This is a genomic window from Pseudomonas sp. SZ57 (genome assembly GCF_009495975.1).
In the GTDB taxonomy this organism is placed as follows: domain Bacteria; phylum Pseudomonadota; class Gammaproteobacteria; order Pseudomonadales; family Pseudomonadaceae; genus Aquipseudomonas; species Aquipseudomonas syringae.
The window spans coordinates 171466-229136 of the sequence record NZ_WIBD01000010.1 but is presented as its reverse complement, the minus strand read 5'-3'; the positions used below and the strand labels follow the sequence as shown (position 1 = coordinate 229136).

General features: G+C 60.1%; 50 protein-coding genes (2 of these 50 only partly in view). 22 read left to right on the top strand and 28 right to left on the bottom strand.

Features of this window, described 5'->3' with window-relative positions; all coding sequences use genetic code 11:
• The 8 genes in view from GE543_RS13380 to GE543_RS13345 are tightly spaced (at most 35 nt apart) and all read left to right on the top strand, a layout consistent with a single transcriptional unit that may run on beyond the window.
• On the top strand, positions 1 to 1052 hold the 3' portion of the coding sequence (locus GE543_RS13380) for a PepSY domain-containing protein (protein ID WP_003409769.1). The gene continues 172 nt to the left of window position 1, outside the view; the window shows 1052 of its 1224 coding nt (coding positions 173-1224); its start codon lies beyond the left edge, outside the window; its stop codon occupies positions 1050 to 1052.
• Positions 1049 to 1594, top strand: a complete 546-nt coding sequence (locus GE543_RS13375; protein WP_003409767.1) for a hypothetical protein — start codon at positions 1049 to 1051, stop codon at positions 1592 to 1594. The genes GE543_RS13380 and GE543_RS13375 overlap by 4 nt, the downstream gene beginning before the upstream one ends.
• A complete protein-coding gene (locus GE543_RS13370) occupies positions 1591 to 1923 on the top strand; it encodes a hypothetical protein (protein WP_003406932.1) in 333 nt (110 codons plus the stop codon). The genes GE543_RS13375 and GE543_RS13370 overlap by 4 nt, the downstream gene beginning before the upstream one ends.
• Complete coding sequence (locus GE543_RS13365) at positions 1920 to 2486, top strand: DUF6162 family protein (RefSeq protein WP_153221626.1); 567 nt, start codon at positions 1920 to 1922, stop codon at positions 2484 to 2486. Before GE543_RS13370 ends, GE543_RS13365 begins: the two co-directional genes overlap by 4 nt.
• A gap of 35 nt (positions 2487 to 2521) precedes the next feature.
• Positions 2522 to 3454 (top strand): metal ABC transporter substrate-binding protein, encoded by a 933-nt coding sequence (locus GE543_RS13360; protein WP_046237093.1) that lies wholly within the window; start codon positions 2522 to 2524, stop codon positions 3452 to 3454.
• Positions 3451 to 4215 (top strand): metal ABC transporter ATP-binding protein, encoded by a 765-nt coding sequence (locus tag GE543_RS13355; RefSeq protein ID WP_153221625.1) that lies wholly within the window; start codon positions 3451 to 3453, stop codon positions 4213 to 4215. The genes GE543_RS13360 and GE543_RS13355 overlap by 4 nt, the downstream gene beginning before the upstream one ends.
• Positions 4215 to 5114 carry a metal ABC transporter permease gene (locus GE543_RS13350; protein WP_153221624.1) on the top strand — a complete coding sequence of 300 codons (900 nt, stop codon included), beginning with the start codon at positions 4215 to 4217 and terminating at the stop codon, positions 5112 to 5114. Before GE543_RS13355 ends, GE543_RS13350 begins: the two co-directional genes overlap by 1 nt.
• Positions 5115 to 6032 (top strand): metal ABC transporter solute-binding protein, Zn/Mn family, encoded by a 918-nt coding sequence (locus tag GE543_RS13345; protein ID WP_153221623.1) that lies wholly within the window; start codon positions 5115 to 5117, stop codon positions 6030 to 6032.
• A 292-nt stretch (positions 6033 to 6324) separates the two neighbouring features.
• On the opposite strand, the gene GE543_RS13335 is transcribed toward GE543_RS13345, so the two are convergent.
• From GE543_RS13335 to GE543_RS13320, 4 genes are all read right to left on the bottom strand, one after another.
• Positions 6325 to 6543 carry an MbtH family protein gene (locus tag GE543_RS13335; protein WP_003304661.1) on the bottom strand — a complete coding sequence of 73 codons (219 nt, stop codon included), beginning with the start codon at positions 6541 to 6543 and terminating at the stop codon, positions 6325 to 6327.
• Positions 6544 to 6623: 80 nt separating this feature from the next.
• Positions 6624 to 8036, bottom strand: coding sequence for an aspartate aminotransferase family protein (locus GE543_RS13330; RefSeq protein WP_153221622.1), 1413 nt, complete (start codon positions 8034 to 8036; stop codon positions 6624 to 6626).
• A 164-nt stretch (positions 8037 to 8200) separates the two neighbouring features.
• The gene (locus tag GE543_RS13325; RefSeq protein ID WP_153221621.1) at positions 8201 to 21214 is read right to left on the bottom strand and encodes a non-ribosomal peptide synthetase; all 13014 of its coding nucleotides are present in this window, start codon (positions 21212 to 21214) and stop codon (positions 8201 to 8203) included.
• Positions 21215 to 21309: 95 nt separating this feature from the next.
• Entirely contained in the window at positions 21310 to 22068 is a 759-nt protein-coding gene (locus GE543_RS13320) for a thioesterase II family protein (protein ID WP_153221620.1), read from the bottom strand.
• A gap of 316 nt (positions 22069 to 22384) precedes the next feature.
• Between GE543_RS13320 and GE543_RS13315 the strand changes: the two genes are divergently transcribed.
• The gene (locus GE543_RS13315; RefSeq protein ID WP_153221619.1) at positions 22385 to 22921 is read left to right on the top strand and encodes an RNA polymerase factor sigma-70; all 537 of its coding nucleotides are present in this window, start codon (positions 22385 to 22387) and stop codon (positions 22919 to 22921) included.
• 77 nt (positions 22922 to 22998) lie between these two features.
• Here the strand turns inward: GE543_RS13315 and GE543_RS13310 are convergent, their stop codons facing one another.
• The gene (locus tag GE543_RS13310; protein WP_003406965.1) at positions 22999 to 23523 is read right to left on the bottom strand and encodes an SgcJ/EcaC family oxidoreductase; all 525 of its coding nucleotides are present in this window, start codon (positions 23521 to 23523) and stop codon (positions 22999 to 23001) included.
• Between the two features lie 192 nt (positions 23524 to 23715).
• On the opposite strand from GE543_RS13310, the gene GE543_RS13305 reads away from it, so the two are divergent.
• Genes GE543_RS13305 through GE543_RS13290 form a run of 4 tightly spaced genes read left to right on the top strand, consistent with a single transcriptional unit; the run spans position 23716 to position 28362 of the window.
• Positions 23716 to 24900, top strand: a complete 1185-nt coding sequence (locus GE543_RS13305; RefSeq protein ID WP_046271662.1) for a sensor histidine kinase — start codon at positions 23716 to 23718, stop codon at positions 24898 to 24900.
• Positions 24897 to 25565, top strand: coding sequence for a response regulator transcription factor (locus GE543_RS13300; protein ID WP_004410300.1), 669 nt, complete (start codon positions 24897 to 24899; stop codon positions 25563 to 25565). The genes GE543_RS13305 and GE543_RS13300 overlap by 4 nt, the downstream gene beginning before the upstream one ends.
• Positions 25562 to 27901 carry an ATP-binding protein gene (locus GE543_RS13295; protein WP_153221618.1) on the top strand — a complete coding sequence of 780 codons (2340 nt, stop codon included), beginning with the start codon at positions 25562 to 25564 and terminating at the stop codon, positions 27899 to 27901. Before GE543_RS13300 ends, GE543_RS13295 begins: the two co-directional genes overlap by 4 nt.
• A complete protein-coding gene (locus GE543_RS13290; RefSeq protein WP_003406975.1) occupies positions 27898 to 28362 on the top strand; it encodes a response regulator in 465 nt (154 codons plus the stop codon). The genes GE543_RS13295 and GE543_RS13290 overlap by 4 nt, the downstream gene beginning before the upstream one ends.
• On the opposite strand, the gene GE543_RS13285 is transcribed toward GE543_RS13290, so the two are convergent.
• The 10 genes from GE543_RS13285 to GE543_RS13240 form a co-directional block, all read right to left on the bottom strand.
• On the bottom strand, positions 28363 to 28794 hold the full coding sequence (locus tag GE543_RS13285) for a universal stress protein (protein WP_046271661.1): 432 nt from the start codon (positions 28792 to 28794) through the stop codon (positions 28363 to 28365).
• A 116-nt stretch (positions 28795 to 28910) separates the two neighbouring features.
• A complete protein-coding gene (gene dusA, locus GE543_RS13280) occupies positions 28911 to 29930 on the bottom strand; it encodes a tRNA dihydrouridine(20/20a) synthase DusA (protein ID WP_010426081.1) in 1020 nt (339 codons plus the stop codon).
• A gap of 240 nt (positions 29931 to 30170) precedes the next feature.
• Positions 30171 to 31094, bottom strand: a complete 924-nt coding sequence (locus GE543_RS13275; protein ID WP_046237085.1) for a LysR family transcriptional regulator — start codon at positions 31092 to 31094, stop codon at positions 30171 to 30173.
• A 283-nt stretch (positions 31095 to 31377) separates the two neighbouring features.
• Positions 31378 to 31824: a cupin domain-containing protein gene (locus GE543_RS13270; RefSeq protein WP_024649019.1), complete on the bottom strand. Its 447-nt coding sequence runs from the start codon at positions 31822 to 31824 to the stop codon at positions 31378 to 31380.
• Positions 31825 to 31831: 7 nt separating this feature from the next.
• Positions 31832 to 32542, bottom strand: a complete 711-nt coding sequence (locus GE543_RS13265) for a TenA family transcriptional regulator (protein WP_024649018.1) — start codon at positions 32540 to 32542, stop codon at positions 31832 to 31834.
• Positions 32542 to 33810 carry a diaminobutyrate--2-oxoglutarate transaminase gene (gene ectB, locus GE543_RS13260; protein ID WP_178118605.1) on the bottom strand — a complete coding sequence of 423 codons (1269 nt, stop codon included), beginning with the start codon at positions 33808 to 33810 and terminating at the stop codon, positions 32542 to 32544. The genes GE543_RS13265 and ectB overlap by 1 nt, the downstream gene beginning before the upstream one ends.
• Positions 33811 to 33851: 41 nt before the next feature.
• A complete protein-coding gene (locus tag GE543_RS13255) occupies positions 33852 to 34511 on the bottom strand; it encodes a GNAT family N-acyltransferase (RefSeq protein WP_032660527.1) in 660 nt (219 codons plus the stop codon).
• A complete protein-coding gene (locus GE543_RS13250) occupies positions 34486 to 35709 on the bottom strand; it encodes an MFS transporter (protein WP_011267319.1) in 1224 nt (407 codons plus the stop codon). The genes GE543_RS13255 and GE543_RS13250 overlap by 26 nt, the downstream gene beginning before the upstream one ends.
• A gap of 43 nt (positions 35710 to 35752) precedes the next feature.
• Entirely contained in the window at positions 35753 to 36682 is a 930-nt protein-coding gene (locus tag GE543_RS13245) for a ThiF family adenylyltransferase (protein WP_046237081.1), read from the bottom strand.
• Between the two features lie 15 nt (positions 36683 to 36697).
• On the bottom strand, positions 36698 to 37807 hold the full coding sequence (locus GE543_RS13240; protein ID WP_010426059.1) for an alpha/beta fold hydrolase: 1110 nt from the start codon (positions 37805 to 37807) through the stop codon (positions 36698 to 36700).
• A 143-nt stretch (positions 37808 to 37950) separates the two neighbouring features.
• On the opposite strand from GE543_RS13240, the gene GE543_RS13235 reads away from it, so the two are divergent.
• Together GE543_RS13235 and GE543_RS13230 are read left to right on the top strand one after the other, a co-directional pair.
• The gene (locus tag GE543_RS13235; protein ID WP_153221616.1) at positions 37951 to 38766 is read left to right on the top strand and encodes an isocitrate lyase/phosphoenolpyruvate mutase family protein; all 816 of its coding nucleotides are present in this window, start codon (positions 37951 to 37953) and stop codon (positions 38764 to 38766) included.
• 79 nt (positions 38767 to 38845) lie between these two features.
• Positions 38846 to 39139 (top strand): hypothetical protein, encoded by a 294-nt coding sequence (locus tag GE543_RS13230; protein ID WP_178118604.1) that lies wholly within the window; start codon positions 38846 to 38848, stop codon positions 39137 to 39139.
• 93 nt (positions 39140 to 39232) lie between these two features.
• Here GE543_RS13230 and GE543_RS13225 read toward each other — a convergent pair whose 3' ends face one another.
• From GE543_RS13225 to GE543_RS13210, 4 genes are all read right to left on the bottom strand, one after another.
• A complete protein-coding gene (locus GE543_RS13225; protein WP_178118608.1) occupies positions 39233 to 40360 on the bottom strand; it encodes a sensor histidine kinase in 1128 nt (375 codons plus the stop codon).
• A 132-nt stretch (positions 40361 to 40492) separates the two neighbouring features.
• Positions 40493 to 40732 carry a hypothetical protein gene (locus tag GE543_RS13220; RefSeq protein WP_046271656.1) on the bottom strand — a complete coding sequence of 80 codons (240 nt, stop codon included), beginning with the start codon at positions 40730 to 40732 and terminating at the stop codon, positions 40493 to 40495.
• A gap of 78 nt (positions 40733 to 40810) precedes the next feature.
• Positions 40811 to 41254: a LexA family transcriptional regulator gene (locus tag GE543_RS13215; RefSeq protein ID WP_046271655.1), complete on the bottom strand. Its 444-nt coding sequence runs from the start codon at positions 41252 to 41254 to the stop codon at positions 40811 to 40813.
• Positions 41255 to 41391: 137 nt separating this feature from the next.
• Positions 41392 to 42654 (bottom strand): M20/M25/M40 family metallo-hydrolase, encoded by a 1263-nt coding sequence (locus tag GE543_RS13210; RefSeq protein ID WP_178118603.1) that lies wholly within the window; start codon positions 42652 to 42654, stop codon positions 41392 to 41394.
• Positions 42655 to 43007: 353 nt separating this feature from the next.
• Between GE543_RS13210 and tal the strand changes: the two genes are divergently transcribed.
• Positions 43008 to 43937, top strand: a complete 930-nt coding sequence (gene tal, locus GE543_RS13205) for a transaldolase (RefSeq protein ID WP_003415912.1) — start codon at positions 43008 to 43010, stop codon at positions 43935 to 43937.
• Between the two features lie 85 nt (positions 43938 to 44022).
• Here tal and rssC read toward each other — a convergent pair whose 3' ends face one another.
• Both rssC and rssB read right to left on the bottom strand, forming a co-directional pair.
• On the bottom strand, positions 44023 to 44508 hold the full coding sequence (rssC, locus tag GE543_RS13200; RefSeq protein ID WP_003315067.1) for an anti-sigma factor antagonist RssC: 486 nt from the start codon (positions 44506 to 44508) through the stop codon (positions 44023 to 44025).
• Positions 44505 to 45689, bottom strand: coding sequence for a two-component system response regulator RssB (gene rssB / locus GE543_RS13195; RefSeq protein WP_003407019.1), 1185 nt, complete (start codon positions 45687 to 45689; stop codon positions 44505 to 44507). Before rssB ends, rssC begins: the two co-directional genes overlap by 4 nt.
• A 267-nt stretch (positions 45690 to 45956) precedes the next feature.
• Here rssB and GE543_RS13190 point away from each other — a divergent pair, with 267 nt between their 5' ends.
• Positions 45957 to 46256 (top strand): PilZ domain-containing protein, encoded by a 300-nt coding sequence (locus GE543_RS13190; protein ID WP_004410282.1) that lies wholly within the window; start codon positions 45957 to 45959, stop codon positions 46254 to 46256.
• 88 nt (positions 46257 to 46344) lie between these two features.
• On the opposite strand, the gene GE543_RS13185 is transcribed toward GE543_RS13190, so the two are convergent.
• Complete coding sequence (locus tag GE543_RS13185; protein WP_003415908.1) at positions 46345 to 47046, bottom strand: VacJ family lipoprotein; 702 nt, start codon at positions 47044 to 47046, stop codon at positions 46345 to 46347.
• A 199-nt stretch (positions 47047 to 47245) separates the two neighbouring features.
• Here GE543_RS13185 and GE543_RS13180 point away from each other — a divergent pair, with 199 nt between their 5' ends.
• Both GE543_RS13180 and GE543_RS13175 read left to right on the top strand, forming a co-directional pair.
• Positions 47246 to 47854: an HAD family phosphatase gene (locus GE543_RS13180; protein WP_153221613.1), complete on the top strand. Its 609-nt coding sequence runs from the start codon at positions 47246 to 47248 to the stop codon at positions 47852 to 47854.
• Positions 47855 to 47957: 103 nt separating this feature from the next.
• Positions 47958 to 48227 carry a DUF4404 family protein gene (locus GE543_RS13175; RefSeq protein WP_003315072.1) on the top strand — a complete coding sequence of 90 codons (270 nt, stop codon included), beginning with the start codon at positions 47958 to 47960 and terminating at the stop codon, positions 48225 to 48227.
• 152 nt (positions 48228 to 48379) lie between these two features.
• Here the strand turns inward: GE543_RS13175 and queF are convergent, their stop codons facing one another.
• The 4 genes from queF to GE543_RS13155 form a co-directional block, all read right to left on the bottom strand.
• Positions 48380 to 49210, bottom strand: coding sequence for an NADPH-dependent 7-cyano-7-deazaguanine reductase QueF (gene queF, locus GE543_RS13170; protein ID WP_046270212.1), 831 nt, complete (start codon positions 49208 to 49210; stop codon positions 48380 to 48382).
• 130 nt (positions 49211 to 49340) lie between these two features.
• Positions 49341 to 50585 (bottom strand): lipoprotein-releasing ABC transporter permease subunit, encoded by a 1245-nt coding sequence (locus tag GE543_RS13165; RefSeq protein ID WP_153221612.1) that lies wholly within the window; start codon positions 50583 to 50585, stop codon positions 49341 to 49343.
• 75 nt (positions 50586 to 50660) lie between these two features.
• Complete coding sequence (lolD, locus tag GE543_RS13160; protein WP_172452211.1) at positions 50661 to 51344, bottom strand: lipoprotein-releasing ABC transporter ATP-binding protein LolD; 684 nt, start codon at positions 51342 to 51344, stop codon at positions 50661 to 50663.
• A 7-nt stretch (positions 51345 to 51351) separates the two neighbouring features.
• Positions 51352 to 52602 (bottom strand): lipoprotein-releasing ABC transporter permease subunit, encoded by a 1251-nt coding sequence (locus tag GE543_RS13155; RefSeq protein WP_004410272.1) that lies wholly within the window; start codon positions 52600 to 52602, stop codon positions 51352 to 51354.
• A 102-nt stretch (positions 52603 to 52704) separates the two neighbouring features.
• Between GE543_RS13155 and GE543_RS13150 the strand changes: the two genes are divergently transcribed.
• Positions 52705 to 53292: a PilZ domain-containing protein gene (locus GE543_RS13150; protein WP_046237072.1), complete on the top strand. Its 588-nt coding sequence runs from the start codon at positions 52705 to 52707 to the stop codon at positions 53290 to 53292.
• A gap of 44 nt (positions 53293 to 53336) precedes the next feature.
• Entirely contained in the window at positions 53337 to 54059 is a 723-nt protein-coding gene (locus GE543_RS13145) for a glycerophosphodiester phosphodiesterase (RefSeq protein WP_371927162.1), read from the top strand.
• 42 nt (positions 54060 to 54101) lie between these two features.
• Here GE543_RS13145 and sthA read toward each other — a convergent pair whose 3' ends face one another.
• Positions 54102 to 55496, bottom strand: coding sequence for a Si-specific NAD(P)(+) transhydrogenase (gene sthA / locus GE543_RS13140; RefSeq protein WP_003436620.1), 1395 nt, complete (start codon positions 55494 to 55496; stop codon positions 54102 to 54104).
• Between the two features lie 165 nt (positions 55497 to 55661).
• Positions 55662 to 56684, bottom strand: a complete 1023-nt coding sequence (locus GE543_RS13135) for an FAD:protein FMN transferase (protein ID WP_153221611.1) — start codon at positions 56682 to 56684, stop codon at positions 55662 to 55664.
• Positions 56685 to 57076: 392 nt separating this feature from the next.
• Here GE543_RS13135 and GE543_RS13130 point away from each other — a divergent pair, with 392 nt between their 5' ends.
• Positions 57077 to 57671, top strand: the 5' end (the start) of a protein-coding gene (locus tag GE543_RS13130; protein WP_003415899.1) for an MFS transporter. The gene runs 698 nt beyond the window's last position; only the first 595 of its 1293 coding nucleotides appear in the window; its start codon is at positions 57077 to 57079; its stop codon lies off the right edge, out of view.

Genomic DNA, 57671 nt, shown 5'->3' with positions numbered 1-57671 from the left:
CCCAGCGCCTGAACTTCGAACAGATTCGCGCAACCATCGAACGCAACCAACCGGACCTGATCGTCGGCACCATCATGCAGCCGGACGGCGACTATTTCGCCTTGAGCGTGTTCATCACCTACCCCGACGGGCGTTCGGTGCCGGCTTACGTCAACCCTTACACCGGAGTGATTCAGGGCATTACTCCTTCGTTCGACTTCCGCCGCTTCACCCGCGCGCTGCACGGCTGGTGGCTGGTGCCGTTTACCAACGGTTATTCGTGGGGCTGGTATCTGGTGTCGATTCTCGGCCTGCCGTTGCTGGCCTCACTGGTGACCGGGCTGGTGGTCTACAAGAAATTCTGGCGCGGCTTTTTCAAGCCCGTGCGTTTCAGCCAGGGCCCGCGCATTTTCTGGGGCGACCTGCATCGCCTCAGCGGCGTCTGGTCGATCTGGTTCATTGCGGTGATTTCCATTACCGGCACGTGGTTTCTGATCCAGGCGATTCTGGGCGACAACCAGATCAGTATTTCCAGCAAATCCCAGGTCGCGTCGATCATCCCGCACAGCGCCGTGCCGCTGACTGCCGACGGCAGACCCGCGCCGACCATCAGCCTGGAGCGTGCCGTGGAAATCGCCAGGGAGCGGATTCCGGGCCTGGAAGCCAGCTTCATCACACCGCCGTTCAATGCCTACAGCAACATGCAGGTGGGTGGACGCAGCTGGTATCCATTGATGTTCCAGACCGCAGAAATCAACCCGTACAGCGGCGAGATTGCCGCCTCGCACCTGCTGTCGGACCGCAACAAGCTGGAGTTCGTCACCGAGTCCATGCGCCCCCTGCACACCGGCGATTTCGGCGGCATCTGGATCAAGCTGATCTGGGCGTTCTTCGGCCTGCTGCTGAGCATGATGGTGCTCAGCGGCCTGTTGATCTGGAGCAAGCGTACTGCACTGGCGACGCTCAACGCCCTCAAGCGTGAAACCCGAACCCGCCCGGCAACGGCCGCTGCAACCCCACGAAACACCTCGCCCTCGCCGCTGGCGACCCGCACCCCGGAGAACAGCCTGTGAGCAAGGCCGCCGCTGTTACACAACCTGCATCGTCACTGAGTCGTTTCTGGCACAAATGGCGCTTCCATATCAACGTGCTGCTGGTGCTGATCCCGCTGGGTTTCATGCCCAAGTACTTTTCCGACAACGCGCTGGATCGTGGCGATCAGGGCCTTGGCCAGCGCGAAGTCGGCGAAATTCAGGTCGGCCCGTGGAGCCTGCGCCTGGCAGAAGACCGCAACGAAGCGCCGCGCCTTTCCGGCCCATCGGGCTACATGAAAAGTTTCAACGCGGCGCTGTGCAACGCCTGCATCGACCGGGTCAAGGCCACTTATCTGCGCATCGGCAAACCGCGCAGCCTGCGCACCGCCGGGGTGATTTTCTTCGGTGGCGGCTACCGCATGAGCGCCTTCATGCAGATCGCGCAAAACACCGATCCCGACGCCGAGCTGTGGATCACCATGGAAGGCTGGGACGGCGCCGTGCATCAGACTTCCATCCCCCTGCAACAGGCTTCGCCCAGCACCGTGGCGTGGCTGAAAAAACAAGGAGCCCAACCATGAGTGCCCGCCCTTCCCTGCGCTGGCTGACGGCCAGTGCCTTGTGCCTGCTTGGCCTGAGCAGCAACGCCCTGGCGCATAACCCGATGTGCGAATGCAAACAGATCGACACCGAGCAGATCCGCTGCACCGGCGGTTTTTCCGACGGCAGTGGTGCGCCGGGTGTGACCCTGGACGTGATCGGCTACGACGAAACCATCCTGGTGCCCGGCAAGCTTGGCGAGGACTCGACAGTAACCTTCAAACGCCCTGCCTCCGAGTTCTACGTGCTGTTCGACGCCGGTCCCGGTCACGTGGTGGAAATCGATCAGGCGGACATCCAGGCCCCATGAGCACACCAACCCGACACATCGTCCGTCCGGCAGGCGCCGGGCATGAAACCCTGTACGTCCTGCTGCTGTGCCTGCTGATCCTTGGCAGCGCTGCCGGCGTGATCAGCCTGCACCGTTATACTCAGGAAACGCACAGCGTCGCCAGCCATCAACTGGACGCACGACGTGACCTGAGCGCTGCGGAACAAGGCATTTACGCCGACCTGCGCGTGACCCTCGACGAAATTCGCCTGCTGGCCAGCGAGCAACAGACGCCAATCACCCCAGAGCAACTGGGCGATGAAGGCTTTGCGCCGTTCGCCAGGGATGCCAGTTCGGTGAGCCGTGGCGACCATGCCTGGCAGATGATCGAGCAGTCCTACTTGGGACTGAGCCGGACGCCGAGAGTGGCCGGTTCGTTTCTGATGCGTGTCGATTCCGGCGAGCAGCGGGACATCTGGATCAACCGTAACGCCTCGCTGGCGGCGGTCAGCGACCTCAGTGACCAGGCCTTGATCGATTCAGGCTGGAAACAGGTCGTCGCGCAATTCGATGCTGGCGTGACCCGTCAGCACCCGCACTGAAACTCCGCATTCCTTTGAAAGAAGACCGCTTGCCCATGCCTATTTCATTCAAACGCCGTCCCTTGCTGCGCGGCCTGCTGACGGGGCTGATGGTCGCCCTGCTGGCACCGTCCAGCTTCGCCGCCGAACCGGCCAAACGCCTGCGCATCGGCATTACCCTGCACCCTTACTACAGCTACGTGAGCAATATTGTCGGCGACAAGGCCGACGTTGTGCCGCTGATCCCGGCGGGCTTCAACCCGCATGCCTATGAGCCGCGCGCCGAGGACATCAAGCGCATCGGTTCGCTGGACGTGATCGTGCTCAACGGCGTTGGCCATGATGATTTTGCCGACCGCATGATCGCCGCCAGTGAAACGCCGAACATCAAGACCATCGAGGCGAACGCCGATGTGCCGTTGCTGGCGGCCACCGGGGTGGCGGCGCGAGGTGCCGGCAAAGTGGTCAACCCGCACACTTTCCTGTCGATCAGTGCGTCCATTGCGCAGGTCAACAATATCGCCCGCGAGCTGGGCAAGCTGGACCCGGACAATGCCAAAACCTATACCGCCAACGCCCGCGCCTACGGCAAGCGCCTGCGCCAGATGCGCGCCGATGCGCTCGCCAAACTGACCAAGGCACCCAATGCCGACCTGCGCGTGGCCACGGTGCATGCCGCCTACGACTACCTGCTGCGCGAATTCGGCCTGGAAGTCACCGCCGTGGTTGAACCAGCGCATGGCATCGAGCCGAGCCCGAGCCAGTTGAAAAAAACCATCGACCAACTGCGTGAGCTGGACGTGAAGGTGATCTTCTCGGAGATGGATTTCCCGTCCACCTACGTCGAGACCATTCAGCGTGAATCCGGGGTTCGGCTGTACCCGCTGTCGCATATTTCCTATGGCGAATACACCGCCGACAAATACGAAAAGGAGATGGCCGGCAACCTGGACACGGTGGTACGGGCCATTCAGGAGTCGGGCGCATGACGGCTGCACAGCAACTCGATATCGTCAGCCAGGGGCCGGGCATCGAATTCAAGCAGGTCAGCCTGACCCTCGGGCGCACCACGATTCTCGATCAGGTTCACTTCAATGTGCGCGCCGGCAGCGTACACGCACTGGTCGGCCCGAACGGCGGTGGCAAAAGCTCGCTGATCAAGACCCTGCTCGGGCAGACACCGCATCAGGGCCAATTGAGCCTGCTGTGGCCTGCAGCTCCAGGACTTATCGGCTATGTACCGCAGGCGCTGGAGTTCGACCGTGGCCTGCCGATGACCGTCGACGATTTCATGGCGGCCATGTGTCAGCGACGCCCGGCGTTTTTGGGCTTGTCGAAGCACTACGCGGCAGCGATTGGCGAGGCGCTGGAACGGGTCGGCATGCAGGACAAGCGCAAACGGCGCATGGGTGCGCTGTCCGGTGGCGAACGGCAGCGCGTGCTGCTGGCGCAGGGGCTGATTCCTGCGCCGCAATTGCTGGTGCTGGATGAGCCGATGTCGGCGCTGGATGAGGCGGGTATTCAGGTGTTCGAGCGGTTGTTGGGTGACTGGCGCCGAAGCGGGGTCACGGTCCTGTGGATCGAGCATGACCTGGATGCCGTCAGGCGTCTGGCCGATCAGGTAACAGGGCTCAACCGCCGCATCCTGTTCGATGAACCGGCCGCCACTGCGCTGACCCCGGAGCGGCTGCTGACCCTGTTTTCCGCGCACCCGCGCACGACGGATAGCAGCGCCGGGAGGATCGTGTAATGAATTACGAAACATTTCGCCTGTTCATTCAGGGCCTCGCCTCGTCCGGTTATCTGCCCGAGGCGCTGGCCTATGGTTTCGTGGTCAACGCCCTGCTCGCCGGGCTGTTGATCGGGCCGGTGCTGGGCGGTCTGGGCACGCTGGTGGTGGTCAAGCGCTTCGCGTTTTTCTCCGAAGCTGTGGGCCATGCGGCACTGACCGGGGTGGCGATCGGCATTCTGCTCGGCGAACCCTACACCGGCCCCTATGGCGCCCTGTTCGGCTATTGCCTGCTGTTCGGCATCGTCCTCAATTACCTGCGCAACCGCACCGGGCTGGCACCGGACACGTTGATCGGCGTGTTCCTGTCGGTCTCCCTGGCACTGGGCGCGAGCCTGTTGCTGGTGCTGGCCGGCAAGATCAACGTGCACATTCTGGAAAACGTGCTGTTCGGCTCGGTGCTGACCGTCAACGGCAACGACCTGCTGGTGCTGCTGATCGTCGGTTCGCTGGTCATGGGCCTGAGCCTGCCGCTGTACAACCGCATCATGCTGGCCAGCTTCAACCCGCAACTGGCGGCTGTGCGCGGCGTGGCGGTGAAGACGCTGGATTACCTGTTCGTGATTCTGGTGACGCTGATCACGGTCGCGGCGGTGAAAGTCATCGGCGCAATTCTGGTCGGTGCGTTGCTGGTGATTCCGGCGGCGGCCGCACGCCTGTTGAGCCAGTCGCTCAAGGGCTTTTTCTGGATTTCAGTGGCCATTGCGACGCTCAGCACCCTGTGCGGCATACTGCTGCCCATCGTCTTCGACCTGCCTGTGCCGTCCGGCGCGGCAATCATTCTGGTGGCGGGCATGGCGTTCGCCCTCGCCGCCATCGCTCGCGGCACGCTGCCGAGCCTGAAAGGGAATATTGGATAAATGCCTACGTTACGTACTCTGACCCTCGCGCTGATCATGACCGGCCTGTTCAGCAACAGCCTGCAGGCGGCCGAGAGCAAAGCCGACAGTCCGCAACCGGTGCGAGTGCTGGCCAGCCTGCCGATTACCTATGGCCTGGGCGAGATACTGCTCAAGGACAGCGGTGTGGTGCTGCAGCGGGCTGCAGCGGCCAACCTGCCGGGCTCGCGTCAGACGGCGTATTTCACCGGGCGTGGTGCCGATGCCTTGCGCGGGCTGGCGAACAACGCCGACGCGGTGATCGGCTTGCGCTCGATCTGGGCCGATGACCCGCTTTACCCCAATGCACGGCGCAGCAATATTCGTATCGTCGAGATCGACGCCGCACGGCCGGTGGACGGCAGCTTGCCGGGCATCGCCGTACAGCCGGGTCAGGGCACTGACGGATTGAACAGTCAGCCGTGGCTGGCGAGCAATAACATGGGCCGTATGGCCGATGTGCTGGCAGCAGATCTGGTGCGCCTGGCACCGGCCGCCAAACCGAAAATCGAGGCCAACCTGGCGGCGTTCAAGCAGCAGCTACTCAAGCTCAGCGCCAGCAGCGAGGCAGCGCTGGCCGGTGCCGATAATTTGAGTGTGGTGAGCCTGTCGGATCGCTTCAGCTATTTGATCAGCGGGCTGAATCTGGAACTGATCGACACTCAGGCGCTGACGGACGAGCAATGGACGCCGGAAGCCTTGAGCAAATTGAGCGCGACCCTGAAGGATAACGACGTGGCCTTGGTGCTCGATCACCGCCAGCCACCCGCGCCGGTCAAGACCGCCATTGAAGCGGCTGGTAGCAAGCTGTTGGTGCTGGGGATCGATGGCGCTGCCCCGCTGGCGGAATTGCAGGGGGATATTCAGGGAATTATCGGGGTGCTGGCTGGTAAGGAGTGAGATTATCGTTCGGCACGCTCCAGCGTGGGAATGCAGGTCGCGACGCTCTGCGTCGCAGAGAGGACGCGGAGCGTCCGGAACGGCATGACGACGCGGAGCGTCGCACGATAATGAGTTGTCCGTGCAGACCGACACAGTGCTTCAGCACGATAGTTGAAATTATCGTTCCGCACGCTCCAGCGTGGGAATGCAGTTCTCGACGCTCTGCGTCGCAAAGAGGACGCAGAGCGTCCGGAAAGGCATGCGACGCGGAGCGTCGCACGATAATCGAAGTATCCGTCCAGACCGTCAATCAGGCCGTCTGCGCTTCCATTTTCTGGCGCAGGCTCAGGGGGCGCATGTCGGTCCAGACTTCTTCGATATAGGCCAGGCATTCTTTCTTGAAGCCGCTTTTGCCCACGGTGCGCCAGCCGTTGGGGATCGCCTTGTAGTCGGGCCAGATGGAATACTGTTCTTCGTGGTTGACTACAACTTGAAAGACGATGTCTTCCCGATCGAATACTGAAGTCATTGCTGCTCTCCATTGTGTTCAGGGCTGCCGTGCCAATTCATGGCAGCTATAGGGATTGAACGTATCACTACGTCGAAAAATTAAACCTGGGCGACAGCGGCGTTCAGCGCACGACCAAAGATCTCTGCCACTTCGTCGATCTGCTCGGCGGTGATGATCAGCGGTGGCAGAAAACGTACCACGCTGGCATGTCGACCGCCCAGCTCCAGGATCAGCCCGCGCTTGAGGCATTCACGCTGGATCAGTGGGGCCAGACGCGCAAATAGCGGCGGATGACCCTGTGCATCACGCGCACCGGATGGGTCGACCAGCTCGACACCGAGCATCAGGCCGCGCCCGCGAATATCGCCCAGTTGCGGGAAGTCACGCTGCAAGGCACGCAGATGCCCGGACAGCCGCGCGCCCATGGCTGTCGCGTGTTCGCAAATGGAGTGCTCCTGAAGATAGCGCATGACGGCAGAACCGGTAGCCATGGCCATCTGATTGCCGCGAAAGGTCCCGGCGTGTGCGCCCGGCAGCCAGGTGTCCAGCCATGAACGATAGACCACTACCGCCAGTGGCAGACTGCCGCCGATGGCTTTGGACATGACCACCACGTCCGGGATGATCCCGGCGTGCTCGAAGCCAAACATCTTGCCGGTGCGCGCGAAACCGCTCTGGATTTCATCGACGATCAGCGCCACGCCGGCCTTTTCGGTGATGCGCCGCACGCCGCGCAGCCAGTCCAGATCAGCAGGGATGACTCCGCCCTCGCCCTGCACCACTTCAAGAATGACCGCTGCGGGCAATTGCACGCCAGCTTCCGGGTCGTTTAGCAGGTTTTCCAGGTAATGCAGGTTGGCGCGCACGCCCTGTTCACCGCCAAGCCCGAATGGGCAACGGTAATCATAGGGGTACGGCAGAAACTGCACGCCTGTGCCGAGCAATGCACCCAGCGGCTTTTTCGGCCCCAGGCTGCCCATCAGGCTCAATGCGCCCTGGCTCATGCCGTGATAACCGCCCTGAAATGACAAGACCGTGCTGCGTCCGGTAGCGGTACGCACCAGCTTCAACGCGGCTTCCACCGCATCGGTGCCGGTCGGGCCACAGAACTGAATCTTCGCGTCGTCGGCCAGCGCTGGCGGCAGCAGGCCGAACAGGTCCTGAACGAACTGGTCTTTGACCGGCGTGGTGAGGTCCAGGGTGTGCAGCGGCAACTCGTCGGCGATCACTTGCTGGATCGCTTCGATAATCACTGGATGGTTATGCCCGAGCGCCAGGGTGCCCGCGCCTGCCAGGCAATCGATGAAGCGCCGCCCTTCGACGTCCTCGACGTGAATACCCTTGGCGCGTTTGAGCGCCAGCGGTATGCGCCGCGGGTAGCTGCGAGCATTGGACTCCTGGCGACTCTGTCGGGCCAGCAGTGGCGATTCGTCGAACTGGTAGAGCGTCTCAGCCGCAGCCGGGGCAACCCGTGTCGGCTGATCATCGATAAACCTGGTAGCGACTGACATCTGTGCAACCCTCAATACGCGGCTTGAATGACCTGAAGCATGGGCGTTGGCGCATGCCGCTTCAGGTATGTGTTCGTTGCTTTGAAAACGCGCCAGCGAGCCGCGGATTTACACCTGCCAACGAGTTTTTTATCCGCAGCCCCGGCGCCCCGACGAGAGGCTGATCAGAGCCCTTCCAGTTCCGCCATCAAGTCCGCCAGACGGTCGAATTTCTGCTCGTCGACCTGTGCTCCGCCAAGGCTTTCCAGATACTGCGCCAACGCCTGAACGGTGTTGAACTCGAACATTGCCCGCAACGGCACGTTACGCTGCAAGCGCTTCTGCGCACGGGTCACCACCTGGGTCGCGAGCAGCGAGTGCCCGCCCAGCTCGAAGAAGTTGTCGGTAATGCCCACGCGCTCGACCTTGAGCACATCGGCCCAGATCGTCGCCAGCTGCTGCTCCATTTCGGTCTGTGGCGCCAGGTAATCCTGCTGCGCCAGGCTGACGTCCGGCTCAGGCAGGGCCTTGCGGTCCAGCTTGCCGTTCGGGGTCAGCGGCATGGCCTCCAGCAGCACCAGATGCGTCGGCACCATGTAGTCCGGCAGGCTGGCCTTGAGGTGGTTTTTCACCTCGCCACGCAAGGCCTCGTGATCCTGCGCTGCGGAGCGCGGCACCAGGTAGGCCGCCAGTACCTTGCCCAATGGGCCGTCGACGTCCAGCACCACGGACTCACGGATGGCCGGATGCTCCAGCAGACGGGTTTCGATTTCGCCCAGCTCGATGCGATAGCCACGAATCTTCACCTGATGATCGACCCGGCCGACGTACTCCAGCACGCCGTCCTTGCGCCGCCGCGCCAGGTCACCGGTGCGGTACAGACGCTCGCCCGGCGCACCGAGCGGATGCGGCACGAACACCGGCACGGTGCGCCGCGGATCAGCGACATAACCGCGACCGACGCCGGCTCCGGCTACGCACAGCTCACCGACCGCACCCAGCGGCACGAGGTCCAGCGCATCGTCGAGCAGGTACAGACGATTGTTGTCGGTCGGCGAACCGATCGGCAGATAGGCGCTGCGAGTGGACTGCACATCGACCCGGAAGAACGCCACATCATCGGAACACTCGGCCGGACCATAGGCATTCACCAGGCCGATCTGCGGGTAACGTTGCAGCCACTGGCTGGCCAGTTCCGGCGGCATGGCTTCACCGGTCGGCAGCATCCAGCGCAGGCCGTCGAGCGCTGCCTGCGGTTCGGCGAGCAGGCCGTTGATCAGCGACGGCACGCTTTCCAGCACGCTGATGTGCTGTGCCTGAACATGCGCCAACAGCGCCTGCGGGTCACGAGCGATGTCGTTCGGCACGATGTCCACCCGAGCACCAAACAGCGGCGCGGCGAGGAACTGCCAGACCGAAATGTCGAAACTCTGCGAGGCGGTCTGGGCGATCACATCGCGTTCGCTCAGGCTCAGGTAAGGCACCTTGCTCAACTGGTTATTGAGCATGCCGCGCTGCTCGACCATCACGCCCTTCGGCAGCCCGGTGGAGCCTGAGGTGAAGATCACATAAGCGAGGTTGTCCGGCGCGCTGTAGCGACCAGGGTTGTGCTGCGCGGAAACGCTCTGCTGCACGTTTTCCCAGACCCGCAACTGCGGTCTGCTCGACTCAGGCAGCGCATCAAGTAACGCCCTGCCCTGTTCCAGACACTCAGCGCCGCACACCAGCAGCGGCGTGGCGCTCTGGTCGATGATGCCGCTCAGACGCGAGTTCGGCAGCGCCGGGTCCAGCGGCAGGTAACCGGCACCGGCCTTGAAGCTGCCGATGATCATGCCGAGCAGTTCAACGCCGCGCTCGGCCAGCAAGGCAACCGGCTGATCGAAACCGACACCAGCCTCGATCAGGGCATGGCCCAGACGGTTGCTGGCGATATTCAGCGCGGCATAGCTGAGCTGGCGTTCCAGGCAACTGACCGCAATGCGCTCCGGATGCGCCGCGACCTGCGCTTCGAACAGTTCGACATAGCTTTTATCCAGCGGGTAAGCATGGTCGCTCTGATTGCAGCCGTCGATCAGGAAAGCGCGTTCCCGCTCACTGACCAGCGCCAATTCGGCCATGTCGCCATGAAAGCCTTCGACCAGCGCCAGCAGCAGGCGCTTGAACTCACCGAGCATGCTCTGCACGGTGGATTCGTCGAAATAGCGCTGGTCGTAGGACAGGTGCAGGCCCAGGTCATCGCCCGGATAGCAGACTGCAGTCAGCGGGTAGTTGGTGTGGGTGCGACCGGAATCCGAGGTGGCATTCAGGCTTTGCGCACGGTCCAGCACCGAAACCTCGACCGGCGCGTTCTCGAACACGAACAGGCTGTCGAACAGTGGCTGGCCCTTGGGCAGCTCGCTGTTTTCCTGAATGGTCACCAGCGGCAGGTATTCGTACTCGCGCAGTTGCATGTTGCTGTCCAGCAACTGGCCGAGCCACTGGCGAACGCTGCAACGCTGGTCGTCAGCCGGCATGCCGACACGCAGGGCGATGGTGTTGATGAACAAGCCGACCGTGCGCTGCATCTGCGGCAGTTCCACCGGCCGCCCGGCCACGGTAACGCCGAACACCACGTCGCGATCACCGCTCATGCGCCGCAGGGTCAGCGCCCACGCCGCTTGGGCGAAGGTGTTGACGGTCAGTTGATGCTGCTGCGCCAGTTCGCGCAGTTGCGCACCGTCGCGTTGATCGAGACGAGTGTAGCAGTCGCCCACCACCATGCCACCGCTGTCGCCGGCATGTTCACGCAGGAACGGCCGGTCGCTGGGGATCGGCGTGGGCCGCTCGAAGCCGCGCAGGTTGTCTCGCCACCAGTCACGCGCCTGCGTCAGGCCACGGCGTTGTAGCCAGCCGATGTAGTCCCGATAGCGCGGTGCGGGGGCCAGTTGCGCATCGCGACCTTCGCCCAGCGCGGTGTAGATGTCGAAGAAGTCGTTCATCAGCAGCGAGCGGCACCAGGCATCGATCAGGATGTGGTGGTTGCTCATCATGAACCAGTAGCGCGCCTCGTCGACGCGGATCAGGCGCAGGTGGAACGGCGGCTGATCGAGCAGCGCGAAACCGGCCTCGCGCTCGGACTTGAGCAGGGCCTGCAAACGCGGCTCCTGCTGCTCCGCCGGCACGTCACGCCAGTCCAGATACTCGATTGGCGTGCTACCCGGTTTGTGAATGACCTGCAGCATGGTCTCGCCGATGTTCCAGCAGAACGAGGCACGCAGCGCTTCGTGACGGGCGATGACCGCTTGCCAGGCCTGGGCGAAACGCTGCGGGTCCAGCGCGCTGTCGATGCGGTAGCGGTCCTGCATGTAATACAGCCCGGTGCCCGGCTCGAGCAGGGTGTGCAGCAGCATGCCCTCCTGCATCGGGGTCAGCGGGTAGACGTCCTCGATGTGGCTTGGCGGAACCGGCAGCGCGTCGAGCTGCGCCTGATCCAGAGCAGCCAGCGGGAAGTCCGACGGCGTCAAGCCGCCGCTGCCATCGGCCAGGCAATGGGCAATCAGCGCCTGCAGGCAGGCCAGGTAATCCTGCGCCAGCGCTTCGATGGCAGCGGGTTCATAGCGCTCGGCACTGAAAGTCCAGCGCAGCAATAACTCGCCGCCATACACCTGACTGTCGATGCTGAGTTCGTTGGGCAGCGGCGCCTGCGGATCGTGGGCCGCGCCTGGCGACTCTTCCAGCGGGCGGAACAGCGCGTCGTCAGCGAAGCTCTGATCAAACTGGCCGAGGTAGTTGAAGGTGATCGGCGCCACCGGCAGTGCCTGCATGGCAGCCTTGCTGGCACTGTCGGCCAGGTAGCGCAGCACGCCATAGCCCAGCCCCTTGTGCGGCACCTGGCGCAGCTGCTCCTTGATCGCCTTGATCGAGTCGCCCGGTGCCGAATCGGCAGCCGGCGCTGGCGTCAGGCGCAGCGGATAGGCGCTGGTGAACCAGCCCACCGTGCGGGTCAGGTCGATGTCATCGAACAGGTTTTCACGGCCGTGACCTTCAAGCTGGATCAGGGTCGACGGCTGCCCGTTCCAACGGCAGACCACCTGTGCCAGCGCGGTCAGCAGCAGGTCGTTGACCTGGGTTCGGTAGGCACTCGGCGCCTGTTGCAGCAATTGCCGGGTACGTTCGGCATCCAGGCGCACGCTGACCGTCTGCGCATGACAATTCTGCCGACCGCCCTGCGGGTTATGGCACGGCAGACTCGTCGCAGGACCGCCCAGCTGGCGCTGCCACAGGTGCAGCTCTTCACGTAACGATTCATTGCCTGCGTAGGCCTGCAGACGTGCCGCCCAGTCGCGGAAGGCGCTGGTCTTCGCCGCAAAGCGCACCGGCGCGGCTTCGCTTAATTGACGATAAGCAGTTTGCAGATCGTCGAGCAGCACACGCCACGACACGCCGTCGACTACCAGGTGATGAATGACCATCAGCAACCGTTGCTGACCCTGCGGCCCGTCGACCAGCAAGGCGCGCAGCAGCGGACCGTTTTGCAGGTCGAGACTGCGCTGGGTGTCAGCGTACAAGGCTGCGCATTCGGCCATGTCGCTGACCTGCGCCTGAATCAACAGGGTGGTGTCGGCGGACACTGCGCGGTGTTCTGCCTGCCACGTGCCCTCATGCTCGGTGAAACTCAGGCGCAGGGCATCGTGTTGCTCGAGCAGCGCACGCAACGCCTGCTCAAGGACGTTCGGGTCCAGCGCGCTGAGCGGCTCCAGCAGCAACGACTGATTCCAGTGCTCACGCTTGGGGATCGGCGTGTCGAAGAACCAGTGTTGAATCGGCGTCAGGCCGCAAGCACCGTCAAGCTGGCCCTGCTCGGCCTGAATCAGCTCGCGAGTGGTCGCCACGGCGGCCAGGGTCTGCACGGTCTGGTGCTGGAACAAATCACGCGGGCTGAAATGTATACCTAGCTGACGCGCACGGCTGACCACCTGAATCGACAGGATCGAGTCGCCGCCCAGCTCGAAGAAGTTATCGTTGAGGCCGACTTTTTCCACGTTCAACACCGCACACCAGATTGCCGCCAACTGTTGCTCCAGCTCACTGGCGGGCGCTACGTAGTGTTGACGATTGAGCTCCGGGTCTGGTGCAGGCAAGGCACGGCGGTCGAGTTTGCCGTTGGCGGTCAGTGGCATGCTGTCGAGCAGAATCAGGTGGGTCGGCACCATGTAGTCCGGCAGTTGCGTCTTGAGGTGCGACTTGAGCGTTTCACGCAATTGCGCCTGCTGCTCGTCGCCCTGCCCGGCCAAGTCGCTGACCAGATAGCCCGCCAGCTGCTTGCCCGACGGCGTGTCCAGCGCCAGCACGATGGCTTCGCGAACGGCTTCGTGCTCCAGCAAGCGGGTTTCGATTTCACCCAGCTCGATGCGGAAGCCGCGAATCTTCACCTGATGGTCGATACGCCCCAGGTATTCCACCAAACCGTCGGCGCGCTGGCGCACCAGATCGCCGGTGCGATATAGACGTCCGCCATCGCTGGCGAATGGATCGGCCACGAAGCGTTCGGCAGTCATGCCGGGGCGCTGGTGATAGCCCTGCGCCAGGCCCGCTCCGCCGATGTACAGCTCGCCGCTCGCGCCCTGGGGCACCAGCGCCAGATCGGCGTCGAGAATGTACGCCACCCTTGCACCGACCACGCGACCGATCGGCACGCTGGCTTCGCCCTCCTCCAGTTGCTGCGGGGCCAGGCTGGCCAGCGGCATGACCACGGTTTCGGTCGGGCCGTAGGCATTGAATAACAGCTCGGGCTGGAACACCGCACGGATGCGTTGCAGGTGTTCGCCGGTCAGCGCTTCGCCGCCGGTGATGCACATGCGCACCGGCAGGGTCTGGCCCTGGGTCGCCAGCCACTGCGCCAACTGGCTGCCGTAACTGGGCGTGAAGCCGAGAATATTGACCTGCTGCTGACGAATCAGCGTGCAGATTTCTTCGGCGTCCCACTGCCCCTGAGCACGCAGCACCACACGCGCACCGCTGAGCAAGGGCACCAGCAGACGCTCGGTAGCGGCATCGAAATTGATCGAGTAGAAATGCAGCTCACAGTCGTCAGGGCGCATGTCGAAGCGTCGGATCACCGCCTGGCAATGCATGGCAATTTCACCATGGGACACCACCACGCCCTTGGGTTTGCCGGTCGAGCCGGAGGTGTAAATCAGGTACGCCTGATGCTGCGGCAGGCTGATGAACGGCAGCTCATCGGACGAGAAAGACACCAGCGAAGGCTGATCGTCTTCCAGGCACCAACGGGCAACACCGTCAGGCAACTCGCCCAATGCGGCAAACAGGGCACTATCGCTCAGCAGCAGCCCGACGCCGCTGTCTTCGATCATGTAGTGCAGGCGTTCCAGCGGGTATTCCGGGTCAAGCGGCACGTAGGCACCACCGGCCTTGAGGATCGCCAGCAGGCCGACGACCATGTCCAGCGAACGCGGCAGCGCCAGACCAACGCGAACCTGCGGGCCGACGCCGCGTTCGCGAAGCATCCAGGCCAGTTGATTGGCCTTGGCGTCCAGCTCGGCGTAGCTGAGAGTTTGCCCGGCGAAGGTCAGCGCCGGCGCGTCTGCCCGCCGTTGTGCCTGTTCGGCGAACAGGCTGTGAATGCACTGGTCGAGCCGTTGATCACCCGCTTCGACGCCGAGGCTGTCGAGCAGTTTCTGACGCTCTGTGTCCTGCAGCAGCGGCAATTCACTCAGGCGTTGTTGTGGATCAGCGAGCAGCGCCTGCAGCAGGTTAAGCCAGTGCTCGGCCATCTGCGCGATGCGCGGTTCGTCGAACAGATCGGTGCTGTAGGTCAGACAGCAACCCAGACGGTGGTCCAGTTCGGTGACTTCCAGATTGAGGTCGAACTTGGTGGCTCGCGCATCGTTGACCAGGTACTCGACAGTCATGCCCGCCAGTTCGCGGCTTTGCTGGAACTCCCAGCGTTGCACGTTGCACATCACCTGAAACAGCGGGTTGTAGGCTGCGCTGCGTGGCGGTTGCAGGGCTTCGACCAGATGATCGAACGGCAGGTCCTGATGCGACTGGCCTTCGATCACCGTGTGGCGAACCTGTTCGAACAACTGGGCGACGCTCATCTGCCCGTCAAGCTGCACGCGCAGCACCTGGGTATTGAGGAACGCGCCGATCAGCCCTTCGCTTTCCGGACGAATGCGGTTGGCCACCGGTGCGCCGATGCGCAAGTCGTTCTGGCCGCTGTAGCGGTAGAGCAATACCGCCAGGGTGGCGGTCATGGTCATGAACAGGGTCAGGCCGTTGCAGGCATTGAATGCACGAACTTTCGCGGCCAGGTCGGCGTTCAGGTCGAAGCGATACAGTTCGCCCTGATGGCTTTGCACCGGCGGACGCGGTCGGTCCGCAGGCAGCTCCAGCAATGGGTGCTCGTTGCCCAGCTGCGCGGTCCAGTAATCGAGCTGGCGCTGGCGTTCGCCGGCTTCCATCCACTGCCGCTGCCAGACGCTGTAATCCAGATAGTGAACCGCCAGTGGTTCCAGCGGCGAAGGTCGTCCCTCGAGGAAGGCCTCATAAAGCTGCCCCAGTTCGCGGGCGAAAATGTCCATCGCCCAGCCTTCGGTGACGATGTGGTGCAGGGTCAGGACGAAGTAATGCTCAAGGTCGCTTGACCTGACCAGACACGCGCGCAGCAACGGTCCGGTTTCCAGATCGAAGGGCTGGTGCGCCTCGCTGTCGGCCAGTGCCTGAATGCGTTGCTGACGAGCCTCGGCGGGCAACGCAGAATAATCCTGCCACTGCACGCGCAGGCCGGACTGCTCGCTGACCTGCTGGCACGCTACGCCGTTGACGCTCGGGAACGTGGTGCGCAGGGTTTCGTGGCGCAGGATCAAGGCTTGTAGCGCTGCCTCGAAGCACTCGATATTCAACACGCCTTTCAGGCGCGCCATGCCGCCGACGTTGTAGGCCGGGCTGTCCGGTTCCATCTGCCAGAGGAACCACATGCGCTGCTGGGAGTAGGACAACGGCACCGGCTGGCTGCGGTCGACACGGGCAATCGGTTGCAGGCTGCTGCGTGCGCCGGACTGCTGAATGGCCTCAACCTGTTCGGCAAACGCGCCCAGTTCGCTGGCTTCGAACAGCGTCCGTAACGGCAGGTCGATGTCGCACGCCTGACGCACGCGGGAAATGATTTGCGTGGCCAGCAACGAATGCCCGCCCAGTTCGAAGAAATCATCGCGCAGGCCGACACGCGGCACGCCCAGCACCTGTCGCCAGACAGCGGCGATCTGTTTTTGCAGATCCGTCTGCGGCTCGACGTGTTCGCGAGTCTGCCATTGTGGCTCGGGCAAGGCGCGGCGGTCCAGCTTGCCGCTCGGGCTCAGGGGCATGCTGTCGAGGCGCACCAGTTGCGCCGGGACCATGTAATCCGGCAGTTCCAGGGCCAGTGCCGACTTGATCCGCTCGGCCTCGAGGTTCTGCCCCGCTTCGGCGGTGTAGTAACCGATCAGTTGCGGCCCGGCAGCGGTTTCACGCAGCAGCACGGCTGCCTGGCCTACGCCTGGCTGGGCCAGCAAACGGGCTTCGATCTCTTGTGGTTCGACGCGGAAACCGCGCAGTTTGACCTGCTGATCCAGACGACCGAGGTATTCCAGCGCGCCATCGGCGGCCCAGCGTACCAGGTCCCCGGTGCGATACAGACGCTCACCCGCTTGCCCCAGCGGATCGGCGACAAAGCGCTCGGCAGTCAACCCGGGACGCCTCAGATAACCACGCGCCAGACCGATGCCGCCGATGCACAGCTCCCCGGCCACCCCGCGTGGCAGCGGATTCAGTTCGCTGTCCAGCACGCGGCACAGCACATTGCCCAATGGACGGCCGATCGGCGAGCGCAGGCCGTCGCTGATCCGGCACTGCCAGTGGGTGACGTTGATCGCGGTTTCAGTCGGGCCATAGCGGTTGTGCAGCTGTACGCCGGGCAGTTGCTCGAGCACCCGGTTGCGCAGCTCGCCGGGCAATGCTTCGCCGCCGGAGAACAGACGGCGCAGGCTGCTGCACTGTTGCGCCAGCGGCTCATCGATGAACAGTTGCAGCAGCGGCGGCACGAAGTGCAGCGTGGTGACCGAATACGTATTGATCAACTGCGCGATGCGCTGCGGGTCGCGGTGTTCGCCAGGGCCTGCCAGCAGCAGACGGCAGCCGGTGATCAGTGGCCAGAAGCACTCCCACACCGAGACGTCGAAGCTGATCGGTGCCTTCTGCATCAGCACGTCGCTTTCATCCAGTGCGTAGGTGTCCTGCATCCATTGCAGGCGCTCGGCCAGGGCCGCGTGAGTGTTGCCGACGCCTTTGGGCTGACCAGTCGAGCCGGAGGTGTAAATCACGTACGCCAGGTTGTCGCCGTGCAGATTCAGGCGCGGCGCACTGACCGGCCAGTTGTCCAGGTGCAGCGTATCCATGGCGACGGTGCACACGCCTTCGGCGCTCGGCAGGTCGCCCAGCAGATGGCTCTGGGTCAACAGCAGTTCGACCCCGCTGTCTTGCAGCATGTAGGCGAGTCGATCCATCGGATAGTCCGGGTCCAGCGGCACATAGGCCCCGCCCGCCTTTAGGATCGCCAGCAGCCCGATCAACAGCTGCGGCGAACGCTCGGCGGCGATCGCCACCTTGATGTCCGGACCAACGCCCTTGTCGCGCAGGTAATGCGCCAGGCGGTTGGCCTGCGCGTGCAGGCTGGCGAAGTCGAGGCTGCCGCCCTCCCACACCAGTGCGATACGTTCCGGGGTCTGCCGCGCCTGGCGGTCCAGCCGTTCAGGCAACCACAGCGTGGCCGGCGTGCAAGGCGCGGCGCTCCATTGCGCCTGTTGCTCCTGCTCCTCGGCGCTGAGCAGTTGCACATCACCCAGCGCGAGCTGGGCCTGCTGGCTGACCTGCGTCAGCAGACGTACATAGTGCCGAGCCATGGCCACGATGGTGTCGTTCTCGAACAGTTCGTCAGCGTAATCGAAGGACAGCGTCAGGCGGCCGTTGCGGTCCTCCTCGCTATGCAGTTGCAGATCGAACTTGGCCTCGCGGCTGTGCCACGGCAGCTCTTCGGCCAGCAGCCCCGGCAGACGACGCAGCGCGCCGAGGTCGCGTTGCTGGTGGTTGAACATGACTTGAAACAGACCGTGCTCGCGCGCCTGCGGAAACGCTTCGACCAGTTGCTCGAACGGCACGTCCTGATGGGCCTGGGCTTCAAGCGCCGCCTGCCGGGTCTGGGCCAGCAGGGTCGAGAATGGCAGACGCGGGTCCAGCTCTGCGCGCAGCACCAGGGTGTTGATGAAGAAGCCGATCAGGCCCTGGGTTTCATGGCGTGGCCGATTGGCGCCGGGCACACCGATGCGAATGTCGGCTTGCCCGCTGTAACGATGCAACAGAGTCTGGAACCCCGCCAGCAAGAACATGAACGACGTCGATTGCCAGGCTTGCGCGGTGTTGCGCACGGCGGCGCTCAGTTCGGCAGTCAAGCGCAGGCTGTAGCGCGAAGCGCTGTGCTGCTGGCGGGCCGAACGCGGATGGTCGGTGCTCAACGTCAGAACTGGCTGTTCATCACCCAGTTGCTGCTGCCAGTAAGCCAGCTGGCGCTCGGCCTCGCCGTTCGCCAGCCATTCGCGCTGCCATTGGCCGTAATCGGCGTAACGCAGCGGCAACGGTGCCAGCTCCAGCGTCTGGCCCTGAACAGCCGAGGCATAGAGGCGCGAGAACTCGTCGATCAGCACATTCAGCGACCAGCCATCGGCAATGATGTGGTGCAGCGTGACCAGCAATTGATGCTCTTCTTCGTCCAGTTGCAGCAACGTGACGCGCAGCAACGGGCCGTGTTGCAGATCGAACGGCAAGCGCGCCTGCTGTTCGCGAATCACCACGGCCCGTGCCTGACGCTCAGCGCTCGGCAGATCGCTGATATCGAGTGTGTCGAGGTGAAATTCACTCGGCGCATCGATACGTTGCAGGGCCACGCCGTCCTGTTCGTAGAAGCGCGTACGCAGCGATTCATGGCGCTCGATAAGGCGCTGGAAGCTGGTGCGCAACGCAGTGCTGTCCAGTTCACCGCGCAGATGGAGCCCGCCGGGAATGTTGTAGGCGCTGCTGTGCGGATCGAGCTGCCAGAGGAACCACAGGCGGTTCTGGGCCATGGACTGTGGCAGATGCTCATTGCCGGGCAATCGCGCGATGGCGCTCTGCGTCTGGCTGTCGCCTTGCGATGCGGCGGTCTGCAACGCTTCGACCTGTGCCGCGAAGGCCGCCAGTGTCGGCGCTTCGAAGAGCAGTCGCAGGTTCAGGTCGATCCCCAGCGTTTCGCGCAGGCGGGCCACGACCTGGGTCGCGATGATCGAGTTGCCGCCCAGCAGGAAGAAATGGTCGTCGGCACTGACCTGCTCGCACTGCAACTGCTCGCACCAGACTGTGGCGATCTGCGCTTGCAGGTCCGAGCCGCTGCTTGGGGCACAGCCTGAAAGAGTGGCATCGCTCGCAGGAAACACCGCGTAGCTGTCCAGGCTGCCGTCGGCCAGACGCGTGCGGCAGGCCGAGCGCTGCAACTTGCCGCTGGAGGTCTTGGGCAGCGCGCCCGGATTGAGCAGCACCACGACACTCGGCGCTTCCTGAAACGCCTCGGCCACGGTCTGGCGGATGATTTTGATCAACGCGTCCGGCGTGAGGGTTTTCTGCACGCTGCGACTGATTTCAGCAGCAATGCCGATGCCTTCGCTACCGTCCTGAGTGACGGCAAATGCCGCCACCCGGCCTTTGCGCACGACATCCACCTCGCTCTCGATGAGCTTTTCGATGTCCTGCGGGTACAGGTTTTGGCCACGAACGATCAGCATGTCCTTCAGGCGGCCGGTGATGTACAGCTCGCCGTGACGCTGAAACCCCAGGTCGCCGGTGCGCAGCCAGGTCTGCCCGGCGTGCTGCACGAACGCCTTGGCGGTGGCTTCAGGGTTGCGCCAGTAACCATGAGCGATGCTCGGCCCGCTGGCCCAGACTTCGCCAACCTGATTTTCGTCGAGCACCTGCAGGCTGATCGGGTCGGCGATCAGCACGCCATGCTCTGGCTGGCCCGTGCCGCAGCTCATGACCGGCAGACCGTCGCCCGGTTCTACGACATTGCGCGCCAGCGCCTGCGCGTCCAGGCGCAACGATGGAATACCCTTGCCGCGCTTGCCTCCGGCCACATACAGCGTCGCTTCGGCCAGGCCGTAGGACGCCATGAAGCTGTCAGGCGTGAAGCCGCAACTGGCGAACTTCTCGGCAAATGCTCTCAGGCTGTCTTCGCGAATCGGCTCGGAGCCCGAATACGCCACGCGCCAGCGACTCAGGTCCAGACGCTCCAGCGCCGAATCGCTGACCCGTGCGCTGCACAGCTGGTAGGCGAAGTCAGGCCCGCCGCTGATGGTGCCGCCGTATTCACTGATGGCTTCCAGCCAGCGCAACGGCCGGGCGAGGAAGTACGCGGGGGCCATCAGGATGCACGGGACGCCGCTGAAAATCGGCTGCAACAAGCCGCCGATCAGGCCCATGTCGTGGTACAGCGGCAGCCAGCTGACAATCACGTCGTTCGGGTTGACGTCGATGCCGAAGCCGTGGCGGATCAATGACTCGTTGGCGACCAGATTGCCATGCGTGACCTGCACGCCCTTGGGCAGTGCGGTCGAGCCCGAGGTGTATTGCAGGAATGCGATGTCGTCGGCCTGCAGCTGCGGGCCCTGCCAGTCTTGTGCCGGGGCAGCAGGCAACGTGTCGACACAGAGCAATGGCGGTGCATCGGCGGCGCACAGCTCGTCCATCTGCAGCAAGGCCGGCTGCAAATCGGAGCCGGTCAGCAGCAGACGCGGCTCGGCATCGGCGATGATCGACAGCAGTCGCTCCTGGTGATGGCGACGATTGGATTCCGGCGGATAAGCCGGCACGGCAATGACCCCGGCATACAGGCAGCCGAAGAACGCCGCGACATAGTCCGGCCCACTATGGAACAGCAGAATCGCCCGATCTCCCGGCACGGCCTGACGTTGCAGCGCAGCAGCGATGGTCCGCGCGCGCAGGTCCAGATCACGGTAGGTCAACACCAGGCCCTGGTCTTTCTCATCGGTGAGAAAACGCAGCGCCAGCCGATCCGGCGTGTGCAAGGCGCGACGCTGAAGAGCCTGAGCCAGAGTGTCGGGGAGTTCAAACGCATCCATGATGGGGTTCCTGCTAGATTCGGCGTGCCAGATAAAATCTGAATTTCAAAAAAGACGCGCGCCCTGCAAGGAGGCCGCGCGTGGGGCAAACAGGGTCAACCGGCGGCCCGGTTCATTTGCCGTGACGCGCTGTTGCGCCAGCGTGTCAGGTGCTGTTCGCAATAGCGCCGCAGCAGACGGAGCAGCTGCGTTTGCTCGTCGACCAGATAAAAGTGATGGCCCTCGAACATGTCCAGAGAGAAGCCGGTGCAGGTCTCTTCCTGCCAGTCGAGCAGCTGCTCGACGCTGATGCTGTCCTGCTTGCCGCCAAATACATGGATCGGCACGCTGAGCGGCTCGCGCCTGCCATACACAAAGCTGCCGCAGAGCAGAAAATCGGCGCGCAGGATCGGCAGCATCAACTGCATGAGCTCCTGGTTGGCGATGACGTTTTCGCTGGTGCCCTTGAGTTTGCGCAGTCGCTCGAGCAGTTGCGCATCGGTCTTGGCGACGGCGTATTCGCTGACATCGCGGCGCACCGGGCCGGCAGTCGCCGACGCGAACAGCGCCAGCGGTGCAGGCAGACCGCGCTCGCGCAAGGCGTGCGCCAGCTCAAAGGCCAGCAGCCCGCCCAGACTGTGGCCAAACAGCGCATAGGGCTTGTCCAGATCGGCACCGATCTCGTCGGCCAGATGATTGGCCAGTTGCACGATGTCGGTCTGCAAGGGCTCGTCCATGCGCATGCCACGACCGGGAAGCTCCAGCGGGCGCACGTTCAGCCACTCTGGCAATTTGCGCCGCCAGGGGCTGTAGAACATCGCGCTGGCCCCCGAATAGGGCAGACAGAACAGCGTCAGGCTCACCGGCGTGCTCATATCGAAACCGTCCGTCTGTGGGCGCGGATGTAACAGCGGCGATGCGCGTGATCGGAACGCATGGGGTTCTCCTGAGGTATTCCCTGGCCGCAACCGTGGTCGGGCCTGTCACCAATGAGAACGGATGGCGTCTGCAAATAATTAGGCGGATGCACGCGGCGAGGACATGCAGGACAAAAGCGCCCTTTTAAAGTGCGCTGATTGGCTTTCGCATTTGACAATAATTATCATTAAGGCTAATTTGTCGCCCCATGTGATGGCGCTGCTCCTTTCATGCGGCCCTCCCCTCCATTGTTGAAGCAGCAAGGTGAATTCCATGACGGAACACGTAATCACAAGTAAGTGCGACTCACCCTTACTCCAGGCATTCGTCGATAACTACTTGCTGCTGGTCAAGATTGCGGCCCGCATCGTGGGTTGCCGCTCGCGCGCCGAAGACGTCGTGCAGGATGCCTTTTTCAGACTGCGCTCGGCACCGCAGGCCACGCTGACCTTCAAGGCACAGCTCAGTTACCTGTTTCAGATCGTGCGCAACCTGGCCATCGATCATTACCGCAAACAGGCACTGGAACAGAAATACACAGGCCCCGAGGCCGAGGGGCTGAACGTGGTGATTCAGGGTGCCTCGCCGGAAATCTCGCACATCAATTTCTCCAGCCTGGAGAAAATTGCCGACGCCCTGACCGAGCTGCCACCCCGCACCCGCTATGCGTTCGAGATGTACCGCCTGCACGGCGTGCCGCAAAAGGACATCGCCAAGGAACTGGGTGTGTCGCCGACACTGGTCAACTTCATGATCCGCGATGCGCTGATTCATTGCCGCAAGTTCAATGGCGCCCAGGCCGAGGCCTGATTGCGAGGGGTTCAGACAGGCAAAAAAATCCGGAGCACTGGCTCCGGATTTTTGTTTTCAGCCTGGCAGACGACGGATCAGCGGCTGACCTGATACTCGGGCTGCACTTCCGGCATCGCCGAGGAGTGGTGGTTGAGAATCTTCCACTCGTTGCCGACGCGGTGGTAGAGGAACGAATAACGTGCCTGTACCTTGGTCTTCTTGCCGTCCGGCGCCGTCAGGGTGAAGGTGTAAACACCGTTGTCCGCTGCGGCGTCAGGTCCCAGGCGACGAATCTCCCGGTAGTTGATCTCGCCAATCGGCTTGAGCGCCAGGAACTTGTCGAAGTAGTCCTTGATCTCTGCCGGAGTGGCACGCACCTTGTTGGAGACCGTAGGCTGCAGGACAGCGTCCGGCGCGTACAACGATGCGACGGTAGTGGAGTTTCCGGTTTGCAGGGCCTTGTTCCAGCGATCAAACAGACCGGCGATTTCCTTGTCGTTCACATTGCTTGGCGTCTCGGCCACCATGCGGTAGGTGTAGCCGGACGGCTCGGCAGCAGCGTGAACCATCGGTGCACTTACAGCCAGCAACAGGGCCAGGGCGGTCAATTTCGTTTTCATCGCTACTCTCCTACGGGGATCTGTTCAGGGATTCAGTGAGTGCCACTTTGCCCTCCCCGCCACGGCTCGCCATCGGCCAACCGGGGTTAACTGTGTATGCCGATCGGCAGATAGGCTTCACCTCCTGATACAGTTCTAATAGCCTTACTTCTGTTATGCCCGCGCGGGCATCAACCCTCGCTGGAGCACCCCATGCAAAGTCCCCCCCATGATCCGGCAAGCGCACTGGCCATCCGTAACCAGTATCGCCAGTCGCAAAGCCGCGCCGCACGTCTTCGCCTGCTGGTGGATACCGGTCAGGAGCTGACCCATCTGCCACCTCAGGCCATGCGCCAGTGCGTGCTGCAACGCGCGTGCGCATTCGTGGCCATGGACCATGGCCTGCTGCTGGAATGGAGCGCCGACAACGGTGTGCAGACCACCGCCAGCCATGGCAGTGCCGAACGCCTCGCCACGCTTGAAACCGCTGCCGACCCGCTGGCCACCGGCCCGCAATGGCTGGAGCGGCCCGCTGCCGATCTGCCGTGCATGCTGCTGTTACCGTTGCGTGGCGCCGACGAAGGCTCATTTGGCACCCTGCTGCTGGCCAACAGCGTGGGCATCAATGCGCCGGACAACGAAGACATCGAGTCGCTGCAATTGCTGGCGACGTTGCTGGCGGCGCACCTGGAAAACAATCGGCTGCTCGACGCGCTGGTGGTCAGAGAGCAGACCATGTCCGAACTGGTCCGCCAGTTGTTCACCGCTCAGGAAGACGAACGCAAACGCATGGCCTACGACCTGCATGATGGTCTGGCCCAGACCCTGGCCGGTCTGCACCAGCGATTGCAGGGCTTTGCCGGTCGCTGTCCGGAGCTGCCTGAGCCACTGGACGCCGATCTGCAGGCCATTCTCAAGCTGGCACAGCACTGCGTGGGTGAAGGTCGACAGCTGATCAGTGGACTGCGGCCGAGCGTGCTCGACGATTTCGGTCTGCTGCAGGCGGTCGACAAGGACGCCGACCGGTTGCGTGAAGCCGGAGTCGCGGTGCACTGGCGCTCGCGCTCCCTGACCCGCCTGCCCAGCCATCTGGAAATCGCCCTGTTCCGTATAGCCCAGGAAGGCATCAACAACGTGCTCAAACACGCCAGTGCAGGCCGCGTAGAATTGGCCCTGGAACTGAGTGAAGAGCACATTTCACTGCTGCTGGAAGACAACGGCAGTGGCTTCATCACCCAAAAACCGTTTAATGGCAAAGGCGTCCAGAAACTGGGCCTGGTGGCCATGCAGGAGCGCGCCAGCCTGCTCGGCGGCCGCCTGACCTGCGTCAGTCGGCCCGGGCACGGCACCCGACTGCGCGCCATCGTTCCTTTTACCGCAGACAAGGCAATGACATGACTGACACTGTGCGACTGGTTTTAGCGGACGATCATGAAGTGACGCGCACCGGGTTCGTCTCGCTGCTGGCGGGTCATCCGGAATTCGAAGTGGTCGGTCAGGCCGCCGACGGCCAGCAAGCCATCGATCTGTGCCTGGAACTGCAACCGGACATCGCCATCCTCGACATTCGCATGCCGGTACTCAACGGGCTGGGCGCTGCGCGGATTCTCCAACAGCGCATGCCGGATCTGAAAGTGGTGATTTTCACCATGGACGACAGCACCGATCACCTGGAAGCCGCGATCAGTGCCGGTGCGGTGGGCTACCTGCTCAAGGATGCCAGCCGCGACGAAGTGATCGACGGCCTGCAACGGGTGGCGCGTGGTGAAGAAGCACTGAACAGCGCCGTCAGCGCGCGCCTGCTGCGGCGCATGACCGAACGCAATACCAGTGGTGCCGCCCTGCCGGAAACCCTCACCCCGCGTGAACGTCAGGTACTCGGCTTGGTAGCGGGCGGCTTCAGCAATCGGGAAATCGGCGAAAAACTTGGCATCACCACCGGCACTGCCAAGGCCCACGTGGAAAAGGTCATCGGCAAACTCGGCGCCTCGGACCGCACGCAGGCGGCGGTACGCGGTGTGGCACTGGGGCTGGTGAGCCAATCGACGAGCGACTGGCAATGACCGCACACGCCAGCAGTCGCTGGGAGGACCTTCCGCTACGCGGCAAGGCGCTGGTGGCTATTTCGCTGCCACTGGCGATTCTCATGTTCTCGCTGGTGCTGATCTATATCGCCGAGCGCCAGACCGCTCGGGCAGAGGAAGACGTACGGCGTGTGCTGCTCGTCCAAGGCGATATCCAGACCCTTCACACCCAGATCGCAGAAGGTGCGGCCAGCGTACGTGGCTACCTGCTGACCCACCAGGAAGACTTCCTGCCCGGCTACCTCAACGCGCAACCGCTGATCGAGGCGGCGCTGGCCCGGCTCAACACCAATGTGCGTGACGAGCAGATGCGCGAACACCTGAAAGACATCGAGCCGCTGATCAACACCAAGGTCGAAGGCCTGGAAAAACTGCGCTCGATGAATAGCGAAGATCAGGAAACCGTCGCCCGTATCCTGATCGAAAACAAGTACGTACTCGACCAGTTACGCGAACGCATCGGCATCATGCGCGAGCGTGAAGACGCGCTGCTCGCCGAACGTACCGAGGCTGCGGCAGCCACCCGCGAGCGCCTGTTGCTGTCGACCCTGCTGGCCGCAGCCTGCGGAATCTTCGGTGCCATTCTTGCCGTGCTGATGCTGTCCAAGGGCATCGTCGCCAGGGTGCATCAGGTACAACGCAACGCCCAGCGTCTGGCTCTCGGGCATCCGCTGCTGCCCCAGCCGCCTGAAAAGGACGAAATCGGCCAGCTCGGCACCCGGCTCGTCGAAGCCGGCCAGTTGCTGGCCGAACGCGAACGCGCACTGCGCGACAACGAAGAGCGTTTGCGGCTGATCATCGAAGGCGTCAAGGACTACGGCATCTTCGCGCTGGACCGCAACGGCTACATCACCACCTGGAACGCAGGGGCCGAACGTATCAAGGGGTACACGGAGCAGGAGATCATCGGCCAGCACTTTTCTGTGTTCTATCTGCAACAGGAGTGTCCGCAACACCCCGACATGGCGCTGCATGAGGCCACCGTCAACGGCCGTTATACCGAAGAAGGCTGGCGCCAACGCAAGGATGGCAGCCGTTTCTGGGCCAGTGTGGTGATCACCGCACAGTACGACAGCAATGACGAACTGCGCGGTTTCTCCAAGATCACCCGTGACATCAGTGATCGTCGCGTTGCCGAAATTGCCCTGGGCACTGCGCGCGAGGAAGCCGAACGCGCCAGCCGGGCCAAAAGTGAATTCCTGTCGCGCATGAGCCATGAGCTGCGCACGCCGCTGAACTCGATTCTGGGCTTTGCCCAGTTGCTGGACATGGACTCCCCCGCCAGCCAGCGCCCGCAAATCGGTCATATTCTGCGGGCGGGCCAGCATCTGCTGAAGCTGATCAATGAAGTGCTCGACATCGCCAGAATCGAAGCCGGGCATGTTTCCCTGATCCTCGAGCCGGTATCCCTGTCGAACGTGCTTGAAGAAGCCCTGGTGCTGGTCTCGCCAATGGCTGCCGACGCCAATATAGAGTTGAAGCCCCTGCCGAACCTGCCTGACGAGATCGGCGTAGTGGCGGATCGTCAGCGCTTGATTCAGGTGTTGCTGAACCTGCTGTCCAACGCGATCAAATACAACCGGCCCGCTGGCCAGGTGCGGATTGAAATCGAGCAGACCGCCGAGCAGGTGACGGTCAGCGTAGTGGACACCGGTTACGGGATTGCGCCGGAGCGTATCGGGCAGCTGTTCAAGCCGTTCGAACGCCTGGATGCCAACCCGAGCGTCGAAGGAACCGGGCTGGGACTGGCGCTGAGCAAAAGCATGCTGGAGATGATGCACGGCACGCTTTCCGTACAGAACACGCCGGACGAAGGCTGCCGGTTCATACTGGCGCTGCCGCTTGTGCGGGTGCAGCCGCCTGCCGCCACTCTGCCGCGTCAAGCTGACACTCGCCTCGAGATAACGCCTGATGCACGCTCACCTGCCCGCCCGGTCTATCATGGCAAGCTGCTGTGCATCGAAGACAACCTGTCGAGCATGGCCTTGATTGAAACGCTGCTGCAACGCAGACCGGGTATCCAGTTGCTGTCGAGCATGCAGGGCCAACTGGGGCTCGACCTGGCACGCCAGCATGCGCCACAGCTGATTCTGCTCGACCTCAGCCTGCCGGACATCAAGGGGCTTGAAGTGTTGCAACGTCTGCGCCAACTGCCGGCTACCGCCCAGACGCCGGTGCTGATGATCACTGCCGATACCAGTGATCAAGCCCATCGCGAACTGAAACAGGCCGGCGCTACGGCCATTGTGATCAAACCCATCCAGGTGCCGGTGTTTCTTGCCCTCCTGGACCAGTATTTACCGGAGCCCACATGACCGGCGACTTTCGCATTCTGATCATCGACGACCAGCGGCCCAACCTTGATCTGATGGAGCAACTGCTTGCCCGCGAGGGGCTGACCAATGTCCTGAGCAGCACCGAGCCGTTGCGCACGCTGGACCTGTTCAACAGCTTCGAGCCCGACCTTGTTGTGCTCGATCTGCACATGCCCGAATTCGATGGCTTCGCGGTGCTGGAGCAGCTCAACCGGCGCATACCAGCCAATGACTACCTGCCGATCATGGTGCTGACCGCCGACGCGACGCGCGATACCCGCCTGCGCGCGCTGGCACTGGGCGCACGGGATTTCATCAGCAAGCCGCTGGATGCCCTGGAAACCATGCTGCGCATCTGGAACCTGCTGGAAACCCGCGCACTGTATAAATCGCTGCGCGAGCTGGTGCCTGCGGAAAATATCGAACTGCTGCGCCAGCCGCGCACGCTGGCGCAGCAGTGATTATTTGATCAGCGTCACCGGCACCGATGCTTCGTGGATCACCCCCGTGGCCACCGAGCCCAGCAGCAACCCGCCAAAGTTGCCGAGCCCGCGGGTGCCCATGACGACGGCGTCGCAGTCGAGTCGCTGAACTGCGGCCTCGACCTGTTCGGCCACGTTGCCCAGATCGACGTGGGCCTGAAACGGCACACCAGCAGCAGTCAACAACGCAACCGCATCAGCCAGCACCCGCTTGCCTTCATTGGTCAAGCCGGCCTTGACGCCATCAATCATGTCGGGAGCCAGATAAAGGCTGTAATCGATAGGGCTGGCCTGCACATTCAGGATATGTACCTCGAGCGACTTGGTGAGTTCGCCAGACAACTCGATGACATAGCCCAGGGCACGCATGGCGTGCTCGGAGCCGTCGAAAGGAACCAGGACTTTGTGCATGGGCGTTTTCCTTGTTGGGTTATGCGCTCAACATAACCGCAGCCCGATAACGCCGCTACTGGAATAAGCGTTTCCTTTGATTCGGCTCAACTCAGATCAATTCACGGCACATGCGATCAATGCCCCTGCAGAAACGCCGCGGCCTGATCCAGCAACAGCATCGGGTTTTCGGCCTTGTGTATGTCAACCGACAGCAACTGACGGAAGCGTCGCGCGCCAGGGAAGCCCAGGCCTAGACCGAGCATATGCCGGGTCACGTGGTGCATGTTGCCGCCGCTGGCAATGTGCGCCGCAATGTACGGCCGCATCGACTCCAACGCATCGTAACGACTGATGACCGGCGCAGTGCTGCCGAACAACTGCTGGTCCACATGCGCCAGCAAATAGGGATTGTGATAAGCCTCACGCCCCAGCATCACTCCATCGAACGTCTGCAAATGCTCACTGCACTGCTCCAGCGTCTTGATGCCGCCGTTGAGCACAATCTCCAGGTCAGGAAAGTCAGACTTCAACTGCGCGACCACGTCATACCGCAATGGCGGAATATCGCGGTTTTCCTTGGGAGACAGCCCTTCGAGAATCGCGATACGCGCGTGAACCGTGAAACTCTGGCAACCCGCCTCCTGAACCTTGCCGACGAAATCACACAACTCGGCGTAGCTGTCACGGCCATTGATACCGATCCGGTGCTTGACCGTGACCGGAATACCAACCGCATCGCGCATCGCCTTCACACAATCCGCCACCAGCTCGGGATGCGCCATCAGGCACGCGCCGATCATGTTGTTCTGCACCCGGTCACTCGGGCAACCGACGTTCAGATTGACCTCGTCATACCCCGCCTCTTGCGCCAGACGCGAACACGCAGCCAGATCCGCCGCCGTACTGCCACCCAGCTGCAATGCCAGCGGATGCTCGCTTTCATCATGCCGCAGGAACCGCTCACGGTCGCCATGCAACAAGGCACCGGTGGTGACCATCTCGGTGTAGAGCAAGGCGTGCTTTGAGAGCTTGCGCATGAAGTAGCGGCAGTGGTGGTCGGTCCAGTCCATCATCGGGGCGACGGAGAAGCGGCGGGACACTGTTGCAACCGGATCGCCTATGTTTGCTGAGGCTTCGTTGTTTTCGATGTTCATGTGGATTGGTCTTTTACGCGGCGGGTTATCGCCATCCCTTGGCTGGCCTCAACAACATGCATCATTGAGAGGCGGTCAGTGAGAGAATGGCTCAATTGAATCGAGCGATACGTGGGACCACACAGTGGCCCGCACGCATTGACGCGGTCAATCGGGAAAGGCAGATAGTTTATCAGGAAAGCGACAGCCCTGATGACGTGGTTATTTGCAGCCGGATTCCAGGCTCAGGAGCTGAACCTGTCAAAAAGCGCCAACGGCAAAGGCATTTTCCGGGCGTGTTTTTCCAAGAATATTCTGCTCGCAGACAGCATTGACGCTCCTCACAACGCTGGTGCTTATTCTGGAAAGGACAGCTCTGGAAATGCGATCGTTGTTGGAGATTACAGACATCCGTATGGCGGGCAATGCGGGAAGCAGCGAGCTTGTGATAATAGGCGTATCGCCCGGAATGAGTGATAACTCGCCCACGCCAATACCCACACCGGCACTGATGGCATTGAAAACGGCAAAATTGGACTCTGAGGTGAATCGTATCTCGGACGCCATCCCGGCAAACTGCAAGGATTGGACAGAGACCTCTCGGCATATACAACCATCTGGAAAATGCACCAACGGTATCGGATGCCCTGCCCTGATCAGCCTGGCATCGCCGATCCAGTGCAGTTCTTCACGCCTGATGTATTCAGAATGCTCCATGACCCGAGATTCCGGCACTGCGACAACGGCCATGTCCAGTCGACCCTGGTCGACGTCGTCTATCAATAACGACGACGTCTTGCAGACCAGCTTTATCTTGAGATCAGGGTTTGATCGAGACAGGGCTTTTACAATCCCGTGAAGAAAAAAGAGTGCGTAATCATCCGGCATGCCCAGACGCAATTCGCTATCAGGGTTCTTGTTCTTCAAGCGGAACAGATTGTCCTGCATGGCGAGAATCTTTTCAGCGGCCGCCAATACTTCTTCGCCAATGACCGTCAGCCGAAAACCGTCGTCGCCTCTGACGAACAATTTCAGTTCCAGAAGTGCTTCCAGCTTTTTTATCTGCATGCTGATGGCAGGTGGAGTTTTGCACAGCGCAACCGCAGACCGCGTGATACTTCGAGTTTCGCTCACCGATTTGAACGTGCGCCAGAGGTGCGTATCAACATCAAAGATTCGAGACATCCGTTTTCCCTGTTTACCCGGTGCAAAGCGGATGGTCGACTTTGCTGACCGGGTGTTTTCCCGCTCCGGGGTTTTTCCACTGCACCCCGGCTTTCCTTCCCTCTATAGTTAGGCCATTTGGCGGGTATTCGCAAAGTATTCCTGAGCATCAGAGAAAATAGGGTTAAAAAACGGCGGGCTGAATCGATTTTCTGCGTTCCGATCATCTTTCTGACCGTTCATTTACGGATGAAAACTTCGGTACGTCCAGACTCCCATCCGCGGCACGGATACCGAGCTTCGTTCAGGAAGCTTCCTCCCGCAACGCGACGCCAAGCGCCTGCAGCAGAGGTGTATTTTCGCAGGCGATGTACGTGACCTCTGCGTCCTCTGATGTATTGACGTGTTTGTGCCAACGCCAGACGGGAATATAAACGGCGTCTCCAGCTGTCCAGGCAACGAGCGTCTCTCCTACCATCGAAAAACCGGTGCCTGAAATAATATAGATGATGGTTTCATAGTTATGCCGATGCAGGCCCGACCCTTGCAGCGGCTGTAGCGCACCGAAGGTCATGCTTATCGACCTGGACGGCAGGTCGACAACATGAACTTCGTGCTTTCTTGTTTTGCTGAACGCGTCCAGCGTGGTTGTTCTGACGCCTTCATGTAACAGCGTGCCCACGTCCTCGCCAACGGCCAGACTGGCGGGGACATGCACGAAATCACTGGACGAAAAAGTATGGTTATTCATGCTCACCTCAAAGTTTATCGAGAAACTCAAGTCGCGCCTTGATCATCATGACGGCGGCGTGCCGGACTATTTCAAAACGAGTCGGTTTTTCCATCACCAGACGCGACAGAATCGCCAACAGGGTGTCCGCGTGACCATCGTCACATTCGATATGCAACGTGAAAAACCTGAGCCTCTCTGCAGCAACGCCCTGACCCGAGAAGCCAGTGACAATGTCACTGTACAGATGAGGAACAATGGCCTCGGCCCCCAGGCACAACGCCGAGAGTCCATAAATACCATTGGGCTGTTTGCAAAAGTTCATCATTGTATCGATGAGGTGCTGCGTGGAAGGAAGCGTGGCGTGCGCCTCCAGGTTCAGGTCGAAGGAGCACAACATCTCACGGTAGATAGCCGAATGAGTGGGTTCGGTGACTTCACCAAAACCCAGTTCTTCGAAAAGATTTTCGAACACTGCCAGAATATCTTCATCACCCTCAAGATGACTCATTAACTGGCAGATGTACCGCGTGAAATAACGGCTGTATTTTCCTTGTTGCACGAGAAAGTTCTTCAGCCGGTCTATCGGCATGCTTGCCGCACGGCACTGAACCAGAAAAGGATGATCGAAAACCTGCTGGATCAGTTCGTCTCTTAATTGTGCAAGCTCTTGCAGGATGAACTCATCGCCCAACGCACAGGCAGACAATGTACGGGTATCTCCAACCATTAAATCCATCAGGCAATCCCTCGCGATGATTCGTTGTGTAAGATAGAAAGGTAGGCACGTTTCAAGATGTCCAGTCCGCGCTCTAGTACAGGCAGATCGATGGTCAGTGGCGGCATCAGCTTGAGCACTTCATTCAAGGGGCCACAGGTTTCCACAAGCAGACCTTGGGACAGGCATTCTGCAGACAGTCTGCTCGCGCGCCGTGAGTTGCCAAATCTCAATCCCATGAACAGCCCTCTCCCGACAATGCGGACAGCCTCGGGGGGTGAATGAGCAATTATTTTTTCCAGTGCAAGGCGCAGGACGGCGGAACGTTGCGCTATCGAGCGCTCGAACGCGTTGTCTTGCCAGTAGCTCAGTGCCGCCGCAGCCGTCACGAATGCAGTGTTGTTTCCACGAAAGGTGCCATTGTGTTCACCGGGCGCCCACTGATCGTGCTCCGGTTTTATCAGCACCAGTGACATCGGCAGACCATAACCGCTGATGGACTTTGAAAGGCAAATGATGTCGGGGGATATATCGGCAGATTCAAAACTGAAAAACGTGCCCGTACGACCGCAACCGGCTTGAATATCGTCAATGATCAGCAGCGCACCTGAGGCCCGGCACAGCTGTTGAATTCTCTGTAACCATTGCGGCCGCGCGCAATTCAAACCGCCCTCGCCCTGCACTACTTCCAGAATAATGGCTGCCGGCGGCTCGAAACCTGCGCCTGCTGAGGAGAACGTCGTTTCAATGATATGCGCGCTGTCAATGTCACGCCCCAGAAATCCGTCATAAGGTAGTCGAACGACGTTTGACAGCTCTACGCCAGAGACGGCTCTTTTATCGGCGTTGGCGGTCAGCGCCAGCGAGCCCAGCGTGACGCCGTGAAATGCATGGGTAAACGCAGCGATGCAAGTGCGTCCGGTGATCTTGCGGGCCAGCTTCAAGGCGGCCTCGATTGCATTGGTCCCCGTGGGCCCGGTGAACTGCAGTTTGTAGTTCATCCCCCGCGGCGTGAGGATAATCCGCTCGAACTGTTCGATAAACCGAGACTTCGCAGCGCTGTGAAAGTCCAGGGTTGTCGTGATGCCGTCCTGCTGAATATAGTCCAACAGCTCTTTTTTCAAACGCGGGTTATTGTGGCCATAGTTCAGTGATCCGGCCCCCGCAAAAAAGTCGATGAACTGCCGCCCCTCGACGTCTTCGATCACTGCCCCTTGCGCCGTCGCAAACACAACGTCACAGTCGCGACAATAAGAACGCACATTCGACTCACGCTCGTAGATAGCCATTGATGGGTTCATGCCTGCTTCCCTTGCCCAGAAAAATTAAACTACGCTCGCGCCATGATGTAATGGCCCAGGCTTTTCTCGGGCCCGTAAAATATCGACAGCATGTCCTTGATGTCCAAATGCAGAACCGTACACTCTGACGTTTCATGCAACTCGTCTCGAAAGCGAATGTTCAAGTCACGGAACCCCATGTGGGCCAGTGCTTTGATCGGTGTGTGCGGTGTATCGATAAAACAATTGGCAAGGACGTCGTAGTTTTTTTCTTTCAGGCAATACTGCAAAGCCGCTTTTACCAAGGCAGCAAAAATACCGTAGGGGTAAGCCGAAAATATCTGATCGCGGTGCCTGGCCGGAACCATGAGTCGCGCACATTCGATGAGCGCGCCTTGCGCGGTTGCCCGTATCCCGGAAATATCGGCAAAGTTGTCGATGGGCAGACCTTGGTCCCCGTCGATAATCATGCGCATGACCCCCACGGCGGCTCCCTCTTCGTCAGTGGCGAGCAAGTAGACCGAGTTGGCATGGTAGCGATCATTGCGAGGATCGGTGTCATCCCCGTCCAGCCAACCTAACTCCTCGCTGTACACTTCCTGCCAAACAGCCTTGACCAAGGCGAGTTCGATATCAGAGTTTGCAAGTTGCACGTTACCTTTGAAATCCTTCGACGTGGCTTCGTCAAAGGACAGTGTCGATCCGTTCATGTTGTGCATTCCATAGCGTGTAGGTATAGGAAACTGCCATTATTGAAACAATCATTGCGACTGCACTGATGACACCTACGACGGGCGCTTCAACGAACTCGAGAAGTGTTCCCAGCAGGAAAGAACCTATCGGACTGCCCCCCATGAAAAACAACATCAGTAACGCTAACACCTGAGCTTTATTGCCTGAAGGGGCATTTTCCTGAATCAGCGTCTGCCCCATGCTGAGGGCAATACCGCCCAGAAACCCCCAACTCAATACCCCTAAAAACAGAATCCACTCTGTGAGCACGGACGGGATAACCGCCAGCAGTAACGACGCGAGCAGGCAGGAACTGATCAGTGCCCGTAATTTATTTTCTATCCCGCCCTTGACGGTCAAGACAATGACGGAAGCGATCAACCCGACCATAAACACGATATTGAACAGCGCCAACAACGAGGCGTCGTACCCCGGCAACCGGGAAATATGTAGGGGCAGCATGACGAAAAACGAGCCCAGAAAGAACACACCGATCAGGCCGTTCAATAACAGTACCGGGAAGATGACCGGGTGCTGAATGGAAAACCGCAGCGCGGTACTGGTTTCAGCGATCAGGCCGGAATGAGGCTTGCTGGGCGTGGTCACCGAAATATAAGAGGCGGCCAGAGACGACATCCCGAACAGAAGCGACAACAACAAGAACATCAGACCGACGCCCACCTGCGGTGCAAAACCTCCAATGGCGAAACCCACTGTCTGAATCCCGAACTCAATCCCGATGTTTATAGTGACGATCTTTTGCAACTGTTTCTTGCCCAGTACATTCAAGTAAAGTTCTCTGGCGGGCGCACAAAAGGCCGACAGCACGCCAAAGGCCAACGCATACACCAGCACGTTGGCGTAGGTTATTGCGGACTGGTAGCTCCAGACGGCGAAGACCAATGCCGTCAGCGCGCCACCCAGGTACACGCAGACCAATAACCTGCGCACCGGCTTGCGATCGGCAACATAACCGCCATAGATCACCAGCAGCAGCACCGGCAACATCAGGCACATCTGGGCGATGCCAAATTGAAAGGCCGATGCATGAACGACGCTGATCAGTACCCAGGGCAGAAATACGCTTTGTATCCCCACACAAATGAACCACAGACTGGAGGCCAGGAGGAACCTGGAAATATTGTGCCGTTCCTGAGTATCGAGCACTTCGTTCACGGCGCCTTCCTCAAAGGGCTGGCCCCGATCGGGGCCAGCTGGTTCAATTGACATTGAAGTGTTTGCGATGCTCCTCGGGGTTTGCCCACGTGCCGTCGAACTCATAAATACCGTTGTCGAACGTAGAGCCGTCGAACCAGTAATACTTGGGCATGGGAGGAAGTTCGGTGCTGTACGGTGCGCCCTCCAGGTCGCAAAGCATCAGCGCTGAACGACAGAGAATCAGGTAATGCGAGGCCGTCGGCGCAACGGAAAGAATAGGCACGTTTCCTGTCTCTTTCATCCAGCTGAAAATATCGGGAATGCTCGGAAAACGAGGCTGATAAGAGGCCTGGAGCATGACCAGCCTTTCGACCAGCTCAGGCGTCATCTGCGCCTCTTCCGGAATATCGTAAAAATCCTCCAGCGTCAGACCTGCCTTATCGAACTTGTAGATGTTGGCGCCCCAACCGACCACCGAGGATGCCAGCAAGCCTTTGCACCTGGCTGAGTGACGGTACGCCCTGTGCAGTGCGTAGCGCTCGGCAATGCTGTAGAAGTCCATTTGATCCAGCACCAGATCACAGTCCTCTACAAACGCTTCAGCGGTGTGCTTCTGTATACCCTCCGGAAACACATCAACGCTCACGTCCCCCGCCAAACGGTGAACCAGCTCGGCGACCACCAACGCCTTGTTACGACCGACGGTTTCGACTGAAGCACCAAACTGTCGGTTGATATTGCTGATGTCGAAAGAATCGGGATCGGCAATTTTGATATGCCTTACACCCAACCGTGCCAGACCGAGGGCCACGGCACCGCCAATACCCCCTGCGCCTGCGACGCCGACAACAGCATTGGAAAGCTTACCCTGATTGGCCATCTGCTCCAGTTTCGAATTGCCGAGAAAACAACCGCTGCGTGAAACCCGCTCGTTGTATACCTGCTCGTCGAAAACGCCTGGAAATTTAACAATGCGTGCTTTCTTCAACATGATCTGCTCCTTGCTTTAGTTGCGGCCGCCGCAAAAACTACAGGCCAGTGACAATCGGTTATATGAGCCTTCCAGAAAAACCCGTACTTCGCGATAGAGTTCGAAACGCTTTTTTTCAAATAACATGGCGTGGGTGCCTTTATCGATCAGCACGTACCGTTTACTGGAAGCATTGCTCAGGTGTGTGTACAGCCAGTCGATATCCGCCGCGGTGGTCAGCACATGATCATAATCCCCGCGTGTGATTAATACGGGCACCGTGATTGTGGCAGGGTCCCAATACACGCCATGCCAGGCATCGTAGATATCCTGGGCAAAGCCTCCGGGTACTTTAATCATGTTCTTTTGATGCGCTCTTTCCAGCGCAGCATCACCAGGCCAGTTTTTTATAAACCCTTGTTCAAGCTGCGTCTCGGTGCCCGCCGGACGGTCTTCTTCTATCATGGACAATCGCTTGTCGACCGGAATCTCATAAAAGCTCTTGTCGGGTCTTTCGGCACTGCCGAACAAGCCTCGGACAATCTCCGGACTTGTGGTATCACGCCGGACGATGGGCGAGTTGAACACGACCTTGTCTACTTTTTCGCCGTGCGCGCTCAGGTAGTACCCCACCGGTATCGCGCCCCTGGACGTGGCGATAATCGTCAGCTTTTTAGCACCGGTAAACTTCAATACATAGTCGACGGCGGCATCAATCACGGGCACCAGGCTTTTGGCATTGCCCACCGACTCACCGTTGGCGTGTGGGCTGGCCTCGCGCATTTCCGAATAATCATCAGAACGACCATACCCCGGCAGGTCCACCACCCAGGCTTCGCGTCCTGAATTGGCGACGTCTTGGGCCCAGGAATACCCGTCAATGGCGTACCCGGCCGAGAGATTACCTGAAATGGTTGCACCATGAATAAACAGAACAACTTGTGACTCTTTCATTGTTTGAGTGTGGGTCCCTTTCGGCGAGTCACGCCAGAGGGCCATTTTCATCGCGTCAGTTTTTAGCGTGACGGTATGAACTTCCACACCGTCTATATTTGCGGCTGAACTGGCAGGCAGTGGCGCCGCGCTCACCATTAAGGCGGTGGTACAGGACGCAATAAACAACGCAGCAGAAGCAATCCTTTTCATCAGTCGACGTCCTTGCGATAAAGTGGATAAAAGCATTCCACAGGGGCTGCGTGTTGTCTGTTCAAACTTTTTTAAGCCCCTTCACTTTTTTTTAATCATGCGTGCTGCGAAGAGGACTATGCTTGGCCATTCAGGGAGGCGCTATGAACACCAGCCAGGCATTCAGAAAGTTACATGAACGCGATGAGTTATTCGTCATGCCCAATGCATGGTGTGAGGGAAGCGCGCGCCTCATTCAGCAATTGGGCTACGCCAGCCTCGGCACCACCAGCGCGGGGATTGCCTATGCACAGGGCTACCGCGACTCATCTCCCTCGATGGACAATGAAGACCGATTTGCGGCGATTGAGCGCATCGTTCGGGCAGTGGACATACCCGTGACGGCAGACCTGGAGAATGGTCTGGCGAAAACACTGGGCAAGGTCGAGGAGCATTTTAAAAGAGCCCTGACCGTCGGCTGCGCCGGTGCGTCCATTGAGGATATATCCGACTATCATGACCCGAACACCCCGCTGTATTTCTCCATCGAAGAAGCGTGCGATCGGGTGCGCGCTGCGAGTGAGGCCGCCCACGCGCTCAATGCCGATTTCATCGTCACCGCCAGGACCGACTATCTGCTTGGAGCACACGCGTATTCGTTGACCGAGGTTATTGAACGGCTGGTCGCGTTTGAAGAAGCTGGAGCCGATTGTCTGTTCGCACCCGGCGTGAAGTCGATCGAGGACCTTGAGGCGATTCAGAGAGCGATCAGCAAACCTCTCAACGTCCTGCCTGTTTTCGGTATGACGATTGACAGACTCAGGGCAGTCGGCGTTCGCCGGATCAGCCTGGGCAGCTCACTGTTTCGTAACGCCTACCGGCAGATCTCGACTGTTTTACTTGGATTGGAAGAACCACAGGGACTGGATTTTCTACAATCGGGACTGAGTCTGAATCAGCTCGATGAAGTGATGCGTTAGCCAGGATCGAGTGTTTGCATGGAGCATACATGTGATATCCGATAGAAACCGAAATGCCGTTATTGGTCTCGAGAACGGCGTGACGATCAACCGTCGCTCTTTTCGTCTGGCTTGGCGGACGCTGAGGTTTGGTAAAGCAGAGCAGTTGGCAACTGAGATGGCAGGCGTTGAAAACTTACCCGTTTCAACGACAGGCCTGGCGACGGCACTGAGCCCGGCCATGCGGCTTTTTGACGGGTGTGCAGACATGGGTCTATGGGACGATGATACTTATGACCTGTTGATCATTCGTCTTCCCCCCGACGGCAGCAGATCGGACACCTACAGGCATCTCATCCGTGTGGCACGTCAGGGTGTGATTATCCTGCGCTGACTTTCAGGCCATGGCGGGCGCGTTATCAGGGACAGGCAGCTCTGATCCGAATGCTCTTCAGTTGCGTCGCAACTCTATCGCCGCTACGCGACCTCACCCCGCATTCAACGGAATAACGACCGCAAACGTAGTCCCCAGCTCCACTTTCGACGTCACCTCGATACGCCCGCCGTGCGCATCGACAATCCTGTCGACGATAAACAGGCCCAGCCCCAGGCTTGAATAAGGTCCGTTGTCGGTCATCTTTTCGGGTGAATAGCGGTCCATCGGGTTGAAGATGAACGGAAGCACGTCTTCGGGAATCGGGCTGCCGGTGTTGTGGACGGTAAAGCGCAGCTCGCTCTCCGAGACGGCCAGCGTCACTTCAACGGGATCAGAGCTATTGCCGTGCTGTATGGCGTTGCCAATGAGGTTGGAGAAGACCTGCTCGAGGCGATCACCATCGAAGCGACCAATGACCGGTTCGTCTGAAGTCAGGCGAATGTCTGCTTCCGGATGGACCGTACTCGATTCTTCAACGATGCGGACGCAGATGGGTTGCATGTCTATTTCGGTCTTTTTCAGCGGGATGCCGGGGCCGATCTGCGAACGCGTGAAGTCGAGCAAGTCGCCAACGATCTGGTTGGCGCGCTTCACGCTGGAATAGATCCTCGAGGCGACTTTGGTTGGCCGCGCGCCCAGATCATGGGTGCGCAACAACACGTCGGCACCCAGCAATATCGCGCTTAGCGGGGTGCGCAAGTCGTGCCCGAGGATGCCCAGAAAGATATTGCGTGACGCCTGAACCGCGCCTGTGTAGCTGGAAATAGACTCGGCAAGGGCCTGATCTATGGCTTCATTGAAGCGGATCATGTCTTCGATCTGCTGCTGAGTATCCAGCGCCTCTTGCGACATCCACTGTTTGATCACGCTCGCCCGTAATGCCCGAAACTCCGAGACCACCTGATCAATGGTGAAGCCAGACATCAATCGGGTGATTGCGTGGATTCTCGCCGCCGTGTCTTCGTGCGACACGGCGTGGCCCTGCGATTTGTCGACCTGCTGCTGCAGCGATTGATCCGTTTGCAGATCAGTAGCGATAGCCCGCAGCATTTGCTCGACATGATCTCTCAGCTCTGTGGTATCCAGAGGCTCGCCGAGGGTGGACAGGGTGCGCGCGAAATCGGTCCACTCGCGCACGATAGGCTCGATGTTGTCGAGGATGAAGCCTGATAACCGCATAGCCATTCAAACCTGAACGTGAGCCCGCTGATTGCAGATTCGTAGGGTGAGCCGGGAACCCGTCCCGATCAAGCGGACAGATAACGTCTGAAGTAAAGTTCACGCAGTCAGGGGGATAGCGGAATACCGAATCTAATCGGCAAGTGCCTGTAAACGAGCCTGAACTGCGTCGTCGAAAATGATGTAAAGCGCTTCGGCATCGGCTGGACGCAGCTTTCTGCTGGTCTCAAGACCGTGAATGTATTCGATCTGCAACGCCGCTTCGGCTTCCACGTCGGTGCGGGTGCTGGTTGCGTCGAGCGCTCTTACCAGATCACTGATTTCTCCCTGTACAGGCTTGGGGAGCCGTAACTGGTCAAGTCGTTCTTGCATGCGCTCGGTATTCCGCTAAAAGCCAAAGAGTGGGAAGCAGATCACGCAGCGGCGTGCAATGCAAGGACATGCGGCTGTTCATCGATGAGCTGATGATGCAGCGCGGCCCTCCAGCAGGTTTTTCAGGCTGTAGGTCACCACGCCCAGGATGATCAGGTCATCGTTGTCGGTGACATGCAGTGGCGGGTAATCCGGGTTTTGCGATTCCAGAATCACCACATCACCCCGCATGTGTAAACGTCGGCAGATCTGCCGTGCATTGAGCGAGGCCACGACGATGTCACCGTGCTCGGCGTACTGGCTGCGGTCGACCACCAGCATGTCCCCGCTGCACATGCCGCCCCCTTGCATACCCTGATCTTCGATCCTGGCCAGGTAGGCGTGCGGCTCACGGACCTCGCAAAGCTCGGCAATGGAAACATGCTTCTCGACCACTGGCGATCTGGCGCCAACGGACGACAGCGATATGAACGGGAGCTTGATGCCCCCTGCCGACAACGGGCCAAGGAAGGTAACACTCATGAGGCGAGCCTTTTCTGATTAACTGTATACATATACAGTTAATCGTTTATCGGCGCTCAGGTCAATCGCCATGCCCGATACCTCGACAGATGGCGCGGACCGGAGACCACGCCTTGCCGCCCTCACCTCACAGGCCCTCAGGGTGTCGCATCGCCCTTCGACAGCTGCGTGATCAACGCCACGGTCAGGTAAAGCCTGGGCGCGATGCTCGACAACTCAATGTATTCATCGTCGGCATGCAGGCCCGCGCCGACCACGCCCATGGTTTCGAGCACCGCAGGCTTGGCACTGCCCGGTACGTAGGCATAGCCCGCGTCGGTACCGAAACGCATGGCAATCGGCTCCAGAGTGCGGCCTGTTTTCTGGTAAAGCGTCTGCGCGGTTTTCGCCAGTTGCTCGGAGCCAGGGTTTCTGGCCAGCGGCGGTCGGCCTTTTTCCATTCGCAGGGTCACTTCGGTGCCATCGACCAGCGTCTTCTTCACGATCCTTTGGCCATCAGCCAGTACGCGGTCGCTCTCGCTGAGGTCGGAATAGCGCATGTCCGCCTCGGCCGATGCGCTGGATGGAATGATGTTGCGCTTCTCCCCGCCCTTGATCAGCGTCCAGTTGACGGTCGTGCCTTTGCCCGGGTCGCCGAGGTCCTTGAGCTGCAGCAACTGATGCGCCAGCTCGATGGCGGCATTACGCCCGGCCTCGGGAGCGGAGCCTGCGTGTGACGATTTGCCTTTGACATCGAGAATCAGGCCATTGATGCCGTTGGTGGCGACGGTAACGGCATCCTTGTCAGGCGGCTCGTAGGAAAACACGTAGTCATGCTGGCGAGCGAGTTCGGCGATGACTTTTTTCGAGCCGCTGGAGCCGGTCTCCTCGTCCGGGTTGAAGAGCACAGTGAGCGTACCGAACGCCTTGAACTGCTCATTCTGCAACAGTTTCAGCGCGTGCAGAATCATCGCTACGCCGCCCTTGGCATCTGCCACCCCAGGGCCATAGGCGCGCTCGCTGTCGAGTCTGAAGGGACGCTTGGCGGCGGTGCCCGGCCCGAACACTGTGTCGTAGTGGACCATCAACAGAAAAGACCGCGTGCCGTTGCCTTTGAAGGTACCGACGATATTGTCCCCCGCCGAAGGCTCTGCCGGCGTGGTGGAGACTTCTGCGCCCAGTGCCTTGAGACGTTCGACCAGCATGGCGCTGACGGTCTTCAGCCCGGGTGCCTGGCCGGTGCCTGTGTCGATATCGACCAGTTGCCGGACCGTGTCGAGGTAGGCCGGTTGTTCGGCCTGGGCTTTTTTCAGCAACTGATCGGGTGACAGCTCGGCGGCGTTGGCAGCCATGGAAAACAGGCCCATGGACGCCAGGGAAAATCCGATTGCGGCAGTGATGGGGAAGCGTCGTGAATGCATGCTGGTTCCTTCAGATGATCGCGAGTTGAACAGCATCTTTACCCCAATGCGCCGCTCGACGCCACAGGCGAGCCCGGCTACGAGTCCGGCTCATCTCAATGCAGCAGCCCTCTTTCACAGGACCGATAGTCTGATAGTCGCACCCATCCCGCAGCGTGCAGGCCGCTCGGCAGAGGTTAAATTCATATCAAGGGAACAAGCAGTCGGTGCGAGGCTCAAAAACAGTCTAGACAAAGGTATTCACGACAATGCCGTCCCTCAGGGCCTATCATCGGCAGCAGTAAACGCTGCGGCCTTGAGTGGTCGGCAGCGCTCGGGTAATGTCATCCAACCGCACAGGACAGAGCACGCTCATGACTTCCAAGCTGGATCAACTCAAGAAATTCACCACCGTTGTTGCTGACACCGGCGACTTCGGCGCAATCAAGAGCCTCGAACCCGAGGACGCCACCACCAACCCTTCCCTGCTGCTCAAGGCCGCTTCCGACGCTAACAACGCCAAGATGCTGGGCGAAGCGTTCGACGGTAGCAAGGGCGACATCGGCCTGGCCTGCGACCGCTTTGCAGTCGCCATCGGTCAGGAGATTCTCAAGGTGGTTCCGGGTCGCGTATCCACTGAAGTGGACGCACGCCTCTCCTTCGACACCAACGCCCTGATCGAACGCAGCGAGCGCTTGATCGGTCTGTACGACGCCGCAGGCATCAAGCGTGATCGGGTGCTGATCAAACTGGCCGCCACCTGGGAAGGTATCCGCGCAGCTGAAAAGCTCGAGAAGGATGGCATCCAGACCAACCTGACCTTGCTGTTCTCCTTCGCCCAGGCAGTCGCCTGCGCCGAGGCCGGGGTGTTCCTGATTTCGCCGTTCGTGGGCCGTATCTACGACTGGTACAAGAAGTCGACAGGCACCGACTACACCGGCGCAGAAGACCCGGGCGTGCAGTCGGTATCGCGCATCTACAACTACTACAAGGCCAACGACTTCAAGACCGTGGTCATGGGTGCGAGCTTTCGCAACCTGAACCAGATCGAACAGCTGGCCGGTTGTGATCGCCTGACCATCAGCACCGACCTGCTCAAGAAGCTGGCCGAAGACACCGGCACTCTGGAACGCAAGCTTGCACCGGGCAACGCCGGCGAAGCGCGTCAGAGCCTGACCGAGAGCCAGTTCCGCTGGGCTTCCAACGAAGACGCCATGGCCACTGAAAAGCTGGCTGAAGGTATTCGCCAGTTCGCTCGCGATCAGGAAAAGCTGGAAGCACTGCTCTCCGCCAAAAAAGCCTGAACATGAAAAAGGGCGACACCTTCGCAGGTGTCGCCCTTTTTGCTGCCTGCCGTTCTGAGATCAGAGAGACAGACGCAACTGGTGCCTAGCGCTGACCTTCCAGTGCATTGACCAGATCATGGAACGCTTCACGATTGGAGTCGTTGAGGCCCATGAGGATCTTGTGCGCTTCAAGCACCTTGGCTTTCACCACTTCCTCGCACTGGTCCTGTGAAGGCAGATCAGTCAGGCACTCAGGCCGCGGCAGAGGCCGGTCAACGATGTTGAAGACCTGATCGAAGCCCATCGACTGCAACAGGCGCGTAATGTCCTCGTGAGTGGTCACAAGGGTCGGCAACAGGCCTACCTTCTGGCGCGACAGAATCGACAGTTTGGCCAGCAGGCCAAGCGTGGTGCTGTCAATGCTGCGCGTTTCGGTCAGATCAATGACCACCGCCGAGAAATTCAGCGCAGTGAAGATGCGCTCGATAGTCGCATCCAGGGCCGAACACAGCGTCAACCGCACTTCACCCACGAACTTGAGAACGAAGGTGCCTTCCTGCTCGGCGAACTGGATTCTACCGGTACTCATTCAAGATTCCTGCTTAACACTAACAAGGCGATATCATCCGGCATCTCCCCTAGCGTTGCCAATTCAAAAACCCGCTGCAAGCCATCCAGGCTGCCGCCAGCCGCCTTGACCAGTTCGGGAAGGACGGCTTCTTTCTCTTTGAGTGTATCACCGGGTAACAAGTCCAGTATGCCATCAGACAACATGGTCAGACTGAAGGACTCGGGCAGATCGATTTCATGATCCTGGTAGGTGGCTTCATTGAACAACCCTACCGGGAGTCCACGACCTTCCAGATAATGCGCCTGCCCTTCGGAGTACAGCACAGGCAATGGCAGATGTCCGCCCACTGCGTACGTCAGTTTACCTGACTCTTCGTCGATAACACCGCCGACCATCGTAACGTGCTTGCCCAGCTTGCAACTGATGAGGCCGCGGTTGATATGCCCCAGCACATCCGAAGGCTTGAACTCCGGGAGCGTTCCACCACGCTTGGACTCGAACAGCAGCCGCGTGGTCATGAACTTCAGCAGCACGGTAATGAATGCCGATGACGCGCCATGGCCTGAAACATCGGCCAGATAGAAAGCGACGCGCCGTTCGTCGACCCTGAAATAATCGACAAAATCGCCGGACAGGTACAACGACGGAATGATCTGGTGCGCAAACTTGAACGCGTCGATCGACCACGGTGTGATCGGCAGCATGTTCATCTGCACTTGCCGACCCGCGTCCTGGTCTTCCTGCAACAGGTGCAGGCTGGCTTCGAGCTCGCGATTGGCCTTTTCCAGCTTTTCGCGATAGACCTGGTTTTCAGTGAGCAGGCGCGCCCGATCCAGCGCACGACGCACTGAATGCTCGAGTACGGCAAGATCTTCGAGGGGCTTGATCAGGTAGTCGGCAGCGCCAAGGCGCAAGGCCTCGACTGCATCGCTCATCACGCCCGCGCCGGAAACGACGATGACAGGCGTTTGCGGAGCGATGGCGGTGACCTGACGGATCAGCTCAAGCCCGCCCATCTGTGGCATGCGTAAGTCGCAGACCACCAGATCGGGGTTCTCCTGCTCGAAGATCTGAATTCCCTGCAAGCCATTGCTCGCTTGCAGAACGCTGAAGCCACTGTCTTCAAGGTAGGCGGCAAGGCTTGCGCGCACTACGTCGTCGTCATCGATAATCAGCAGCTTGGCACTGGTTTTTGGCATGGGGGCAAACGGCGCCAGATCAGGTTGGCGTAGGCGGCCCGGGATTACCGGAACCCGCTTACTGGATTCGCTTCTAGCCTCTCCGCAATAACACGCAACAACTTGATAAGTCTGTCGTGTTTCAGAGGTGCCCTTCAAGGCGCAGACGGTACTCCCATCCGACGGGTGTTTCAAGCATGCTCCTACCCTCACTTTGCGCTCTTTACATCGCAAATCACCCAGAGTTATAAGAACTCACAAATCAGCAACTAAAACGAAGGACTGTACATGAGTCGAAATGATCGCGACTACGAGGAAAAGCGGGATTACATCCGCATGCGCGTCGAGGCAGACGTCAACCTGATCCACGCCGGTCAGGTGATCCCTGCCGTATGCATTGACCTTTCCAGCTCGGGCATGCAGGTTCAGGCGCCACGCTCGTTCCAGGTGAGAGACAAACTCAGCGTGCGCATTGACTCTGACCATCCTGCGCTCAAGGGGCTTGAAGCCGAAACCGAGGTGGTCTGGGTGAATGATGAAGAAGGTGGTGGACAGAAACTGGGGCTTTCAATCATCTCGATGAAATGAAAACGGGCGGAACCGGTTCACACTTTTACAAAATAATAAAGGCGACCCAGGGTCGCCTTTATTGATTCATGCAGAGGCAAAGTAGCGATTAAAAATCGTCTTCGACCTTGCCATCCTTGACCTTGAACTCGCGGTTCTGCAAATAGGCATTGCGAATGAAGGTGTAGCGATCACCGCTGACCATACGCTCGGCAGACAGCAGGCTGGCACGTGTATCGATCAGGTTGACGCCCAGCGCCGTGTTACGGGTCGGGACGTGATCGATGTAGCGGTAAGGCGAGGTATAGGTGTCCGGGTACTTGGCGAACGCATCACGTACGGTGCTTGGCCCCAGGAACGGAATGACCACGAACGGGCCGCTCGGCACACCCCAGTAGCCCAGCGTCTGACCGAAGTCTTCATCGTTGCGTTGCAGGCCCATGCGGGTACCCACGTCGATGAAGCCCAGCAGGCCGAAGGTGGTGTTGACGATCAGGCGCGCAGTGTCGACGCCCGCCGCTTCAGGCTTGGCCTGCAGCACGTTGTTCGCCAGGTTGCCGACATCGCCGATGTTGCTGAAGAAGTTATGGATACCGTCTTCGACGAATTGCGGTGCGATGTACTGATACCCCTTGGCCAGCGGCTTGAGCGTGTAAGCGTCAAGGGTATCGTTGAATTTGAAAATGGGACGGTTGATGCCTTCCCACGGATCATCTTCAGCGGCCTGCACGGCCACCGGAACCAGCGCGATGCCGGCACACAGGGACAATTGCAGCAAACGTTTGATAAAGCCTGCACCGGTCACGGGCATAGCTGACACTCCTGATCGAGATATCGAAATAATGACGCGGGTGCTACGCCCCCACACGCTAGGACAGGGAGTATAAAGCCTTCTGTCGAGAATAAGGCAGGTCTGTCAGCAAAGGGTTCCGGATAAACTCCGTCATCGCACATTCATCGAAGTGTCACAAAAGATCGGTAGCGTTTCTCGATATTTCAGAGAGATCCCCATGCTCGCCCCGGTCCTCACGCCTTTGCCAACCTTCCCTGCCCTGCTGTTCGGCCTCAGCGGCTGCTTGGTGGACTTCGGTGCGCAGGCCGCAAATTCGCGCACACCCGGCGATGAGCACACGCAGTTCACACCGGGTGCAAAGGCTATTCTGCAAACGCTGCGTGACCAGAGCATGCCATGCGCCTGGCTCGATGAACTGCCTGAAAGCATGAGCGCCGCACTGGCTGTGCCGGTCAATGACTGGATGATTCCCGCCCCCCGCCCGACCGCAGGCTGGCCCGCACCGGATGCTTGCTGGATGGCATTGATGGCCCTGAAAGTCAGCCATCTGGATGGCTGCGTACTGATCAGCGGCGACCCGCGCCTGTTGCAGTCCGGGCTGAACGCCGGGCTGTGGACCATTGGCCTGGCATCCTGCGGACCGCTGTGCGGGCTCTCGCCTTCACAATGGCAGGCACTCAGCAATGCCGAACGCGAACAGCGACGCGCGCAGGCCACGCTCAAACTCTATTCGCTGGGGGTGCATTCGGTGATCGACCATCTGGGCGAGCTGGAATCCTGCCTGGCCGACATCGCCCTGCGACGCAGCAAGGGCGAAAAACCCTGATACATATGCAGCCGGGCGCAGACTGGATTAGTCTTGATTGAACATGGACCTTTAGCTCTCCGGCGAAGTCCATGAGACAGACTTATCAATCAAGGAGCACGTCATGCCCGCCCGCGAACTGCAAGAACAACTCAATACCCTGCGCGAGCAACTGGAGCATAACCCGCCGATGTCAGAGTCCGAGCGGGAGAACCTGCACGAGCTCATGCAACAAATTGAAACTAAAATTCAGCTGGAACAGGCCACCCACGAGCAGGACAGCAGCCTGGCTGATGGCGTGAATCTGGCCGTCGAGCGTTTCGAGCTGGAGCATCCGACCATCGCCGGCACTCTGCGCAACATCGTGCAGACACTGGGCAATATCGGAGTCTGATTGGGAGATGTTGTTCTGATAGCTCTGCGTTCGGCCGCTGATGCGCGGTGCGACGCGGAGCATCAGCACTACTGATACCTGTCGTTCCTCACGCTCCGCGTGGGGATGCCGTTCCGCACGCTCTGCGTTCGCTCCTCGGGCCTCAAACAATATTACTGCCGCGCCAGCCTGCGATTGTCCACGTCGAGCGTTTCAGTGCTGCGGTACGGGTTGATGTCCAGCCCCCCACGGCGCACGTAACGTGCGTAGACCGTCAGCTTCTCTGGCTTGAGCAGACGCTGCAGGTCGAGAAAGATTCTTTCTACGCACTGTTCGTGAAAGTCCGAGTGCTGGCGGAAGCTGACGATGTAGGCCAGCAGGCTGGCGTGATCCAGCGCCGCACCGCGATATTCGACCACCACACTGCCCCAGTCAGGCTGGCTGGTGACCGGACAGTTGGATTTGAGCAGATGACTGTGCACGCTCTCTTCCACCACCCGCGAGTCATCACAACGCAGCAACTCGGGCTGCGGCCGGTCATAGCTGCTGACCGAGATGTCCAGGTCGTCGATACACAGGCCCGGCAACGCCGCGACACCTTCTTCTTCGATTTCCGCCAGGCTGCGAATACGCACGCCGACCGGCTTGCCCGCCGCGGCCGACAGGTCCTGTTCGAGCGTGGTCTGCAGCTGTTCGACGCTCGCAAATGCCGTCTGATTCAACGAATTGAGGTACAGCTTGAACGACTTCGATTCGATGATGTTCGGCGATTCGGCCGGAATACTGAACTCGCCAATGGCCACCACCGGCTTGCCGGACGGCAGCAGCCATGACAGCTCGTAGCAGTTCCAGAAATCGACACCCTGATAAGGCAGCGTCTGCGCGGTGAGCCCAAGCTCGGCCCATTTTGCGGCACGAGGGATCGGGAACAGCAGCGACGGCGTGTAGGTGGCGATGTACTCACTGGACTTGCCCAGCGGCGAGTGTTCGGCTGCGGGATGCATGGCGATACCTGAATCATGAATTAACGCGGCGAGTTTATAGCGTTTGCGTGGGGCTTTCAGCGAAAATCCGCGCTGCCCCGCCACCCTCGCGGGCCGCTCTGCGGCCTCGACGAAGGTGGCTCAGGCACTGTCACTCGTAACGCAGTGCGTGCGCTGGCTGGATCTGCGCGGCGCGCCACGCGGGGTAGATGGTCGCCAGAAAGCTCAGGATAAACCCGGCACTGCAGATCAGCAGCACGTCACCGGCCTGCAGTTCGGAAGGCAGGTTGCTGATGAAGTACACATCGGAACTGAAGATGTGCTGACCGCTGACCCGCTCGACCCAGCCCACCAGGCTGCTGACGTTCAGCGCCGCAATAATCCCCAGGATGCCGCCGATCAATGTACCGACGATGCCGATGACGGTGCCCTGAACCACAAAGATCGCCATGATCTGCCGCGGCGTGGCGCCGATGGTGCGCAGGATGGCGATGTCTGCGCCCTTGTCGTTGACCACCATGATCAACGTGGCAATGATGTTGAACGCAGCCACAGCGACGATCATCAGCAGCAACAGACCGATCATGGTCTTTTCCATCTTCATGGCACTGAACAGGCTGCCCTGGGTGTGGGTCCAGTCATCGGCGCGATAGCCATCACCCAGACCGGCGGCAATGGCGGTGGACACCTGGGGCGCCTTGTACAGATCCTTGAGCGCCAGTCGCACACCTTGAACCTGATTGGGCTGCCAGCGCTGCATCTGCGCCGCATCGGCGATATTGATCAGGCCCATCGAACCGTCCAGCTCGGCACCGACCTTGAAGATACCCACGACGGTCAGGCGTTGCAGGCGCGGCGTGATGCCGCCAGGGGCGCTGCTGACTTCAGGAACGATCAGCGTCAGCTTGTCGCCGATGGTCAAGCGGAAGCGGCGTGCGGTAATGTCGCCCAGCACCACGCCGAACTCGCCCGGCTTGAGGTCTTCGAGGCTTCCGCGGGTGATGTGCTGCGTGACGATTGACACTTCATGTTCCAGCGCCGGGTCTACGCCGCTGATCTGGATCGGCTGCATCGAGCCCTTGTAGGACAGCATGCCTTCCATGTCGGTGAACGGCACGGCAGCGGTGACTTCAGGGTTTTTCAGCGCAGCGTCGGCCAGCGGTTTCCAGTCATCGACCGGCGTGGTACCGGCAATGACCGCGTGCGGCACCATGCCGAGAATCCGCGAGCTCATTTCCCGCTGAAAACCGTTCATGACCGACAGCACCACGATCATCGCCAGGACACCGAGTGCCAGACCGATCATCGAGGTCATCGAAATGAACGAGATGAAGCTTTTGCGGCGTTTGGCGCGGGTATAGCGCATGCCGATGAAGATGGGTAACGGTCTGAACATTCGCGAAGCACCGTGGAAAAATACACCGTATAAAAACTGGAACCCGGCGCGATGAATTGCGCCGGGCCGGGTCGATCAGGCCTCGACGAGGCGGCCGTCTTCCAGACGCAGGACACGGTCCATTTGCCGGGCCAGGCTCATGTCGTGGGTCACGATCAGAAACGCCGTGCGCGACGACGTGCTCAGTTCACGCATCAGGTCCTGAATGCCCTGCGCCGTGTGGTGATCGAGGTTGCCGGTCGGCTCGTCCAGCATCACCAGACCCGGCTGATTGATCAGGGCACGGGCAATCGCCACACGCTGGCGCTCGCCACCGGACAGCTCCGAAGGCTTATGCGCCAGACGATGACCGAGGCCGACACGCTCCAGCAATGCGGTGGAGCGCTTGCGGGCTTCGGGGATCGGCGTACGACCGATCAACAACGGCATGCAGACGTTTTCAAGCGCGGTGAATTCGGGCAGCAGATGGTGGAACTGGTAGACGAAACCCAGCGCCCGGTTACGCAGCAGGCCGCGAGCCTTTTCGCCCAGCGCCGACAACTCCTCGCCAGCTAGCCAGACACTGCCTTCGGACGGCGTGTCCAGCCCGCCCAGCAGGTTGAGCAAGGTACTTTTGCCCGACCCCGAACTGCCGACGATCGCGACACGCTCGCCAGGGTGCAACTCCAGCTGCAGGCCGGACAACACCACCACCGACTCCGGGCCTTCCTCGTAGGATTTACCCAGGTTGCGGCAACTCAATACTGCTTTATCAGACATGCCCGACTCACTCATAACGTAACGCCTCCGCCGGCTGGGTGCGCGCAGCACGCCAGGCGGGATACAGGGTGGCGAGGAAACTCAGGACCAACGCTGCACCGCAGACCTGGAACACGTCCTGGGCCATCAGTTGCGAAGGCAGGTAATCAATGAAGTAGACGTCGGCGTTGAGAAACTTGTGGCCGATCAGCCCTTCGAGTGCAGCAATGGCTGCGCTGACATTGAGCGCCGCCAGAATACCCAGTGCCGCGCCGATCAGCGTGCCGACCACGCCGATCACCGTGCCCTGGACCATGAATATCGCCATGATCTGTCGCGGCGTAGCGCCCAGGGTACGCAGAATCGCGATGTCGCCCTTCTTGTCATTGACCACCATCACCAGCGTGGAAATGATGTTGAAGGCCGCCACCGCCACGATCAGCAGCAGCAACAGACCGATCATGGCTTTTTCCATGCGGATGGCCTGATACAGGTTGCCGTGGGTGCGCGTCCAGTCACGCGAGTAGAAATTGTTTTCGCCCAGCTTCTGCGCGATTTCCCACGAGGTACGTGGCGCCGCGAACAGGTCGTCGAACTTGAGACGCAGGCCCTGCACCTGATTGGGCTTCCAGCGGTGCAGACGCCCCAGGTCATCGAGATTGGTAAGCCCCAGAAAGCCGTCGATTTCGCCAGCGCCGACGTGAAAGATGCCGGTCACCTCGAAACGCTTCATGCGCGGAAACATCCCGGCCGGCGTCACCGTCACTTCAGGCGCAACGAAGGTCAGTTTGTCACCGATGCCGACGCCCAGCTTGGCCGCGGCCTTGTCGCCGATCATGATGCCGAAGCTGCCGGGCGACAGGCTGTCGAGCTCGCCCTGCTTGATGAAGTGGTCAATGATCGAGACCTTGCGCTCTTCAACCGGATCGATACCGTTGAGCAACACTTTCTGCACCTTGCCATCGTGGGTCAGCAAACCCTGCATCTGGGTGAACGGCGCAACGGCCAGCACCTGCGGGTTTTCCTGAACCTTCGCGGCCAGACCGCGCCAGTCGGTGATCGGATCAGCCGATTCGATGGTCGCGTGCGGCACCATGCCAAGCACGCGGGTACGCATTTCGTGATCGAAACCGTTCATCACCGATAACACGACTATCATGACCACAACGCCCAGGGCGAGGCCGATCATGGAGGTCAGGGAGATGAAGGAAACAAAATGATTGCGTCGCTTCGCACGGGTGTAGCGCGTGCCGATAAATACAAAAAGAGGTCTGAACATGTAGGAATTTGTTCGCAGGAATGAGGACGTCCGTGTGGCGGGCCTTGACGTGCAGCTTTACACTCGAAACTCTCTGACCACCGCCGCTAGCTTGGGTTCGCCATGTCGACATTAGATGAAGCAGGACGCCGCGAATACTACCGTATCGACGACAGCGTCGCACTGGAAATTAACCCCCTGTCTGCCGACGACCAGGCAAGCCAGGATGCCATGCAGGACACCTCGACGCTGTTCGACCTGCTCAGCGAGCTGCACGTCAGCGAGTTCGAGTCGCAGCATCTGATGCGCCAGCTCGACGAGCGCGACCGGGTGCTGAACAGTTTTCTCAAGTCGCTGAGCAAGCGCATCGACCTGCTGGGCGAAGTGGTTGCCCACACCGCACTGGGCAAGCTGGGCGCTCCCCAACCGGTCAAACTGTCAGAAGGCGGTATTCAGTTCAATTCGCAACAGGATTTTGCAGTCGGCGAACAGTTGTCGATCAAGATGGTGCTCATGCCTCAGGCCGCGGGTCTGATGCTGCGCGCCAGGGTTTGCCAGTGCGACACGCTGGCAGACGGCAATTTCGATATCAGTACCGAGTTCGTCAATCTTCCGGACGCCCAGCGCCAGTTACTCGCCCGCCACGTGTTGCAGCGTCAGGCTCAGCAGCGGCGTCAGGCGCTGGAACAGGGCCAGCCCTCCGGAAATTGAACGCCCTGCCCTTTTATCACTATCAGCAGTAGCCAGGAGTAAACGTGACCCTTATCTACGGCCACCGCGGCGCCAAGGGCGAAGCACCGGAAAATACCCTGACCAGCTTTCAGGAATGCCTCAAGCACGGCGTGCGCCGCTGTGAACTGGACCTGCATCTTTCAAAGGATGGAGAGTTGATGGTCATTCATGACCCGACCCTCAAACGCACCACCGACCGACGCGGCAAGGTCAACGAACACCTGGCAGACGACCTGGTGACCTATGACGCGCGCAAGGGTGGCCCTGGCTGGGTCTCGCCGTGCCCGATTTCACGCCTGGAAGAACTCTTCGAACAATGCGCTTTCGAGCACTGGCAGCTGGAAGTCAAAAGCGCTTCACGCACTCGTGCCGCCAACACCGTGCTGGCGATTCGTGAAATGGCTCAGCGCCATGGCTTGCTGGACAAGGTGACGATCACCTCCAGCTCACGCGAAGTACTGCGCGCCGCCCTGGACCTGACGCCGGACATCTCGCGCGGGCTGGTGGCCGAATACGCCTGGCTCGACCCGTTGAAGGTCGCCCAGAGCTACGGCTGTGAAATTCTGGCATTGAACTGGACACTGTGTACCCCGGAGCGCCTGCAAAAAGCACAGCGTCAGGGCCTGCATGTGTCGGTATGGACAGTCAACGAGCCTGCACTGATGCGCAGGCTCGCTGATTTCGGCGTCGACAGCCTGATTACAGACTTTCCCGGTTTGGCCAGCGCCACGCTCGGGAATCACTGAAATCGGTCTCCCCGGCCGGCTCAGGCCACCGGCCGGAGTCGCTTAAAAAAGCCGGTTGAGGCCATCGTATGCGGCTACCCGATAGGCTTCGGCCATGGTCGGGTAGTTGAACGTGGTGTTGACGAAGTACTTCATGGTGTTCGCTTCACCCGGCTGACTCATGATTGCCTGACCGATGTGCACGATCTCGGACGCCTGGTCGCCGAAGCAATGCACGCCCAGCACCTCGAGCGTCTCGCGGTGGAACAGGATCTTCAGCATCCCGACCCGCTCACCGGAAATCTGCGCACGCGCCATGCCCTTGAAGAACGCCTTGCCCACTTCGTAAGGCACTTTGGCCTGCGTCAGTTCGTGTTCGTTCTTGCCGATCGAGCTGATCTCGGGAATGGTGTAGATCCCGGTCGGCACATCGTTGACATAACGCCAGCTGCCATTGTCGACCATGCTGCCCGCTGCCGAACGACCCTGGTCGTAAGCCGCACTGGCCAGGCTTGGCCAACCAATCACGTCGCCGGCGCCATAGACGTTGGAAACGCTGGTGCGGTAGGTCTCGTCCACTTCGATCTGACCACGGCCGTTGGCCTTCAGACCGATGTTCTCAAGACCCAGCTTGTCGGTGTTGCCAGTACGGCCGTTGCACCACAGCAAGGCATCGGCCTTGATCTTTTTGCCGGACTTGAGGTGCAGGATAACGCCGTTATCCAGACCTTCGACCTTCTCGTACTCTTCGTTGTGGCGAACCATCACGTTGTTGTTGCTGAAGTGATAGCTCAGCGCCTGGGAAATTTCCGAATCCAGGAAGCTCAGCAACTGGTCACGGTTATCCACCAGCTCGACCAGCACGCCAAGGCCGCTGAAGATCGAGGCGTATTCGCAGCCGATCACACCGGCGCCATAAATGATCAGCTTGCGCGGGGTATGGCCCAGGCTGAGGATGGTGTCGCTGTCGTAGATACGCTTGTGACTGAAATCGATATCGGCCGGCCGATAAGGGCGCGAACCGGTGGCGATGATGATCTGGTTGGCCACCAGCTTTTCCACCACACCGTTGGTGCAAACCACGTTGATGCTGGTTTCGTCGGCAAAACTGCCAGTGCCGAAGAACACGTCGACGCGATTACGGGCGTAGTAACTGGTGCGCGAGGCCACTTGCTTGGAGATGACCATTTCGGCGTTTTTCAACACATCCGGAAACGAAAACCAGCGCGGCTCGCCGATGGCACGAAACATGGGATTGGTGTTGAACTGAATGATCTGCTTGACCGAGTGACGCAGGGCCTTGGACGGAATGGTGCCCAAATGGGTGCAGTTGCCACCCACTTGCCGACGGCTGTCGACCATGGCGACCTTGCGCCCCGCCTTGGCGGCGTTCATTGCCGCGCCTTCTCCGGCAGGGCCGGAACCCAGTACCACTACGTCGTAGTTGTAGACAGCCATGCGTACTCCTTTAAACAGACCGAGGCGCCACTCTGGCATCTCTGGCTAAATCACGCGGCGCAGTCTAGCGCTGCACCGAGGCGGCGAACATTAACCCTTGGTCGCGTCGAAGGCCAATTTTTGTCTGCACCTGGCGCCAGTGACCGGCTGATCCGGCCCGCTGACTTATCGCGGCTGCTCCACAACCAAACGATCAAACGACGCGTTGCTGCGGATGATAAAGCGCTTATCGGCACGAATCACAAAAAAAGCAGGGATTTTATGTTCTTGCGCATAATTCCAGCCGCGCTGCGGGCCGAGAATCAACAGCAGGGAGGACAGACCGTCGGCCATCAGCGCCGAGGGATGAATGACGGTCACCGACGCCAGGCCGTGGCTGATCGGCTTACCGGTCAAGGCATCGAGCGTATCGGAAATGCGCCACCCGTCATGGTCGATGTAACGCCGAAAGTCCCCCGACGTAGACACGGCGTAGCCTTCGAGCGGAAATACTTTTTGCGTGACAGTGCCATCATCGAGCGGCGCGTCCAGGGTCACCCGCCAGGGCGAGCCGTCGGGCTTGAGCCCGCTGACTTTCAGCTCACCCGTAGCCTGCACCAGATAATCGTGCAAGCCGAGCGCGTCCATCCGTTCGCTGATGCGATCTACCGCATAGCCGGCGGCGATGCTGTTGAGGTCCACTTGCACGGCGGCACTCTTGCACAACCGGTCGCCGACGATGCGCAGGTTGCGATAACCGACCAGCGTCTGGGTCCGGGCCAGTTGCCGCACCAGCGGCATCTGCTCGAACAGCATATGAGGCCCCAACCCCCACAGGTCCATCAACGGCTTGACCGTCAGGTCGAAGGCACCGTCGCTCTCCTGCGCCAACTGTTCGCCTACGCCGATCATTTTCAAGACCGGTTCCGGCATCACCTGGCAGCTATTGGCAGGCAATGCATTGAAGCGCTCGATATCCGAATCCGTGCGCCAAAGCGACATCTGCTGATCGACCTCGTCCAGAATCGCTTCAACCTGCGGACGCACAGCCGCAGGCTCTGGCTGCCCGGAAGCGCGCGCATACACCACAGAATAATGGCTGCCCATGGTCGGCCCACCAAAGCTTTCCAGCTTGCGCGCCTGACCACAACCACCGCACACCAGCAACACGAGGCACCCTGCAACCTTGCCAAACCTATGCAAACCCATGCCCCGCACTATAAAAAACCTTCAGAGTGACTTGCTGCCATTGGCGAACAAGACAGAAAAGCGTCCATAACCTGCTCTGACACCCAGTGAACCGGCCCGATAAAACGCCGATCGGCATATTGAGTGGTCGAGGGCCACTTATGCTCCCTGCGTGCTCTGTCTATTCATCAGATTTCATCAAGTTTCATCAAAATGACAGGCCGCACGATCTCAATTGTCTTGACCTGTCAAGCGTCAGTTAACTGATAGCAAATCGCCGAAACGGTTGTTTTTGAGCCCTGTTACACATACTGTTACAAGTGCGCATCGCCAGTTGCACACACGAAATGGCGATGCGAACGGGATAAAAACGACAACGGACTCCAAGCCGACGAGCCTGAGCGAGTAACTAAATGGCCTCCACAACAAGTAAGGGCAAAGCGATCTTTCGCGTTGTCAGCGGTAACTTCCTCGAGATGTTCGATTTCATGGTCTACGGCTTCTATGCCACGGCCATCGCAAAAACCTTCTTCCCTTCCGACAGCGCTTTCGCTTCGTTGATGCTGTCGCTGGCGACCTTCGGCGCAGGCTTCCTGATGCGTCCGCTGGGCGCGATCTTTCTCGGCGCCTACATCGACCGTCACGGGCGTCGCAAAGGGCTGATTATCACCCTCGCGATGATGGCAATGGGCACTCTGTTGATTGCCTGCGTGCCGGGCTACGCCACATTGGGTGTCATCGCTCCCTTGCTGGTGCTGCTCGGTCGTTTGCTGCAAGGTTTCTCGGCGGGTGTGGAACTGGGTGGCGTTTCGGTGTATCTGGCTGAAATCTCGACACCGGGCCGCAAAGGCTTCTTCGTCAGCTGGCAGTCCGCCAGCCAACAGGCCGCCGTGGTCTTCGCCGGCTTGCTGGGCGTGGGTCTGAACCATTGGCTGAGCCCTGAGCAGATGGGCGAATGGGGCTGGCGCGTGCCGTTCCTGATCGGCTGCCTGATTGTGCCGGCCATCT

Bases quoted from the DNA above. Each gene is read 5' to 3' on its own strand.
- GE543_RS13370 (WP_003406932.1), top strand. From the start codon at position 1,591: ATGAGTGCCCGCCCTTCCCTGCGCTGGCTGACGGCCAGTGCCTTGTGC.
- GE543_RS13365 (WP_153221626.1), top strand. From the start codon at position 1,920: ATGAGCACACCAACCCGACACATCGTCCGTCCGGCAGGCGCCGGGCAT.
- GE543_RS13360 (WP_046237093.1), top strand. From the start codon at position 2,522: ATGCCTATTTCATTCAAACGCCGTCCCTTGCTGCGCGGCCTGCTGACG.
- GE543_RS13355 (WP_153221625.1), top strand. From the start codon at position 3,451: ATGACGGCTGCACAGCAACTCGATATCGTCAGCCAGGGGCCGGGCATC.
- GE543_RS13350 (WP_153221624.1), top strand. From the start codon at position 4,215: ATGAATTACGAAACATTTCGCCTGTTCATTCAGGGCCTCGCCTCGTCC.
- GE543_RS13345 (WP_153221623.1), top strand. From the start codon at position 5,115: ATGCCTACGTTACGTACTCTGACCCTCGCGCTGATCATGACCGGCCTG.
- GE543_RS13335 (WP_003304661.1), bottom strand. From the start codon at position 6,543: ATGACTTCAGTATTCGATCGGGAAGACATCGTCTTTCAAGTTGTAGTC.
- GE543_RS13330 (WP_153221622.1), bottom strand. From the start codon at position 8,036: ATGTCAGTCGCTACCAGGTTTATCGATGATCAGCCGACACGGGTTGCC.
- GE543_RS13325 (WP_153221621.1), bottom strand. From the start codon at position 21,214: ATGGATGCGTTTGAACTCCCCGACACTCTGGCTCAGGCTCTTCAGCGT.
- GE543_RS13320 (WP_153221620.1), bottom strand. From the start codon at position 22,068: ATGAGCACGCCGGTGAGCCTGACGCTGTTCTGTCTGCCCTATTCGGGG.
- GE543_RS13315 (WP_153221619.1), top strand. From the start codon at position 22,385: ATGACGGAACACGTAATCACAAGTAAGTGCGACTCACCCTTACTCCAG.
- GE543_RS13310 (WP_003406965.1), bottom strand. From the start codon at position 23,523: ATGAAAACGAAATTGACCGCCCTGGCCCTGTTGCTGGCTGTAAGTGCA.
- GE543_RS13305 (WP_046271662.1), top strand. From the start codon at position 23,716: ATGCAAAGTCCCCCCCATGATCCGGCAAGCGCACTGGCCATCCGTAAC.
- GE543_RS13300 (WP_004410300.1), top strand. From the start codon at position 24,897: ATGACTGACACTGTGCGACTGGTTTTAGCGGACGATCATGAAGTGACG.
- GE543_RS13295 (WP_153221618.1), top strand. From the start codon at position 25,562: ATGACCGCACACGCCAGCAGTCGCTGGGAGGACCTTCCGCTACGCGGC.
- GE543_RS13290 (WP_003406975.1), top strand. From the start codon at position 27,898: ATGACCGGCGACTTTCGCATTCTGATCATCGACGACCAGCGGCCCAAC.
- GE543_RS13285 (WP_046271661.1), bottom strand. From the start codon at position 28,794: ATGCACAAAGTCCTGGTTCCTTTCGACGGCTCCGAGCACGCCATGCGT.
- dusA (WP_010426081.1), bottom strand. From the start codon at position 29,930: ATGAACATCGAAAACAACGAAGCCTCAGCAAACATAGGCGATCCGGTT.
- GE543_RS13275 (WP_046237085.1), bottom strand. From the start codon at position 31,094: ATGTCTCGAATCTTTGATGTTGATACGCACCTCTGGCGCACGTTCAAA.
- GE543_RS13270 (WP_024649019.1), bottom strand. From the start codon at position 31,824: ATGAATAACCATACTTTTTCGTCCAGTGATTTCGTGCATGTCCCCGCC.
- GE543_RS13265 (WP_024649018.1), bottom strand. From the start codon at position 32,542: ATGGATTTAATGGTTGGAGATACCCGTACATTGTCTGCCTGTGCGTTG.
- ectB (WP_178118605.1), bottom strand. From the start codon at position 33,810: ATGGCTATCTACGAGCGTGAGTCGAATGTGCGTTCTTATTGTCGCGAC.
- GE543_RS13255 (WP_032660527.1), bottom strand. From the start codon at position 34,511: ATGAACGGATCGACACTGTCCTTTGACGAAGCCACGTCGAAGGATTTC.
- GE543_RS13245 (WP_046237081.1), bottom strand. From the start codon at position 36,682: ATGTTGAAGAAAGCACGCATTGTTAAATTTCCAGGCGTTTTCGACGAG.
- GE543_RS13240 (WP_010426059.1), bottom strand. From the start codon at position 37,807: ATGAAAAGGATTGCTTCTGCTGCGTTGTTTATTGCGTCCTGTACCACC.
- GE543_RS13235 (WP_153221616.1), top strand. From the start codon at position 37,951: ATGAACACCAGCCAGGCATTCAGAAAGTTACATGAACGCGATGAGTTA.
- GE543_RS13225 (WP_178118608.1), bottom strand. From the start codon at position 40,360: ATGCGGTTATCAGGCTTCATCCTCGACAACATCGAGCCTATCGTGCGC.
- GE543_RS13220 (WP_046271656.1), bottom strand. From the start codon at position 40,732: ATGCAAGAACGACTTGACCAGTTACGGCTCCCCAAGCCTGTACAGGGA.
- GE543_RS13215 (WP_046271655.1), bottom strand. From the start codon at position 41,254: ATGAGTGTTACCTTCCTTGGCCCGTTGTCGGCAGGGGGCATCAAGCTC.
- GE543_RS13210 (WP_178118603.1), bottom strand. From the start codon at position 42,654: ATGCATTCACGACGCTTCCCCATCACTGCCGCAATCGGATTTTCCCTG.
- tal (WP_003415912.1), top strand. From the start codon at position 43,008: ATGACTTCCAAGCTGGATCAACTCAAGAAATTCACCACCGTTGTTGCT.
- rssC (WP_003315067.1), bottom strand. From the start codon at position 44,508: ATGAGTACCGGTAGAATCCAGTTCGCCGAGCAGGAAGGCACCTTCGTT.
- rssB (WP_003407019.1), bottom strand. From the start codon at position 45,689: ATGCCAAAAACCAGTGCCAAGCTGCTGATTATCGATGACGACGACGTA.
- GE543_RS13190 (WP_004410282.1), top strand. From the start codon at position 45,957: ATGAGTCGAAATGATCGCGACTACGAGGAAAAGCGGGATTACATCCGC.
- GE543_RS13185 (WP_003415908.1), bottom strand. From the start codon at position 47,046: ATGCCCGTGACCGGTGCAGGCTTTATCAAACGTTTGCTGCAATTGTCC.
- GE543_RS13180 (WP_153221613.1), top strand. From the start codon at position 47,246: ATGCTCGCCCCGGTCCTCACGCCTTTGCCAACCTTCCCTGCCCTGCTG.
- GE543_RS13175 (WP_003315072.1), top strand. From the start codon at position 47,958: ATGCCCGCCCGCGAACTGCAAGAACAACTCAATACCCTGCGCGAGCAA.
- queF (WP_046270212.1), bottom strand. From the start codon at position 49,210: ATGCATCCCGCAGCCGAACACTCGCCGCTGGGCAAGTCCAGTGAGTAC.
- GE543_RS13165 (WP_153221612.1), bottom strand. From the start codon at position 50,585: ATGTTCAGACCGTTACCCATCTTCATCGGCATGCGCTATACCCGCGCC.
- lolD (WP_172452211.1), bottom strand. From the start codon at position 51,344: ATGTCTGATAAAGCAGTATTGAGTTGCCGCAACCTGGGTAAATCCTAC.
- GE543_RS13155 (WP_004410272.1), bottom strand. From the start codon at position 52,602: ATGTTCAGACCTCTTTTTGTATTTATCGGCACGCGCTACACCCGTGCG.
- GE543_RS13150 (WP_046237072.1), top strand. From the start codon at position 52,705: ATGTCGACATTAGATGAAGCAGGACGCCGCGAATACTACCGTATCGAC.
- sthA (WP_003436620.1), bottom strand. From the start codon at position 55,496: ATGGCTGTCTACAACTACGACGTAGTGGTACTGGGTTCCGGCCCTGCC.
- GE543_RS13135 (WP_153221611.1), bottom strand. From the start codon at position 56,684: ATGGGTTTGCATAGGTTTGGCAAGGTTGCAGGGTGCCTCGTGTTGCTG.